The sequence below is a fragment of the Mycobacterium aquaticum genome (assembly GCF_002086485.1).
In the GTDB taxonomy this organism is placed as follows: domain Bacteria; phylum Actinomycetota; class Actinomycetes; order Mycobacteriales; family Mycobacteriaceae; genus Mycobacterium; species Mycobacterium aquaticum.
Genome location: NZ_MVHF01000045.1, coordinates 1 through 55,553 on the forward strand (window position 1 = coordinate 1; position 55,553 = coordinate 55,553).

General features: G+C 67.7%; 57 protein-coding genes and 1 tRNA gene (1 of these 58 running past the window's edge). 28 read left to right on the forward strand and 30 right to left on the reverse strand.

The window, feature by feature from the left end:
- Positions 1 to 122: 122 nt before the first annotated feature.
- From BST13_RS30275 to pdxR, 10 genes are all read right to left on the reverse strand, one after another.
- Complete coding sequence (locus BST13_RS30275; RefSeq protein WP_083168783.1) at positions 123 to 3,341, reverse strand: arabinosyltransferase domain-containing protein; 3,219 nt, start codon at positions 3,339 to 3,341, stop codon at positions 123 to 125.
- Positions 3,338 to 6,628: an arabinosyltransferase domain-containing protein gene (locus BST13_RS30280; RefSeq protein WP_211296219.1), complete on the reverse strand. Its 3,291-nt coding sequence runs from the start codon at positions 6,626 to 6,628 to the stop codon at positions 3,338 to 3,340. The genes BST13_RS30275 and BST13_RS30280 overlap by 4 nt, the downstream gene beginning before the upstream one ends.
- Before the next feature lie 72 nt (positions 6,629 to 6,700).
- Positions 6,701 to 9,955 carry an arabinosyltransferase domain-containing protein gene (locus BST13_RS30285; RefSeq protein WP_083168784.1) on the reverse strand — a complete coding sequence of 1,085 codons (3,255 nt, stop codon included), beginning with the start codon at positions 9,953 to 9,955 and terminating at the stop codon, positions 6,701 to 6,703.
- Positions 9,945 to 11,795: a galactan 5-O-arabinofuranosyltransferase gene (locus BST13_RS30290; protein WP_083168879.1), complete on the reverse strand. Its 1,851-nt coding sequence runs from the start codon at positions 11,793 to 11,795 to the stop codon at positions 9,945 to 9,947. The genes BST13_RS30285 and BST13_RS30290 overlap by 11 nt, the downstream gene beginning before the upstream one ends.
- A gap of 146 nt (positions 11,796 to 11,941) precedes the next feature.
- Entirely contained in the window at positions 11,942 to 12,706 is a 765-nt protein-coding gene (gene dprE2 / locus BST13_RS30295) for a decaprenylphospho-beta-D-erythro-pentofuranosid-2-ulose 2-reductase (protein WP_083168786.1), read from the reverse strand.
- A 123-nt stretch (positions 12,707 to 12,829) separates the two neighbouring features.
- Positions 12,830 to 15,031, reverse strand: coding sequence for a catalase/peroxidase HPI (gene katG / locus BST13_RS30300; protein ID WP_083168787.1), 2,202 nt, complete (start codon positions 15,029 to 15,031; stop codon positions 12,830 to 12,832).
- Positions 15,032 to 15,066: 35 nt separating this feature from the next.
- Positions 15,067 to 15,471, reverse strand: coding sequence for a Fur family transcriptional regulator (locus BST13_RS30305; RefSeq protein ID WP_083168881.1), 405 nt, complete (start codon positions 15,469 to 15,471; stop codon positions 15,067 to 15,069).
- 97 nt (positions 15,472 to 15,568) lie between these two features.
- Complete coding sequence (gene dprE1, locus BST13_RS30310; RefSeq protein ID WP_083168789.1) at positions 15,569 to 16,951, reverse strand: decaprenylphosphoryl-beta-D-ribose oxidase; 1,383 nt, start codon at positions 16,949 to 16,951, stop codon at positions 15,569 to 15,571.
- Between the two features lie 143 nt (positions 16,952 to 17,094).
- Positions 17,095 to 17,508, reverse strand: coding sequence for a GtrA family protein (locus BST13_RS30315; protein ID WP_029370862.1), 414 nt, complete (start codon positions 17,506 to 17,508; stop codon positions 17,095 to 17,097).
- Positions 17,509 to 17,530: 22 nt separating this feature from the next.
- Positions 17,531 to 18,943 (reverse strand): MocR-like pyridoxine biosynthesis transcription factor PdxR, encoded by a 1,413-nt coding sequence (gene pdxR, locus BST13_RS30320; RefSeq protein WP_083168790.1) that lies wholly within the window; start codon positions 18,941 to 18,943, stop codon positions 17,531 to 17,533.
- 49 nt (positions 18,944 to 18,992) lie between these two features.
- On the opposite strand from pdxR, the gene BST13_RS30325 reads away from it, so the two are divergent.
- Together BST13_RS30325 and BST13_RS30330 are read left to right on the forward strand one after the other, a co-directional pair.
- Positions 18,993 to 19,463, forward strand: coding sequence for a carboxymuconolactone decarboxylase family protein (locus BST13_RS30325; protein ID WP_029370864.1), 471 nt, complete (start codon positions 18,993 to 18,995; stop codon positions 19,461 to 19,463).
- A 63-nt stretch (positions 19,464 to 19,526) separates the two neighbouring features.
- Positions 19,527 to 19,808: a hypothetical protein gene (locus BST13_RS30330; RefSeq protein WP_083168792.1), complete on the forward strand. Its 282-nt coding sequence runs from the start codon at positions 19,527 to 19,529 to the stop codon at positions 19,806 to 19,808.
- A 24-nt stretch (positions 19,809 to 19,832) separates the two neighbouring features.
- Here BST13_RS30330 and BST13_RS30335 read toward each other — a convergent pair whose 3' ends face one another.
- Positions 19,833 to 20,267, reverse strand: a complete 435-nt coding sequence (locus tag BST13_RS30335; protein ID WP_083168793.1) for a hypothetical protein — start codon at positions 20,265 to 20,267, stop codon at positions 19,833 to 19,835.
- Positions 20,268 to 20,450: 183 nt separating this feature from the next.
- Entirely contained in the window at positions 20,451 to 20,798 is a 348-nt protein-coding gene (locus BST13_RS30340; protein WP_142282870.1) for a hypothetical protein, read from the reverse strand.
- A 140-nt stretch (positions 20,799 to 20,938) separates the two neighbouring features.
- Here BST13_RS30340 and BST13_RS30345 point away from each other — a divergent pair, with 140 nt between their 5' ends.
- Positions 20,939 to 21,352 carry a pyridoxamine 5'-phosphate oxidase family protein gene (locus tag BST13_RS30345; RefSeq protein ID WP_083168796.1) on the forward strand — a complete coding sequence of 138 codons (414 nt, stop codon included), beginning with the start codon at positions 20,939 to 20,941 and terminating at the stop codon, positions 21,350 to 21,352.
- Between the two features lie 7 nt (positions 21,353 to 21,359).
- Here the strand turns inward: BST13_RS30345 and wzm are convergent, their stop codons facing one another.
- The 5 genes from wzm to BST13_RS30370 are packed head-to-tail and all read right to left on the reverse strand — an operon-like array spanning position 21,360 to position 26,374.
- A complete protein-coding gene (wzm, locus tag BST13_RS30350; protein WP_083168798.1) occupies positions 21,360 to 22,190 on the reverse strand; it encodes a galactan export ABC transporter permease subunit Wzm/RfbD in 831 nt (276 codons plus the stop codon).
- Positions 22,187 to 23,089: a galactofuranosyltransferase GlfT1 gene (glfT1, locus tag BST13_RS30355; protein ID WP_170064359.1), complete on the reverse strand. Its 903-nt coding sequence runs from the start codon at positions 23,087 to 23,089 to the stop codon at positions 22,187 to 22,189. The genes wzm and glfT1 overlap by 4 nt, the downstream gene beginning before the upstream one ends.
- A gap of 1 nt (position 23,090) precedes the next feature.
- Positions 23,091 to 23,891 (reverse strand): galactan export ABC transporter ATP-binding subunit Wzt/RfbE, encoded by an 801-nt coding sequence (gene wzt / locus BST13_RS30360; RefSeq protein WP_083168801.1) that lies wholly within the window; start codon positions 23,889 to 23,891, stop codon positions 23,091 to 23,093.
- Between the two features lie 9 nt (positions 23,892 to 23,900).
- The gene (locus BST13_RS30365) at positions 23,901 to 24,419 is read right to left on the reverse strand and encodes a bacterial proteasome activator family protein (RefSeq protein ID WP_083168802.1); all 519 of its coding nucleotides are present in this window, start codon (positions 24,417 to 24,419) and stop codon (positions 23,901 to 23,903) included.
- Positions 24,416 to 26,374: a DUF6541 family protein gene (locus tag BST13_RS30370; RefSeq protein WP_083168804.1), complete on the reverse strand. Its 1,959-nt coding sequence runs from the start codon at positions 26,372 to 26,374 to the stop codon at positions 24,416 to 24,418. The genes BST13_RS30365 and BST13_RS30370 overlap by 4 nt, the downstream gene beginning before the upstream one ends.
- A gap of 124 nt (positions 26,375 to 26,498) precedes the next feature.
- Here BST13_RS30370 and BST13_RS30375 point away from each other — a divergent pair, with 124 nt between their 5' ends.
- Positions 26,499 to 27,695: a cysteine desulfurase-like protein gene (locus BST13_RS30375; protein WP_083168805.1), complete on the forward strand. Its 1,197-nt coding sequence runs from the start codon at positions 26,499 to 26,501 to the stop codon at positions 27,693 to 27,695.
- Between the two features lie 42 nt (positions 27,696 to 27,737).
- Here the strand turns inward: BST13_RS30375 and BST13_RS30380 are convergent, their stop codons facing one another.
- On the reverse strand, positions 27,738 to 28,706 hold the full coding sequence (locus tag BST13_RS30380; protein WP_083168807.1) for an NAD(P)H-quinone oxidoreductase: 969 nt from the start codon (positions 28,704 to 28,706) through the stop codon (positions 27,738 to 27,740).
- 67 nt (positions 28,707 to 28,773) lie between these two features.
- Here BST13_RS30380 and BST13_RS30385 point away from each other — a divergent pair, with 67 nt between their 5' ends.
- The 5 genes from BST13_RS30385 to BST13_RS30405 all read left to right on the forward strand — a co-directional run bounded on the left by BST13_RS30385 (position 28,774) and on the right by BST13_RS30405 (position 31,152).
- Entirely contained in the window at positions 28,774 to 29,286 is a 513-nt protein-coding gene (locus BST13_RS30385; protein WP_029370875.1) for a MarR family winged helix-turn-helix transcriptional regulator, read from the forward strand.
- 19 nt (positions 29,287 to 29,305) lie between these two features.
- Positions 29,306 to 29,392 (forward strand) — tRNA-Ser (locus BST13_RS30390).
- Positions 29,393 to 29,547: 155 nt separating this feature from the next.
- Positions 29,548 to 30,735: a site-specific integrase gene (locus BST13_RS30395; protein ID WP_083168808.1), complete on the forward strand. Its 1,188-nt coding sequence runs from the start codon at positions 29,548 to 29,550 to the stop codon at positions 30,733 to 30,735.
- 52 nt (positions 30,736 to 30,787) lie between these two features.
- A complete protein-coding gene (locus tag BST13_RS30400) occupies positions 30,788 to 30,970 on the forward strand; it encodes a hypothetical protein (RefSeq protein ID WP_083168810.1) in 183 nt (60 codons plus the stop codon).
- Positions 30,967 to 31,152 carry a hypothetical protein gene (locus BST13_RS30405; protein ID WP_142282871.1) on the forward strand — a complete coding sequence of 62 codons (186 nt, stop codon included), beginning with the start codon at positions 30,967 to 30,969 and terminating at the stop codon, positions 31,150 to 31,152. Before BST13_RS30400 ends, BST13_RS30405 begins: the two co-directional genes overlap by 4 nt.
- Positions 31,153 to 31,220: 68 nt before the next feature.
- Here BST13_RS30405 and BST13_RS30410 read toward each other — a convergent pair whose 3' ends face one another.
- From BST13_RS30410 to BST13_RS30450, 9 genes are all read right to left on the reverse strand, one after another.
- Entirely contained in the window at positions 31,221 to 31,712 is a 492-nt protein-coding gene (locus tag BST13_RS30410; RefSeq protein WP_083168813.1) for a hypothetical protein, read from the reverse strand.
- Entirely contained in the window at positions 31,709 to 32,422 is a 714-nt protein-coding gene (locus tag BST13_RS30415) for a hypothetical protein (RefSeq protein WP_083168814.1), read from the reverse strand. Before BST13_RS30415 ends, BST13_RS30410 begins: the two co-directional genes overlap by 4 nt.
- A 66-nt stretch (positions 32,423 to 32,488) precedes the next feature.
- Positions 32,489 to 33,511, reverse strand: a complete 1,023-nt coding sequence (locus BST13_RS30420) for a DUF2637 domain-containing protein (RefSeq protein ID WP_083168816.1) — start codon at positions 33,509 to 33,511, stop codon at positions 32,489 to 32,491.
- Between the two features lie 34 nt (positions 33,512 to 33,545).
- On the reverse strand, positions 33,546 to 33,929 hold the full coding sequence (locus BST13_RS30425; protein WP_083168817.1) for a hypothetical protein: 384 nt from the start codon (positions 33,927 to 33,929) through the stop codon (positions 33,546 to 33,548).
- 447 nt (positions 33,930 to 34,376) lie between these two features.
- The gene (locus tag BST13_RS30430; RefSeq protein ID WP_083168819.1) at positions 34,377 to 34,748 is read right to left on the reverse strand and encodes a hypothetical protein; all 372 of its coding nucleotides are present in this window, start codon (positions 34,746 to 34,748) and stop codon (positions 34,377 to 34,379) included.
- On the reverse strand, positions 34,735 to 35,127 hold the full coding sequence (locus BST13_RS30435) for a hypothetical protein (protein ID WP_083168820.1): 393 nt from the start codon (positions 35,125 to 35,127) through the stop codon (positions 34,735 to 34,737). The genes BST13_RS30430 and BST13_RS30435 overlap by 14 nt, the downstream gene beginning before the upstream one ends.
- 184 nt (positions 35,128 to 35,311) lie before the next feature.
- A complete protein-coding gene (locus tag BST13_RS30440) occupies positions 35,312 to 35,704 on the reverse strand; it encodes a hypothetical protein (protein WP_083168822.1) in 393 nt (130 codons plus the stop codon).
- A gap of 22 nt (positions 35,705 to 35,726) precedes the next feature.
- Complete coding sequence (locus BST13_RS30445) at positions 35,727 to 37,682, reverse strand: FtsK/SpoIIIE domain-containing protein (protein ID WP_142282872.1); 1,956 nt, start codon at positions 37,680 to 37,682, stop codon at positions 35,727 to 35,729.
- Positions 37,683 to 37,687: 5 nt separating this feature from the next.
- A complete protein-coding gene (locus BST13_RS30450; protein ID WP_083168825.1) occupies positions 37,688 to 38,731 on the reverse strand; it encodes a hypothetical protein in 1,044 nt (347 codons plus the stop codon).
- A gap of 438 nt (positions 38,732 to 39,169) precedes the next feature.
- Here BST13_RS30450 and BST13_RS30455 point away from each other — a divergent pair, with 438 nt between their 5' ends.
- The 6 genes from BST13_RS30455 to BST13_RS30470 all read left to right on the forward strand — a co-directional run bounded on the left by BST13_RS30455 (position 39,170) and on the right by BST13_RS30470 (position 42,195).
- Positions 39,170 to 39,625, forward strand: coding sequence for a hypothetical protein (locus BST13_RS30455; protein ID WP_083168826.1), 456 nt, complete (start codon positions 39,170 to 39,172; stop codon positions 39,623 to 39,625).
- A gap of 168 nt (positions 39,626 to 39,793) precedes the next feature.
- Complete coding sequence (locus BST13_RS40230) at positions 39,794 to 39,919, forward strand: hypothetical protein (RefSeq protein ID WP_281254774.1); 126 nt, start codon at positions 39,794 to 39,796, stop codon at positions 39,917 to 39,919.
- A gap of 101 nt (positions 39,920 to 40,020) precedes the next feature.
- Positions 40,021 to 40,227 carry a hypothetical protein gene (locus tag BST13_RS39910; RefSeq protein ID WP_245839864.1) on the forward strand — a complete coding sequence of 69 codons (207 nt, stop codon included), beginning with the start codon at positions 40,021 to 40,023 and terminating at the stop codon, positions 40,225 to 40,227.
- A 15-nt stretch (positions 40,228 to 40,242) separates the two neighbouring features.
- On the forward strand, positions 40,243 to 40,485 hold the full coding sequence (locus tag BST13_RS39915) for a GNAT family N-acetyltransferase (RefSeq protein ID WP_245839865.1): 243 nt from the start codon (positions 40,243 to 40,245) through the stop codon (positions 40,483 to 40,485).
- An 85-nt stretch (positions 40,486 to 40,570) separates the two neighbouring features.
- A complete protein-coding gene (locus BST13_RS30465; RefSeq protein WP_083168828.1) occupies positions 40,571 to 41,062 on the forward strand; it encodes a DUF4365 domain-containing protein in 492 nt (163 codons plus the stop codon).
- The gene (locus BST13_RS30470; protein WP_142282873.1) at positions 41,059 to 42,195 is read left to right on the forward strand and encodes a hypothetical protein; all 1,137 of its coding nucleotides are present in this window, start codon (positions 41,059 to 41,061) and stop codon (positions 42,193 to 42,195) included. The genes BST13_RS30465 and BST13_RS30470 overlap by 4 nt, the downstream gene beginning before the upstream one ends.
- A gap of 18 nt (positions 42,196 to 42,213) precedes the next feature.
- Here BST13_RS30470 and BST13_RS30475 read toward each other — a convergent pair whose 3' ends face one another.
- A complete protein-coding gene (locus BST13_RS30475; protein ID WP_083168831.1) occupies positions 42,214 to 43,008 on the reverse strand; it encodes a TIGR02391 family protein in 795 nt (264 codons plus the stop codon).
- Between the two features lie 77 nt (positions 43,009 to 43,085).
- Positions 43,086 to 43,265, reverse strand: a complete 180-nt coding sequence (locus tag BST13_RS30480; protein WP_083168832.1) for a hypothetical protein — start codon at positions 43,263 to 43,265, stop codon at positions 43,086 to 43,088.
- Positions 43,266 to 43,583: 318 nt separating this feature from the next.
- On the opposite strand from BST13_RS30480, the gene BST13_RS30485 reads away from it, so the two are divergent.
- The 13 genes from BST13_RS30485 to BST13_RS30565 all read left to right on the forward strand — a co-directional run bounded on the left by BST13_RS30485 (position 43,584) and on the right by BST13_RS30565 (position 54,514).
- The gene (locus BST13_RS30485) at positions 43,584 to 43,808 is read left to right on the forward strand and encodes a helix-turn-helix domain-containing protein (protein ID WP_211296220.1); all 225 of its coding nucleotides are present in this window, start codon (positions 43,584 to 43,586) and stop codon (positions 43,806 to 43,808) included.
- Complete coding sequence (locus BST13_RS30490; RefSeq protein ID WP_083168834.1) at positions 43,805 to 44,227, forward strand: hypothetical protein; 423 nt, start codon at positions 43,805 to 43,807, stop codon at positions 44,225 to 44,227. The genes BST13_RS30485 and BST13_RS30490 overlap by 4 nt, the downstream gene beginning before the upstream one ends.
- 79 nt (positions 44,228 to 44,306) lie before the next feature.
- Positions 44,307 to 44,558 (forward strand): hypothetical protein, encoded by a 252-nt coding sequence (locus tag BST13_RS39120; protein ID WP_083168835.1) that lies wholly within the window; start codon positions 44,307 to 44,309, stop codon positions 44,556 to 44,558.
- A complete protein-coding gene (locus tag BST13_RS30500; protein WP_083168837.1) occupies positions 44,555 to 47,680 on the forward strand; it encodes a bifunctional DNA primase/polymerase in 3,126 nt (1,041 codons plus the stop codon). Before BST13_RS39120 ends, BST13_RS30500 begins: the two co-directional genes overlap by 4 nt.
- Positions 47,681 to 48,123: 443 nt before the next feature.
- The gene (locus tag BST13_RS30505) at positions 48,124 to 48,429 is read left to right on the forward strand and encodes a hypothetical protein (protein WP_083168838.1); all 306 of its coding nucleotides are present in this window, start codon (positions 48,124 to 48,126) and stop codon (positions 48,427 to 48,429) included.
- A 152-nt stretch (positions 48,430 to 48,581) separates the two neighbouring features.
- On the forward strand, positions 48,582 to 48,830 hold the full coding sequence (locus BST13_RS30510) for a hypothetical protein (RefSeq protein WP_083168840.1): 249 nt from the start codon (positions 48,582 to 48,584) through the stop codon (positions 48,828 to 48,830).
- 142 nt (positions 48,831 to 48,972) lie between these two features.
- Positions 48,973 to 49,863, forward strand: coding sequence for an Abi family protein (locus BST13_RS30515; protein WP_083168842.1), 891 nt, complete (start codon positions 48,973 to 48,975; stop codon positions 49,861 to 49,863).
- A gap of 142 nt (positions 49,864 to 50,005) precedes the next feature.
- Positions 50,006 to 50,596, forward strand: coding sequence for a recombinase family protein (locus tag BST13_RS30520; RefSeq protein WP_083168843.1), 591 nt, complete (start codon positions 50,006 to 50,008; stop codon positions 50,594 to 50,596).
- Positions 50,593 to 51,021 (forward strand): helix-turn-helix domain-containing protein, encoded by a 429-nt coding sequence (locus tag BST13_RS30525; RefSeq protein WP_083168845.1) that lies wholly within the window; start codon positions 50,593 to 50,595, stop codon positions 51,019 to 51,021. Before BST13_RS30520 ends, BST13_RS30525 begins: the two co-directional genes overlap by 4 nt.
- A gap of 73 nt (positions 51,022 to 51,094) precedes the next feature.
- Positions 51,095 to 51,298, forward strand: a complete 204-nt coding sequence (locus tag BST13_RS30530; RefSeq protein ID WP_083168846.1) for a hypothetical protein — start codon at positions 51,095 to 51,097, stop codon at positions 51,296 to 51,298.
- Positions 51,299 to 51,576: 278 nt separating this feature from the next.
- Complete coding sequence (locus BST13_RS30540; protein ID WP_142282875.1) at positions 51,577 to 52,521, forward strand: chymotrypsin family serine protease; 945 nt, start codon at positions 51,577 to 51,579, stop codon at positions 52,519 to 52,521.
- A gap of 49 nt (positions 52,522 to 52,570) precedes the next feature.
- Complete coding sequence (locus BST13_RS39125; protein ID WP_158087217.1) at positions 52,571 to 54,058, forward strand: hypothetical protein; 1,488 nt, start codon at positions 52,571 to 52,573, stop codon at positions 54,056 to 54,058.
- A gap of 15 nt (positions 54,059 to 54,073) precedes the next feature.
- Positions 54,074 to 54,514, forward strand: a complete 441-nt coding sequence (locus BST13_RS30565; RefSeq protein ID WP_083168857.1) for a hypothetical protein — start codon at positions 54,074 to 54,076, stop codon at positions 54,512 to 54,514.
- Between the two features lie 62 nt (positions 54,515 to 54,576).
- Here the strand turns inward: BST13_RS30565 and BST13_RS30570 are convergent, their stop codons facing one another.
- Positions 54,577 to 55,553, reverse strand: the 3' portion of a protein-coding gene (locus BST13_RS30570) for a hypothetical protein (RefSeq protein ID WP_083168858.1). Its footprint extends 34 nt past the window's final position; the window shows 977 of its 1,011 coding nt (coding positions 35-1,011); its start codon lies off the right edge, out of view; it ends in the stop codon at positions 54,577 to 54,579.

Below are 55,553 nucleotides of genomic sequence, written 5' to 3' on the forward strand. Positions count from 1 at the left end.
CCGACCTCGGGCCCGGCCACCCGCCACCACTGACGAGATCCGTTGCACTGACCCCCACACGATTCCGCAACAGCCCGAATTGGCGAAACTGCGTGCACTAACTGGCCGCTCGGCGTTAGGCGCTAGGGCTTGATCCGGATCCTGCCCGGCTTGTAGAGCCCGCTGTGGGTGGCGGTGCCGAGCTCGATCTGCGCCGGTGTCGCATCGACGATGGTGTCGAACTTGCGCAGTGAGCCCCAATCACGGCCCCAGTCCTTGTTCAGGTACGCCGCCATCACACGTTGCCTTAGAAGAATGTCCGTGATGCCCAGCAGGCCGCCGTTGAGGCCGTCCTCCCAGGTGTCGGTGTCCTTCATCTTGGCGTTGTAGTCCGGCGTGATGCGGAACTTCGGGATCTCGGTGACGCCGTTGGCGTGCAGCATCGGGTGCTGGCACGGGAAGGCCAGTCCCACCGCCCAATCCATCAACACGGGCTGCTCAGAGCCGATGTACTCCTGCACGGTCTTGACCTCGGGCACCCGTGGCGGGGTGACGGCGATCCAGTCGCCGGGGGTCAGCGACTTGTCCTCGGCGATGATGCGCACGAATGTCGCGTCGGCCGGGATCTGGCTGCGGTCGAACCGCAGGTTGCGCCATGACGGGATGGGCCCGAGGTCGTACGGCACCAGCCGGCCCGCGGCCACCGGGGCACCTCCCGGTCCCGGACGGCCGTACTCCAGCTCGACGGTCTGGCCCTCGGTGCGGCCGTTGAAAACGCTGTTGCCCGTGATGGTTCCAGCGGCGGTGACGACCACGAGCGGGTGCCCGGCGTCGGCTGCGGGCAGCTGGTACCAGGCCGACGCGAGCTTGCTCTCCTGCTGGGCAGGCCCTTCCACGTAGCTGCCTGCCACCGGCACCCGAGCCGGATCCAGGCCGTAGGGCAGCGGCACGGTCGACCCGTTGATGCCCGGGGTCTTCAGCTTGGCCGCAGCATCCCAGTCCGCGTCGATACCCGGCATCGGCACCGTCAGCCGGATGGCCTCGGCGACAATGTGATCCGGCACGCCGTTGGGTGTGAAACCGGTCGGTGCCGTCCCGCCGAGTGGGCCCAGTGGGCCGTAGTCACCGGGCAGCGGCGTCAAGAAGCCGTTGTTGGTGTCGGGTTCGACCAGCACGTCGTCGGCCAACCCACAGCCACCGGCCAGCGCCTGCAGGTTCGACGACGCGTTGGAGTACGTCCCGGCTTGGCGCACAACGCCGTAGAGCATCGAGCCGACAAACACCACACACATGAACCCGGCCGCCACCGGCACGGGTGCCGTGGTCAGCAGCCGCGTCATCCTGCTCTCGGTGCCGGGTCGGAAATGCAGCCAGAACGCCCACAGCGCGGTGATGACGAACAGCGTGAAGAAGATGGCGCTCACGGTGATGCCACCGATGGCCGGCTTGTCGTTGTTGAACGGCACGCCGTAGCTGGAGACGTACCACCAGCCGTTGGTGGTGGCGAAACACAGTGCCATCACGAACAATACGGCCGAGGTGAACGCCATGCGGTTGCGCGCCGAACGCAGCACCACCGGCGAGGCCAGCACGGTGACCACCGCGGCCATCGCGGCGCCCACGGCGGCGAACAGGCCGAAGTGATGCACCCACTTGGTCGGGGTGAACATCAGGCAGAACATGGTCGCGAAGATGATGCCCATCAAGCGCCACACGGGTCCGCGGGCGACGCCGGGAACGCGCTTGCGCCGCAACATGATGAACATCGAGGTGAACAGGCTCAGCGCGGTGATGATGAAACCGAACCGGCGCGACAGGGAGCCGTCCACGGTCGGCAGGATCAGGTAGTAGTACCGCAAATTCTCGGTGTACCAGGCCTGGCTCGGACCGATGGCCGTGCGAATCCTGGTGGCTTCCAACACCGTTGCCAGCGTCTGGTCGGCGAACACCACAGTGAGGATCACGGTGCCCGCGGCCAGCAGCGGCAGCACCAGCGGCCACACGCCGACCCGCCGACGGCGATGCACCAGGATGCGCAGCAGGGGGCGGCCACCGGCCAGCAGCGCCGCCACGGCGATCAGGCCGGTCGGCTGGATACCGAGCGTGAACGCCGCCGCGATGATCGCCAGCGCCGCGGGAGTGAGTCGTTCGGAGATGATGGCCCGTTCGATCAGCACGTAGGTGATCAGCGCGCCGGTGGCGATCTGGCCCTCGGGACGCAGACCGTTGTTGAACGGCATCCAGGCGGCCATCAGCACCAGGCCGGCCGACCACAGCGCGGGCTTGCTCGCGATGACGGCGGGCCCGAGCCGGGGTAACACCTCGCGGGAGAGCAGCAGCCAGCACACCAGGGCGCAGATCAGGTCGGGCAGCCGCATCCAGATGCTGGCGTCACTGACGTGGGTCATCAGCGCCAGCAGGTTGTAGAACCAGCCGAACGGGTCTTCCGGGCTGCCGAACCAGCGGAAGTAGTTCGACATGTATCCGGCGTGATCGGCCACGCGGGCCATCTGCAGGATGTAGCCGTCGTCGGACGAGTTGGCGCCGATCACGTGCCACACCAGGAATCCGCCGACCACCACCACGTCGACCGCAGTGAACGTGCGCCACCGCGAGGGGAGCACGCTGTGCATCCGGCGGCCGTCGAGCCGGTCGAGACGCCACAGCGCGAGCACCGCGATGACGGTGGCCGCGATGCCCAGCAGCATCGCCGTCAGCTTGAGTGCGGTCGGTTTCGTGGTGAACCGGGTGTCGATCGTCGCGGACAGCGAAAGACCTTGCGGCGCAGGTCCGCTCAGCTCGGTGAAGACGCCGACGATCGACGGCCGCAGGTTCGGGTCGGCGAAGCCGGTGCGCAGCTCCTTGCCGTCGGTGCCGGTGAGCCCCACGAACGTGGCGAACGTGCCGGCCTCCGACGACGTGATCTCGATGCGCGAGCAACCCGGGGGCCCGATCGCTTTCTCCCGCGGCACACTCGCGATCACCACGTTGCGGTCGGTGACGTCGACGCGCTTGCTGGTGACGTTGACGAACAGCGCGTTGAGCGGAGCCTGCCTGCCCTCCTTGGGCGCGGTGCCGAACACCAGGCCACCCTCGGGCGGTAGCGAGCGGATCAGGTCACACGGGATCGTCGCCGTCATGTTGACCGGGGTCTCGGTGATCAGCGGCGCGGTGACGCTGTTGAGCTGACCGTGCTGGGGCCAGTTCAGCGTCGCCGTCGTCTGCACCACCGGCAGCAGCGGCGTCAGCGCCGAGCAGATGAACCCGATCAGCCCGGCGATCATCGCCACCCAGCGGGCCGTCTTCACGTCTTTCGCCGCGGTCGGCGCACTCTCGGCGGGCTTGAGTTCGGTCGCGGTCATGGCAGGGCCCGAATCGGTCCGGGCCGGCTGAAGCCGAACACTCGCTTGGTCCCTTGGTCGATGTGGGCGACCGGCGCCAGCTCAGGCGGTACCACCGGGTCGTATTTCTCGATCGAGCCCCAGTCCCGGTACCAGTCGTTGCGCAGGTACGTCGGAATGGTCGACGTGCGCAGCAGCGCCTGGATGAACAGGAAGGGGCCACCCTTCTGGGCGGACTGCCACATATTCGACGACACCACCACTTGCTTGACGTTGGGCAGGATGCGGTACTGCGGCAGCTCGGCGACACCGAGGTGCTCGGAGAACGGGCGCTGGCACGGGAAGTTCGCGGCGGTCGCGATGTCCATCATGATCGGCGTCTGAGAACCGAGGAACTGTTGCGCGGTCTGCAGGGTCGGCACCCGCGGCGGGGTGAAGCCGAACCACTGGTCGTCGCTGAGGTTCGGGTCGTCGGCGACGATGCGCGCGACGTTGGCTTCCGGCGGCGCCCACGCCAGCGGGAAACGCAGGTTGCGCCAGGCGAACTGGGCGAACACGTCGATCGGTTGCACCGAGTCCAGCGCTTGGTAGCTGCCGTCGGGACGGTGCACGCCCCACTGCAGCTTGAGCGACTGCCCGTAGTGGAACTCGTGCTCTTCGTCGTAGTACCAGATGGCACCGGCGGCCGCGACCGTGACGAGCGGCCGGTCGGGGCTGCGTGGCGGCAGCTGGTACCAGGCCGAGGTGGCCTTGGCGGCGACGGTGTTCTCCTTGTAGCTGCCCATCACCGGAGTGCGGGCGGGGTCGAGGCCGAACGGCAAGAACACGCGGGATCCGTTGACGCCGACCGGACCGTAGCCGCCACCGGTGCCCGCGGCATAGGCGATGCCGACGTTGGGCTTGTTGGGTGAGCCGTCGGAGTTCACGGTGCCGGGGTTGGCGACGACGGGTTTCGGCGGTTCGAGCGTGTCGCTGATCCCGTTCGGATTGAACCCGACCGGGTTCTCACCGCCGAGCGGTCCGTACTCGCCGTAGGTCTGGCCGGGCACCGGTTGCAGCATGCCTGCGTTGGTGTCGGCCTCCACCAGCACGTCGTCGGCCATCGCGCAGCTGGTGTTCGAGAGCCCCGAGGCCAGCGTCCGCACGTTGGCTGCCGCTGTGGTGTAGACGGGGTAGCGCTGGACAAAGCCCTTGGCCATCGAGCCGACCTCGAGCACGACCATGATGATGGCGACCACGAGCAGCGGTGTGGAGGCCAGCACGCGGTTGCGCCGGGTGTTCGCCACTTCGGTGTGCCCGGCGTAGTCGATGCGGAAGTGCAGCCAGCCGGCCAGCACACCCGTGATGATGGCCAGCACCAGGAACATCGACGTCACCGGATGCCCGGCGATCACAGGTTGGCGGTCGAACCACGGCACACCGTAGTTGCCGATGTAGAACCAGCCGTTGATGCCCGATGTGGCCCAGGCCAGCACGAACAGCAACGCCGTCACGTACAGCGCGAGGTTGCGTCGGCTGTGCAGTCCGACCAGGGCGAACGCGAACGCCGTCACCCCTCCGAGCGCACCGGCCAGCCCGGCGAACTCGCCGAACTGCACGGCCCACTTGGTGGGGGTGAAATGCAGCAGTAGCAGGCCGATTGCGGTGACGCCGAGCAGCCGCCACACCGGGCCGCTGGCCAATCCGGGCACCCGGCCCTTGCGCAGCAGCACGGCCATCATGCCGAACAGGCACAGGAGCATGGTCAGCACCGCGAACCGCCGCGTCAGCGAACTATCGACGGAATCTTCCACGGTGAGGAAGTAGTAGCGCAGGAACTCCTGGTACCAGGAGATGGTCGGCCCGACGGTGTATTTGATGCGGGCCGCTTCGGCGACGGTGGCCAGGGTCTGATCGCGGAAGACGATGACGAACACCAGGGCCGCCGAGCCGGCCAGGCCCGCCACTGCGGGCAGCGCGATGCGCCGGGCGCGGATGATGCCGACGACGGCGCGGGCGCCGACCAACAGCGGGGCCAGCGCGATGAGGCCCTGCGGGGCGAGCGTCACGCTGAACATCGCCACGATGATGGCAAGGCACGCAGGCCAGATCCGGTGGCTCGCGATCGTGTTTTCTATGAGCGCCCACACCGCGAGCACGCCGAACGCGATCAGCGGTTCGGGCCGCAGGCCGTTGTTGAACGGCAGCCACGCGGCCACGAACACCGCGCCTGCCGTCCACACCGCGATGCGGTTGGTGGCCATGCGACGGCCGAGCCTCGGCAGCACCCAGCGGCTCAGCAGCAGCCACGTCGCGATGCCTGCCAAGGTGGCGGGCAACCGCATCCACACGCCCGCGGTGCTGATCGCCGCCAAATGCGCGAGCACGGACTGGTACCAGTCGAACGGCGCTTCACTGGTGCCGAAGTAACGGAAGTAGTTGGCGTTGTACCCGGCATCGGCGGACACCCGCGCGATGGTGAGGTTGTAGCCGTCGTCGGAGGAGATGGCTCCGATGACGTGCCACAGCAGCAGTGTCCCGACGACGCCCGCGTCGGCGATCCACGTCGCGACCGGCACCCGCAGGAACCGGCGCCACGCATTCGGGACCCGTCTGCCACCGCGGCGGTCCAGCACGGCCAGCGCCACGATCGAGGCCACGACGCAGGCCACGCCGAGCACCATCACCAGCATCTTGAGCGCGGTCGGTTTGGTGATGAACCGGGTGTCCACGTCCACGCGGGCGGACAGACCCGCCTGCGGTCCCACCTTCAGCTCGGTGAACACCCCGGCCACCTGCGGCTTCTTCTCGACGGCCGCGGTCCCGGTGGCGCCAGGGATGCCTGCGAAGTCCGCGCCGACGCCACCGAGGTTGGCCCACACGTGCAGCGCACTGCAGGCGCCGGAGGCCACCGCGGCCCGCGGGGCCACCGCGGTGACGGTGTCGCGGAAGGCGACGAAGACGGTGTCGGCGGTGGCCCGGACGAACAGGCCGTTGCGGGTGGCGTCGATACCGCCGGGCGGGATGGTCGAGAACACCAGCCCACCGGCCGGGGGCAGGGTGCTCACAGCGGTGCACGGGATCGACACGTCGAGGGAGTGCGGGGCCCCGGACACCAGCGGCGCCGTGATGTCGGTGATGTTGCCGTCGGCGCCGGTGCCCTGCGGCCACAGGATGGTCGCGGTGGTTTGGCTGACCGGCAGCAGGGGTACCAGACCGCACAGCACCACACCGACGACGCCGGCGATGATCGCGATCAGGCGTGCGATGCGGGACCGATCAGTGGCTTCACTCGCTGTCTCTGGTTCATGTCGCTCATCGCCCGGCACGAGGCTCGATGGTATGCGACCCACATGTGAGCACCTGTCCGCCCTGCCGCATGGTCACCGACTCGTGACCGCTCAGCTGTGCCGCAGCGGAGCCGGGCTCCACCACCCGCTGCGGGTGGCGGCGCCCAGGTCGAGCCGGGCAGGCACGGCGTCGGTGTACCACGGCGTCAGCCGCTGCAACGAACCCCAGTCCCGGAACCAGTCGCCCTTGAGATAGGTCGGCACCGTCGCGGCCCGGAACATCAACTCGGTGATGCCCAGCGGCCCGCCACCCAGGTAGTCCATCACCGGGGAGTTGGCCTCCGCGCCGAACCGGTCTGGCAGGATGCGCCACTTCGGCACCTCGATCACGCCGTACTGGTGGCCGAACGGCCGCTGGCACGGGAAGGCCAGGCCCACCAGCCAGTCCAGCATCACCGGATCGGTCGAACCCACCACGTCCTGCAGGGTGCGCAAGGTGGGGATCCGCGGCGGGGTCACCGCGATCCAGTGCTGCGGGGCCAGGTCGTCGTCGGTGGCGACCAGCCGGATCTGGGTGGCCTCGCGCGGAATGGCCGCCATCGGCGCGCGCAGGTTGCGCCACGCCGGGGCGGCGCCGACGTCGGCGAAGCCGAGGCTGCCGCCGGGCCGGTCGGCCGCGGCCTGCTCGTCGGTGGCCCACTGCACCACGACCTCGCCCGCGTTGAACCGCCCGGCGGCCGAGACGACCAGCAGCGGCCCGGCGGTGTCGCGGTTCGGCAACCGGTACCAGGCCGAGCGCAGCGACGAGGGGATCTGAGTGCCCGCGCGCCAGCTGCCCAGCACCGGGGTGGTCGCGGGGTCCAGTCCGAAGGGCAGCCGCGCGCGCGACCCGTTGACGCCTGCCGCGGCGGTGGTGCCGCCCTCGGTGCCGCCTTCGGTGGCGGTCGTGGTGCCCGATTCGGTGTCGGCGAAGTTGGTGGAGCCGGGCTGTTCCATCACCGGGTCCGCCGAGACGTCCGACGGTATGCCGTTGGGGGTGAAGCCCTGTGAGGTGACCGCGCCGAGCGCCTGGCCGGACGGCTGGTCGATGGGTGTCAGCCCACCAGCGTTGGTGTTCTCCTCGACCATCACGTCGCTGGCCAGCCCGCAGGTCTTGCCGGTCAGCGCCTCCAGATTGGAGCGGCCCACCGACCAGGCCGGGTACTGGTCGGTCATCGCCAGCGTCAGCGACAACACCTCGAACATCACCAGCACCCATGTCGCGATCGCGAGCGGGGCCTGCGCCAGCCGTTGCCATCGGCCCGGTGGCCCGTCGGGGGACTCGTCGCGTCCGGTGAAGTGGAACCACGCGGCGAGCAACAAGGCCAGCACCGAGAAGCCCAGCAGGATCGTAGTGAAGCCGAAGTGCCACTGCGGGAACGAGTTCGACCACGGCACACCGAAGTTGGAGACGTACCACCAGCCGTTGACGGTCGCGAACGACAGTGCCGTCACGAACAGCACCGCAGCGCCGAACATGGCCCGGTTGCGGCGGGACTTCATCGCCGCGGCCGTCACCGCCACGGCGGCCAGCGCGCCCAGCGAGCCGGCCAGCCCGGCGAACACGCCGAAGTGGTGCGTCCACTTGGTGGGGGTGAACATCATCGCGAAGAACGAGATGATCGTGATGCCGATGATGCGCCGGCTCGGGCCCGCCGCGGTGCCGGGCACGCGGCCCTTGCGCAGCGACATGGCGACCGAAACCGCAAGCGCCAGAAGCAGAGTCAGCACGCCGAAGCGTCGGGCCACCGAGCCGTCCGGACTGGTGGTGAACAGCCGCTCGTAACGGATGTGTTCGTCGAACCAGGCCAGGCTCGGGCCCACGGTCGACTTGAAGGAGCTGGCCTGGATCTCACCGACCAGTGTCTGGTCCCGGAAGATCAGGATGATGGTGACGGTGCACGCGGCCAGGATCGGTGCCAGCAGCGCCAGATGCCCGAAGCGCGAAGTATGCCGGGCCACAATGGTTTTCAGCGGTCCGACGGCCACCAGCAGGGCGCCGACAGCGGCGATGCCGGTGGGCCCGGAGAACAGGGTCAACGCGCCGATGATGATGGCGATGGCCACCGGCAGCATCCGGTTGGTGGCCACGCCGCGTTCCACCGAACACCAGGTCAGCAGGATGCCGAGGGCGATGATCGGCTCGGGGCGCAGCCCGTTGTTCAGGGGCAGCCAGAACGCCAGGAACAACCCGGCTGCGGTCCAGGCCGCTGCCCGACTCTGTTTGACGGCATGCCCGAGTCGCGGGATGACCTCGCGGCTGATCACCCACCAACAGGCCAGTGCCATCAGCAGCGTCGGCAACCGCAGCCACGCACTGGCGGTGCTGACGTGCGCCCACAGCGCCAGCAGGTCGTAGTACCAACCGAACGGTGCCTCGGGGGTGCCGAACCAGCGGTAGTAGTTGGCCATGTAGCCGGCGTGTTCGGACACCCGGGCCATGGTCAGGATGTAGCCGTCGTCGGAGGTGTTGGAGCCGACGAAATGCCACCACACCAGCACGGCGCTGACCAGGCCGTCCAGCAGCGACACCGACCACCAGCGCGGGGGTAGGAAGCGTCGCTGTCGGACGCCGTCGGCGGCGTCGAGCACGTGCAGGGCACCCAGCGCCACGACGGTCATGACGACGCCGATGATCATCGCCAGCATCTTGAGCAGCGTGGGTGAGCTGCTGTACCGCGTGTCGATGGTGGCCGAGAACGTCAAACCCTGTGGCGCGGGGCCGGACAGGTCGGTGAAGACGCCGATGATCTGCGGGCGGAAGTCGTAGCCGCCGCGCTCACCGCGCAGCGGCGCGTTGGGATCCCGGGACGGATCGCTCGACGGTCCCTGGGTGAGCCCGACGAACTCGCCGGTCACCTTGTCGGCGTGCGCGGTGAAGGTCAGATACTTGCAGGCCGGGCTGAGCACCCGGTCCAGTGGGGCGCTGACCACCGGGGTGTTGCGGACGATGACCAGCAGGTCGTTGTTGACGCGTTCGATGAGCAGTCCGCGGTCGACGGCCTTGGGTGCCTGCTTGGGCACCGTCGACAGCAGCACGGTGCGGTCACGGTTGTCCGGGCCGGCCAGCCCCGCGGCGGCCTGGCACGGCACGTTGATGGTCAGATCGGTTGCGACGTACCCGATCAGGGGGGCGTTGACGCTCTGCCAGGTGCCGTTCTGCGGCCAGTTGAGCTGCGCGGTGGTCTGGGTGACCGGCAGCAGCGGGGTGGCGATGGCCATGATCGCGCCGAGCAGACCGGCAACGATGGCGATCAGCCGCGCTGTCCGGTGGTTGGCGCCCGTAGCGATCACGGGGTTTGATGCTATCGGCGCGTCAACGGCCATCGGGAGTCGCTTTCTGGTCAGGCTTGCGGATGGCCAGCACGAACGGCCCGACATCCGACAGGTCGAACCGCGGATCATGGAACAGCGCCGAGTTCAGTTCGACGTGATAACGGCGCACGTTGGGTTGGTTCGGGTAGACATCCGAGGCCAACCGCAGGGTGTAGGTATCGCCCGCGCCGCGGCGCATCAGGAACACCGTTGGCGCTTTCCACGGCAGTTCGTCGAGCGCCTTGATGAACTGGTCGGCGGTGCTCAGCGTGCCCCAGCCCTCGATGGTGCCCGCGCGTTCCTTGAACTGGGCCAGCGGGTTGGCGTAGTGCGACGTCAGCCCCTGGAATCCGTAGTACGGGTAGTACGACAGGAAGCTGTAGTCGGCGGTGAGCACCACGGTCTGGTTGCGGGGGACACCCGTGACCTCGAGGATCTTGGCGTCGACCGCGCGGTAGTACTGCTCGGCGCCGGGCGGTCTGCGGTCGGCCCGCACGCCCGTGCCGTCGGTGTCGGTGTAGGCCACGTTGATATCCGGGCGCAGCACGTCGGGGATGTCCTGGCTGAAGGTCAGCCCGCCGATCGTGCCGATCGTCGCGGCCACCGCGATGATGCGCCGCCTCGTTTCCGGCTGGTAGCGGCGCGCGATCGCGAGCGTCGCTTCGATGAACCCGAACGCGCCCGCGGTGGTCAACAGCACGGTCAGCATGGACTGCAGCCGGAACGACAACAGGGTGGTGCCGACGAGCGTGGTCAGCATCGACAGCAGTGACCAGGCGTAGATCGCGACAACGCCGAAGGCCAGTGCGCCCGCGCGTGTCGATGTGCGCGCTCGCACCACCAGCCACAGCGTGCCGACCATGCACAGCGCGCCGAGCAGCGTGAAGCTCAGCATCGGGAAGGTCAGCTGGGCCCCGGCATCGGGCAGGTAGTGCTGGGCGGTGCCTTTGTCGGCGGGGTGGCCCTTGGCCGCGGCGATCAGATACGGGCCCCACGTGAGCAGCGCGATGACGCCGGAGATCCCTGCGATGACTGCCAGCCGCAGCAGGGGGTCCCAATGCCTGCGGGTGGCCGCCAGCAGCAGGCCCATGATGGTCAGCGTGAAGGCGCAGTAGATGAAGAGCAGGGTGTAGAACAGGGCGGCGACACCGAGGAATATGCCGGTGCCGACGATCGCGGCCCACCCGCCGTTGCGGGTTTTGCCTCGTAGTCCCGACCACGCCAACACCAACACCGGCGGCAGCAGCACGGTGATGATCGCGGCGTACGGCTCGGTGGTGGAGTAGGCCAGCATCGCCGCCGTACTGGCCGTCGTCACGATCAGCGCGTACTCGAACCGGACCATGGCCGCCCACAGCACGAGGGCCAGCGCCGCGGCGATGGTGATGGAGCTGATGGCCCACGGCTTGAACATCTCCCAGGCCGGGGTCCCGGTGCCTGCGGCGATGCGGCCACCGATCCAGAACCAGCCGGCCGGGTAATAGGGCGGCAGCCCGAAGTACGTCATGTCGTGCAGGCCGGGGCTGTCGGCGAGCCGCGTCAGGTACTCGGTGCGGAACTGCTGGTCGACCGAAACCCCGAACAGGTACAGCTTGGTGGCGCCGAGCGGCATCGCGAGCGTGACCACCGAGAACGCCGACAGGAAGACCAGTGCGGCCAGCCGGGCCAGGGTGCGCCGACCCCGACGCCAGATCAGGCCGGACGCGAAAAGCCCTGCCAGACAAGCGAACTGGCCCACCGTGGTGAGCGCGTGCAGCTGGTTGGAGGTGTTGTAGGCCGGCCACTGGACCCGGGCGATCGCGGTGATCGAGACCCCGGCGACCACCGAGGCGATCAGCACGGCGATGACCATCTGGCCGATCACCCCGGCCGGAGTTTCAAGTCCTCCTCGCGTGCGGGGTGTTTCAAGTCCTCCTCGCGTGCGGGGTGTTTCAAGTCCTCCTCGCGTGCGGGGTGCTTCAAGTCCTCCTCGCGTGCGGGGTGGAGATCCGGCCGGCATCAGATGGGAAGCCTACGGAAGATGGGCCGCGGGATGTGCCGCAACACCATCATCACGTAGCGGAACGCCCCTGGCGCCCAGACCAGCTCCTTGCCCTTGGCCGAGGCGGTGACCGCCAGCTCGGCGACGTATTCCTTGTCGACGGTCAGCGGGGCTTCCTTGACGTGCGCGCTCATCCGGGTGCGCACCTGGCCGGGCCGGATCACCAGCACGCGGACACCGAACTCCCGCAGCGCCTCACCGAGGCCGAGATAGAAGCCGTCCAGACCGGCCTTGGTGGAGCCGTAGACGAAGTTGGAGCGACGCACCCGCTCGCCCGCTGCGGAGCTCATCGCGATGATGCGGCCGTAGCCCTGGGCCCGCATCTTCTCGCCGACCAGAACACCGACGGAAACGGCTGCGGTGTAGTTGATCTCGGCGATCTGCACGGCCTTGCGCTGGTTCTGCCACAACTCCTCGGCGTCGCCCAGCAGCCCGAACGCCACGATCGCGACGTCCACGTCACCCCCGGCGAAAGCCTTGTCGATGACCGCGGGGTGGCCGGCGGTGTCGACGGCGTCGAAGTCGATCACCTCCACGTCCTTGGCGCCCGCGGCGCGCATCTGAGCCACCGCGGCGTCGCGGCCCGGGTCGTCGGGCAGCGCGGCCAGCACGATGCGGGCGGGAGAGTCGCGCAGATAGCGCTCACAGATCGCCAGCCCGATCTCAGAAGTGCCGCCGAGCAGCAGAATTGTCTGGGGGTTACCTACGGCGTCGAACACCATCTAGCGCAGCTCCAAGCCTCGGGGGACATCGTGACGAGGGTACCGTGCGGCCTTTTTTGCAGACCCGAACGCCGAACGCCCAGGCCGGCGCAGTGCCGGCCTGGGCGTCCAGGTGGGTACGGATCAGACCTCGAGGTCGAACCGATCGTTGTTCATCACCTTGGTCCACGCCGCGATGAAGTCCTTGACGAACTTCTCGCGCGCGTCGTCCTCGGCGTACACCTCGGCCAGGGCCCGCAGCTGCGAGTTCGAGCCGAAGAGCAGGTCGACCCGGCTGGCGGTCCACTTGGGGGAACCGGTGGCGCGGTCGGTGCCGACGTAGGTGCCGTCATCGGCCGGGGCCGGTGCCCACTTGGTGCCCATGTCGGTGAGATTGACGAAGTAGTCGTTGGTCAGCTGACCCTTGCGGTCCGTCAACACTCCGAGGTCCGAGCCACCGTGGTTGGCGCCGAGCACCCGCAGACCGCCGATCAGCACGGTCATCTCGGGAGCCGTCAGACCGAGCAGGTTGGCCCGGTCGATCAGCCGGTACTCGGCAGGCAGGCTGTCGCCCTTGCCCACGTAGTTGCGGAAACCGTCGCCCTTGGGCTCCAGGTAGGCGAACGACTCGACGTCGGTCTGCTCCTGAGTGGCGTCGCCACGACCCGAGGTGAACGGCACCGCGACGTCGAACCCGGCGTCCTTGATCGCCTTCTCGAGGCCGACGACACCGCCGAGGACCACCAGGTCGGCGAAGGACACACCGGTGTCGGACGCGACCTGGATCTCCTCGAGCTTGCGGATCACCTGAGCCAGCTCATCGGGCTCGTTGACCTCCCAGCCGAGCTGCGGCTGCAGCCGGATGCGGCCGCCGTTGGCACCGCCACGCATGTCACTGGAGCGGTACGACGCCGCCGCCTTCCACGCGGTGTCGACCAGCTGCTGCACGGTCAGACCCGAGTCCGCGATGGCCGCCTTGAGCGTGGCGACATCGGCGTCGGACAGCGTCTTTCCGGCAGGCACGACGTCCTGCCACAGCCAGGTCTGCTTCGGCACCAGCGGTCCGAGGTAACGGACAACCGGTCCCATGTCGCGGTGCAGCAGCTTGAACCAGGCCTTGGCGTATTCCTCGGCCAGCTCTTCGGGGTGATCCAGCCAGCGGCGGGTGATCTCGCCGTAGATGGGGTCGAACCGCATCGACAGGTCGGTGGTCAGCATCGACGGGTGGGTCTTGCCGTTGCCCTGGGCCATCGGCACCGAGTTGGCCCAGCCGTTGTCCTTGGGCTTCCACTGGTTGGCGCCCGCGGGGCTCTTGGTCAGCTCCCACTCGTTGCTGTAGAGGATCTCCAGGAACGAGTTGTCCCACTTGGTGGGGGTGTGGGTCCAGGTCACCTCGAGGCCGCTGCTGACGGTGTCGTTGCCGACGCCCGGGTTGGCCCAGCCGAGACCCATCTGCTCCAGCGGGGCAGCCTCGGGCTCCACGCCGTTCTCGATGTCGGTGGCGCCGTGGGTCTTGCCGAAGGTGTGGCCACCGACGATCAGTGCCGCGGTCTCGACGTCGTTCATCGCCATGCGGCCGAAGGTCTCGCGGATGTCGATGGCAGCTGCCAGGTAGTCCGGGTTACCTTCGGGCCCTTCGGGATTGACGTAGATCAGGCCCATGTGGCTGGCCGCCAGCGGGTTCTCCAGCTTGGTGCGGTCACTGCCGGAGTAACGCTCCTGCGAGCCCAGCCACTCGTGCTCGGCGCCCCAGTAGATGTCCTCTTCGGGCTCCCAGAAGTCCGGGCGGCCGAATGCGAAGCCCGCGGTCTTGAAGCCCATGTGCTCCATCGCGCGGTTGCCCGCGTAGACGATGAGGTCGGACCACGAGATCTTCTTGCCGTACTTCTTCTTCAGCGGCCACAGCAGACGGCGGGCCTTGTCCAGGCTGACGTTGTCCGGCCAGCTGTTCAGCGGGGCGAAGCGCTGCATGCCGCGCCCGCCGCCACCACGGCCGTCCTCGACGCGGTAGGTGCCTGCCGCGTGCCACGACATACGGATGAAAAGCGGTCCGTAGTGGCCGAAGTCGGCGGGCCACCAGTCCTGCGAGTTGGTCAGCAGCTCATCGAAGTCGCGCTCGAACGCCTCGAAATCGAGGGTCTTGACTTCCTCGCGGTAGTTGTAGCCCTCGTCGGTCGGGTCGATCGCGGGCGGATTCTTCTGCAGGATCTTGAGATTGACGGCGTTGGGCCACCAGTCGCGGTTGCTGCCGCCCTCGACGGGAGGCTTGATCCGCATGGGGCAACCGCTTTCGGCGGGTTCGGTTTGAGCTTCACCAATGGGGGGATGGGTTTCGGCTTCAGCCATGACAAATCCTTTCCGGGCTGGTGCGATTGAAACGGTTATCCAATTGGAGCAATGGAACATTCGGGGCAGGTGCCCCAGTAGATGACCTCGGCTTCATCGATCTCGAAGCCATGGTCTTCTGACGCGGTCAGACAGGGGGCTGTACCGACCGCACAGTCGACGTCGGCGATGGCGCCACACCCACGGCACACGACGTGGTGGTGGTTGTCGCCGATCCGGGACTCGTAGCGAGCCACGGATCCGGAGGGTTGGATCCGCCGCACCAGACGCGCCGCGGTCAACGCGTGCAGCGAGTCGTAGACGGCTTGGTGGGACACCTCGGGCAGTTCGTCACGCACCGCACGAATGATGGAATCCGTGTCGGCGTGAGGATGCGCGTGGACCGCTGTGAGCACCGCTACCCGGGGGCGCGTGACTCGCATGTCGGCGGCCCGCAGCATCTGCTGGAAGTCCGCAGTCGTCGCCACGCACTGCAGTCTTGTCCCTTATCTGGAATTAGTCAAGAAAAACTTCGGGGACTGTCGTGGGGCGTTCTGACTACAGAAGTTCCAGCCGGCGCGCCATGTCCGAAGCGAACACGCCGTCGGGATCGACCTTGCGGCGCACCGCGATCCACTCGTCGATGCGCGGGTACATGGCGTGGAAGGTCTCGGCCGTGGTGCGCGAATCCTTGGCGGTGTAGAGCCGCCCGCCGAACTCCAGCACGCGGCGATCCAGGTCGGTGAGGAACTCGCCGACGCCCGGCTTGACCGGGAAGTCGACACAGACGTTCCAGCCCGGGATCGGGAAGCTCAGCGGCGCCTGATTGCCCTTGCCGAACAGCTTGAAGACGTTGAGGAACGAGTAGTGCCCGGAGCGCTGGATGTCGTAGATGATGCCCTTGAACTCTTCGACGGCCTCGGTCGGCACCACGAACTGGTACTGCGCGAACCCGGCAGGGCCGTAGGCGCGGTTCCACTCACCGAACATGTCCAGTGGGTGGTAGAACTGCGTCAGGTTCTGCACCTTGTTGCGGTACGTCCCGGACTTGCGGTACCAGAGTTCGCCGATGGGGCCGAAGGTGTACTTGTTGGCCAGCCCGTTGGGGAACACGTCGGGCAACGTAAGTAGTTGCGGCGCATCGAATTTCAGCGGGTTCTTCTGCAGCTTGGTGGGCAGCTGGTCGAGCTTGGCCAGCGATCCGCGGGAGATCGCGGCGCGGCCCAGCTTCGGCGGGGCACTGATCGCGTCGAACCAGGCCGACGAGTACGTGTAGTTGTCCTCACTGCCGTCGCTGTGGAAGGCGATGGTCTCGTCGAGGGTGTGTGTCACGTCGCCGTCGGCGATGAAATACGCAGTCTCCGTCGGCGTCATCTCGATGGTGGCGCGCAGGATGATGCCCGTCAGCCCGTTGCCGCCCACGGTCGCCCAGAACAGTTCGGCCTCCGGCCCGTCCGGCGTGAGCTTGCGCACCTCGCCGCCCGCGGTCAGCAGGTCCATCGAGCGCACGTGGTTGCCGAAGCTGCCCGCGCTGTGGTGGTTCTTGCCGTGGATGTCACAGCCGATGGCCCCGCCGATGGTGACCTGACGCGTGCCTGGCAGCACCGGAACCCACAGCCCGAACGGCAGGGCGGCCTTCATCAGCTGGTCGAGGTTCACGCCGGCGTCCACGTCGACGATCCGGGTCTCGGCGTCGATCGAGTGGATGCGGTTCAGCGCGGGCATGTCGATGACCAGGCCGCCGCCGTTCTGCGCGTTGTCGCCGTAGGAGCGGCCGAGCCCGCGCGCGATCACGCCGCGTCCGCCCTGCTCAGCGGCCCGCGTGACAGCCTTGACGATGACCTCGGGATCAGGTGTGGAGAGCACCTGCGCGACGGTCGGTGCGGTGCGGCCCCAGCCCATCAGGCGCTTGTCCGTGGTCGGGAAATCGGTGGTCGACATCGCTAAGGAGGGTACCGCGCCCAGGCGTCCACTCCGGCGCAGTCGAGTTTCGAACCACGCGCCGAGTTCGACACAGATGCCGCTGCGCAGGCGCGAACGCGACGTTTTCGTCGAATTCGCGCGGCTGGGCACTCAGTGGGCACTCAGTGCAAGCGGAAGATGACCGCCCGCTGCACGACGAAGTTGATGACGGTCGCCGTGCCCTGGGCGATGACGAAGGCCACCACCACCGCGACCGGCGTGTAGTTCAGCAGATGCAGGAAGAGGTGGTTGAGGCCGACCTGGACGACGAAGGTGACCAGGTAGAGCACCCACACCGCGATCAACCGGGCCGTGCTCGGCGGTGCCTGGAACGTCCAGCGGCGGTTGAGCAGGTAGGCGGTGGTGGTGCCTGCGACGAAGCTGATCGCCTTGGCGATGTCGGGCGGCAGCCCGATGGCCTTGTAGAGCAGCACGTAGAGGCCGAAGTCGACAACCGCGGAGATTCCGCCGGTGACGATGAACCGGAACACCTGGGTTCGCAGGCTCAGGCGCGGGTTCGCGGGTGCGGTGTCCACCCCGGCAGCTTAGCGAGCGCTCCTAGCGCAACACCTCGGCGAGCACCGCCCGCAGCGCCTCGACGGCCGGGCCGAATGCATGCTCGGCGGGCGCGCCGAAGCCGACGATGATGCCGTCCGGATCGGGGATCTGCGGGCCTGCCTCCGGATGACGCATGATCGAGAGCCCCTGCAGCTGGATGCCTGCCTCCCCGCACCGGCGCAGCACCTCGGGTTCCGCGCCGTCAGGAAGGGTGAGGGTGACGTTGACGCCCGCGGCCAGGCCACGGATACCGACGTCGAAACCGTCCAGCGCGGCGACCAGGGCGTCGCGCCGGCGCCGGTACCGGTTGCGCATGCGTCGGATGTGCCGGTCGTAGCCGCCGGTGGCGATGAAGTCGGCCAGGGTCAGGGCGCTGATGACATCGACGTGGTACTGCTGCCCGCCTGCCGCGTCGATCACCGGGTCGATCAAGGCCTCGGGCAACACCATCCAACCCAGGCGCAGGGTCTGCGCCATGCTCTTGCTCGTCGAGCCCAGATAGGCGACCCGTTCAGGGTCCAGCGCCTGCAACGCGCCGACCGGTTGGCGGTCGTACCGGAACTCGCCGTCGTAGTCGTCGTCGAGCACGTAGCCGTCGGTGCGCTGCGCCCATGTCACGGCGGCGCTGCGCCGTTTGGGATGCAGGGCCATGCCAAACGGATTGTGGTGGGCCGGGGTCAGCAATACCGCTGGGGTGTCGAGCGCGTCCAGGTCGTCGATGACGGCGCCGTCGTCGTCCAGCCCGATCGGCACGGTCGGCACTCCCGTCGCGGTGATCGCGTCGCGAAAGATGAAGAGGCCGTGGGCTTCCACCGCGATGGGGCGCCCGGATCGGAAGGCCCGCGCGAGCAGCTCGACGCCGTCGCGGACCCCGGCGCAGATCACGATGGATTCCGGCGTGGTCCGCACGCCCCGGACCCGCCCCAGATATTCGGTGAGCGCCTCCCGTAACGCGAGCGGACCGCGTGGATCACCCATCCGCAACGCGGCCACCGGCGCGTCGGTGAGTGCGCGCCGAGCCGATGCCAGCCATGCGCTGCGCGGAAACTCCGAAAGGTCGGGCGAGCCGGGCATCAGGTTGTGCCGTGGCGTGACGGGGATGCGGCGCGGCCGCGGGGCCCGCCCGGGTGTGCTGGCCCGGGCCACCCAGGTGCCCGCGCCCTGACGCGAGGCCAGCCAACCTTCGGCGACAAGCTCGGCGTAGGCCTCGGCGACGGTGTTGCGCGCCAGCCCGAGGTCGCCGGCCAGGGCGCGGGATGGGGGCAGTGGCGCGCCGGTGGCGAGCCGGCCCGAGCGGATGCCGTCGCGCAGAGCGTTGATCAGCTGCTCACGGGCGGTGCGACTACCCGGTTCGATGACGGCCCGCAGGTCCAGGTGAAGGTCTCGACTACCCGAATTGGCCCGCGAAATCACTATCAGATTGAACCATCTGGACGGGTCTTTCGCCGTTAGCGTTGGAGACATGACACAGACACTCGAACCCGCCCACACCACCGGACGCGTCAAGATCTACAAGGCCTCACCCGAGCTGTACGACGCGATGATGACGCTGTCGAATGCCTCGAAGAAGGACGTCGACCCGACCATCGCCGAGCTGATCAAGATCCGCGCCTCACAGCTCAACCGGTGCGCCTTCTGCCTTGACATGCACGTGCACGACGCGCGCAAGCAGGGCGAGACCGAGCAGCGCCTGGCGTTGGTCGCGGCCTGGGAAGAGGCAGGCGACCTGTTCACCGAGCAGGAGCAGGCAGCCCTCGCGCTGACCGAGGCCATCACCGATCTGAGCCACGGACCGGTCTCCGATGCGGTCTACGCCCGGGCCGCCGCAGCATTCACCGAACGTGAACTCGGACAGGTGATTTCGATGGCCGTCACCATCAACGCGTGGAACCGGATCAATGCCGCGGTGAAGATGCCGCCTCCGCGGCGCTGATCCATCGACGGCGGACTTGGTCGAAACCGGACGGCTGACGGCGCCGTCAGTCATCATCGCGATATGTCACTGGGAGCCAGGTCCGTTGCGGTGTTCGCCGTGGCCGGTACCGCCTTTGTCGGTGCCGGCGTCGGCGCGCCGGTCGCCGCCGCCCACGGAGCCGACGCTGTCATCGCCGATCTGCAGGCCGAGGGGTACAACGTCAACATCAACTGGGTGAACGGGGCCAATCAGCAGCTGTCGGATTGCACCGTGGTGAGGGTCAACAATCCTTCGTCCAGTCCGGAACCGCTGCCAGGCGACACCGTCTATGTCGACGTCACCTGTCCGAACGGACTGTACTAGCGCCCGTTCGGACTTCAACATCGCTTAGTTGAACGTCATGTCGCCGAGCTGAACCGGGAACGTTTCGAGCTTCTTGGGCCCGGACTTGTCACCCGTGGTCGACGGGCTGGCCGTCTGCATCGTCATGTCCTTGCCCGACGTGAAGGTGTCCTGGATGCCCACCGGGGCGACCGGCTCGTTCATTCCCTTGTGCCCGTGGCTTGCGTGGGGGCTGGCCGGGCGGCTCGGAAACACCAGGTGCGCCGTGGGATGAGCCTCGTCGCCGGTGATCTCCGGGCTGTCCGGCTCCCAGCTGTTGCGTGCGGAGTTCCGGCTGTTCGACGAGGCCGGTCCGGAGTTCGTGTGTGCTGCTGGTGCCGCGGCAGCCAAGCCGCTGCCGAGGCCGAGGGCCGCCAGGCCGAGGACGCCTGCCATGGCGCCAGAGGCGGTGAGTTTCTTGACGGTGCTGATGGTGCTCATGAATTCCCTTTCCTTTCAGGTGTTTTGCCGGCTTGCTGACCGGCTTGAAGGCAAAGTTATGGCCCTCACGAACACCCCGGCATCGGGTGAAAAATGCGTCTATGGCGTGACCGAATGGTGCAAATGGTGTAGGCGGGCTCTCCCGCACCTGCGTTTGCTGCAGGCACGGCTCATGGCGAACCGTCAGAGCAGGCTCGGTGGTGGGGCGTAATAGCCGGCCGAGTAGCTTTCCGCCATCTGGCGTAGCTGCTCGGCCATCTCACGATCCTGTCGCGCGAACTGGCGGTGGCGAGCGGCGTGCTCCCGGTTGTCCCTCCGACCGGCAGGACCGCAATGTCGAGCTGCTTCGTCGTACGTCGTCGCGCATCGCTCGTGACTGTCCGCGGATTTCTCCACGGTGTCGGCTGCGGAGCGCTGAGCCGCCTGCGCGGCTCGCGATGCCTGCGCGGCTCGTTTCCCGGCGCAAAACGCTTGTTCGATCGCCCGCGTCAGCGGGTCGTCGTCCTCCCAGCCACTTTCTGAGTACGCCATCGACGTGTCCTTCTCCTCAACCTGGATGCGTACCCGGGAATTCGCCCGGCAAACCGCAATGAACCGGAAGTCGGAAAAGGACATTGCCGATGTGCTGCGCGGCGCCTGCGGTCGGCGACGACAGTCGCTAGGGTTTGGGCATGGCGCCCGAGCATCCGGTGTCGGTCCTCGGTGTAGACGAAAGCTGGCGACTGCTGGCCAGTGTGGCGCTCGGTCGCCTCGTCACCACGATCGGCACCAGAATCGAGATCTTCCCGGTCAACTACGTCGTGCAGCGGCGCACCGTGCTGTTCCGCACCGCGGAGGGCACCAAGCTGATCACTTCCATCCTCAGCGATCGCGTGCTCTTCGAAGCCGACGACCACAACCTGATGAACGGCTGGAGCGTGATTGTGCGCGGCACCGCCGAGCTGTTGGAGACGCCCGAGGACATCGCCGCAGCCGAGCGAGCACAGCTGCTGCCCTGGACCGCCACCGTGAAACGTCGCTACGTGCGGATCACGCCGAGCGAGATCTCCGGGCGTTATTTCGAATTCGGCACTCAGCCGGACTGACCGGCGGCTACACCCAGTACGGCACGCGGGCTCGGTACTGGCGCATGGCAATTGCCGCGAAACCCCAGCCGACCGCTGTGAGCACCAGCACCACCACCCAGTGGCGCACTTCCTGGTCGGCGCCAAGCAGCGGGGCCCGCACGATGTCGAGATAGTGCAGCAGCGGGTTCAATTCGACGATCTTGGCCCATGATCCGGCGCCCTGCTGCCGCAGCGTCGACTCGTTCCAGATGATCGGTGTCATGAAGAACAGCAACTGCACCACCGATGCCAGCAGCGGTCCGATGTCGCGATAGCGCGTGGCCAGGATGCCGAAACACAGTGACACCCAGACACAGTTGAGCACTATCAGACCCAGTGCGGGGATGACTGCCAGATCAATCCACTTCCATGGCTTGGGATAGATGATCGCGATCACCACGAAGATGACGATGTTGTGGGCGAACAGGATCATCTGCCGCCACACCAGCCGGTAGACGTGCACCGACAGCGGGGTCGGAAGCTGTTTGATCAGACCCTCATTGGCGATGAACACCTCTGAGCCTTCGAGGATGGACGCGTTGATCAGGTTCCAGATGATCAGCCCCAGCGTGACGTAGGGCAGGTGCTCCTCAAGCGGCAGCTTGAACAGTTTCGAGTACAGCAGGCCCATCGCCACCGCGGTGGTGCCGGTGGCGATCGTGATCCAGAACGGGCCCAGCACGCTACGGCGGTAGCGCTGCTTGATGTCCTGCCAACCCAGGTGCAGCCACAGCTCCCGCTTGCCGAACCCTTCGGTCAGATCTCGCCAGGCCCGGGTCATCGTCCTTGACTGTGAGGCCGCGTCAGTGAAGGTCATTGTCCGGTCCTTCCGAATTTCTCGCGTCTGCCCAAGCGCCGCAGGCGGATCCATTCACGCAGGCCTGCGGGATCGCGGCGGGACACCAGAAAGTACCAGCCGAACCTCACCCATTCCTGTGGGAGCAGTTTGCGCAGCCCCGGCTGGGCGAGCAGATAGCCGCGGTTGCGGTAGGTGAAAAAACGCTTGGTCTCGTCGTCGGGATACTGGGTGTGCATCCGGCCGCCGAGGATCGGTTTGAACTCCTCGGTGCCGCAGGGGTGCAAATAGCTTGCCGTCAAACAGGTTCCGAACGGCAATCCGGAACGCACCAGCCTGCGGTGCAGTTCCACCTCGTCGCCGCGGACGAACAGCCGCAGATCCGGGACGCCGACGGCCTCCACGGTGGCGGCCCGGAACAGGGCACCGTTGAACAGCGACGCGATACCCGGCAGCAGATCCCCGGAGACGGACGAGTCTTCGCTCTGCAGCTCCGAGACTAGCCTGCGCCACACCAAGCCGCGGCGCAGCGGGAAGGCCAGCCGCCGGGGATCGTCGAGGTTGCACACCATCGGGGACACCTCGGCAAGGCAGTGCTGCTCGGCGCAGGCCAGCAGCGTGGCCAACACCGTGGCGTCGGCGGGGCGGCCGTCGTCGTCGGCCAGCCAGATCCAATCGGACCCCAGTGCCAGCGCATGCAGCATGCCGAGCGCGAAACCGCCTGCGCCACCGAGGTTCCGGCGGGAGCCGAGGTAGGTTGACGGCACCGGCTGCCCGCTCACCAGCTCGCGCACGGCGGGGTCGTCGTCGTTGTCGACGACGATCAGATGGTCCGGACGACGCTCCTGCGTCACCACCGCGTCCAGCGACTTGGCCAGCAGTTCGCGTCGCCGGTGGGTGACGATCACCGCCGTCACCATCTCAGGTGGTGCCACGCGCGGATTCCTCCAACACCTCACGCACCGTGCGCGCGGCATCCTCGCCCTCGTAGGCGCGGACCACCTCTTCGATACCACCGGTCATCTTGATGGTGCCGTGGTCGATCCACATCGCGGTCTTGCACAACCGGGCCAGGAACTCGTTGGAATGGCTTGCGAACACCAGGATTCCGGAACGCTCGACCAGGCTCTGCAGCCGCGACTGGGCCTTCTTCAAGAAGTCCGCGTCGACCGCGCCGATGCCCTCGTCGAGCAGCAGGATCTCCGGGTCGATGCTCGTGACCACACCCATCGCCAGCCTGACCCGCATACCCGTCGAGTACGTGCGCAACGGCATCGACAGGTATTCACCCAGCTCGGTGAACTCGGCGATCTCGTCGACCTTGGCCAGCATCTGCTTGCGGGTCTGCCCCAGGAACAGGCCGCGGATGATGATGTTCTCGTAGCCGGAGATCTCCGGGTCCATGCCGACGCCCAGGTCGAAGACCGGTGCCACGCGGCCACGGACCGTGGCCGAACCCCGGGTGGGCTCGTAGATGCCCGAAAGCAGGCGCAGCAGGGTCGATTTCCCGGCGCCGTTGTGGCCGACCAGGCCCACCCGGTCGCCCATCTCCAGCGACATGGTGATGTCCCGCAGCGCCTCGATGACGACGACGTTGGACTGGTTGCGACCGATGGCACCGCCGGCCTTACCGAGGAACGCCTTCTTCAGCGACCGCGTCTTCGCGTCGAAGATGGGGAACTCGACCCAGGCGTCGCGCGTGGAAATGTGTGGATCAGACAACAGCGCAACCTAGAGATACTGTCCGGTGCCCGGGTGTGCCGCCCCGCCGCGCGGTCCGCCCGGTCCGGCCATGCCCGGGGGCAGTGCACCCTGGCGCATCTGTTCGAGCTGCGCGCGGGCGGCCATCTGCTGGGCGAACAGTGCGGTCTGGATGCCGTGGAAGAGTCCCTCCAGCCAGCCGACCAGCTGGGCCTGCGCGATGCGCAGCTCGGCGTCCGACGGAATCGAGTCCTCGGTGAACGGCAGCGTCAGCCGCTCCAGTTCCTCACGCAGCTCAGGGGCCAGTCCATCCTCGAGCTCCCGGATGCTGGTCCGGTGGATGTCGCGCAGCCGGTTGCGGCTGGCGTCGTCCAGCGGAGCGGCGCGCACCTCCTCGAGCAGCTGCTTGATCATCGTGCCGATGCGCATCACCTTGGCCGGCTGCTCGACGAGGTCGGTCAGCGATTTGCCGTCGGCTTCGGCGTCCGCGTCCTGATCGACGTCGCCGGGCAGGATCTCGATGTTGTCGTCATCGGGGTTGATGCTCATGACCTTCCCGTCGTCTGTTGGTCTCCGCGCCAGCGGTAGATGCGGTCTTTGCCGTCGTCGTAGATCTTCTCCCACGACTTCGACTTGTCTAGCGACACTAGCCCGTCGGGCATGGTGAACCCGCGCACCACCGGTGTGCTGGTCAGTACGTACTTGATGTTGAGGGCCTTGACGGCCTCGGCAACCCGCGGATCGGTGTCAGCATCATCGGCGTATGCCCAGAAAATGAACCGGTTATACCCAGGGCCCTGCTGCACCGGGTAGTCGTAGTGGGTCCACAGCGGGTGCAGCCCGGCGATCGCGTACATCCAGGCGCTGCCGTCGGTATTGGCGTCGCCGATCACCGTGCTGTGCGCATCGGGCAGGCCGGCCAGATACGCGAATGCGCGTAGTTTGTGGTCGGCGACCATCACCGAGTCGTACTTGTCGCCGAACAGGAACCGGTGTCGCGGGAAGTAGTGCCAGGCCAGTCCGACCGTGGTGGCGACCAGCACGACGCCTGCGGTGGCCCGGATCACTGTCTGCCGCTGGGTGACGCGGGCCAGCAGCATCGTCAGGCCCACTACCAGGGTGCACAACCCGATGGCCGCCATCGGTGCGTACAGCATGGTGACCACCGCGGAGAGTCGACGCGGATCGCTGTAGAACAGGTCGCTGAACTTGCCGGTGACGGCCCCGATCGGGCCGCCGAACGGCGCGCCGGAATGCACGATCGCCACCATCATCAGGGCCCAGACCGCCAACGGCCACCAGATCTTCTTGATCAGCATGACCAGCCCGCCGATGGCGGCGAGCGCGATCAGCATGTTCTGGATCGGGAAGTCGTTGAGATGACGCGTGTGCTGCACCACTGCGGCGAACAGCGAGCGCTTGCGGCCCAGATGGTTGACGAATGCGTGCCCGGCGATGATATCGGCCTGGTCGGCCACGCTGAGGAACTGCGGCAGCATGATCAGCAAGGCAGGTATGCCCACCACGAGCAGCGTCCCGGCATCGGACACCCGTCCCCGCACCGGATTGCGTAGGCATTCCAACAGCCACCACGCTGCCACCAGCAGCGCGGTGACGACACCGCCGGTGATGTGCACCGAGAACACCCCGACGAGGGCCAGGATCGCCAGCGGTATGCGGTCTCGGTGCCGCAGCGCGGAGGTGACGAGTACGAACGCAGGCACAGCGAGTCCGTAGGCCACCAGGTTCGGTACGGCCGCCACCTCGAACTCGACGTAGGGCACCGCCGTGAAGGATGCCGACAGTGCGGCTGCCGTCGCGGCGACGATGGCCGTGCGCGTCGGGCAGGTGAGCGGACGCACCATCTTCCAGGCCAGCATCGCGGCGCTGAGCGGGAACAGCCACACCGATGCCGCCACCGTGCCGACCGTGTACGCGGTGGTCGCCGCGGCCCCGGTGATCTGGCTGTACACCGCGGCCAGCGCGTGAAACGCCGACGGGTAGTACAGGAGGGCGTGGGTCTCCACGTTGCGCAGCTCACCCATGTGGGTGGGGGAGGCCTGCCCGGTGTCGAGGATGAACCGCACGGTGTTGGCGTGCCACACGGAGTCCCACGTGCTGGGGGCGGACTGCCAGTGGACCAGCCCGGCCGCGGCCGCCCACATGATCAGCAGAGCGCCGAGCACAACGCCGGCCGCCGCGATCAGAACCGGCCCCCGTGACGGTGTCAGCTGTTCGGCGTCGCGGTCCCGATACCGCCCCAGCAGTCTGTGCAACCCCGCCGCAACCGCGGTCGTGAGGGCCACAGCAAACAGTGCCGACCAGCCGTTCCAGGGCACGCCAATGGCGCCGAACGGGACGATGAACAGCGCAACGATGCCGTAGGTCAAGGCCGGGCCTATCGCCACGGCCGCCGGCAGGGTGAGGCCACCCGCACGTGCGGTCAGCGCCCCGGGTATCACTAGCAACAACAGTGCGATTAGCACTCCGAACCCGAAGCCCACTGGACTAGTATGGCTGCCCAGGGCGACCTGGTCCGGCGCGGCCTATCCGGCGGAAACACGCGGTCGGGCGCTCACCCCGATCGTCTCAGCTTGTGTTGTTTGCGAACGCTCTAAGGTGGCTGGCATGGCATACGACGTCGCCCGGGTGCGTGGTCTGCATCCGTCGTTGGGCGATGGGTGGGTGCACTTCGATACCCAGAACGGCATGTTGGTTCCGGACGCGGTCGCGACGACCGTCTCGACCGCGTTCCGTGGCTCCATGCCCACAGCGGTCGGACCCCACCCTTCGGCTCGCCGCAGCGCGGCCGTTCTCATCGCGGCCCGCCAAGCGGTCGCAGATCTGGTCAACGGCGACCCCCGCGGTGTGGTGCTCGGCCCCGACCGGTCACACCTGCTGACCGCCCTTGCCGAGGCATCGTCGGCCCGGGTCGGCCTGGGTTACGAGGTGGTGGTGACACGCCTCGACGACGAGGCGAACATCGCGCCGTGGCTGCGGGCCGCGAATCGTTATGGCGCCAAGGTCAAGTGGGCCGAGGTCGACATCGAGACCGGCGAGCTGCCGTCCTGGCAGTGGGAGGGGCTCATCGACAAGCCCACCCGACTGGTGGCCATCGCATCGGCATCGTCGACCCTGGGCACCATCACCGACCTGGGGGAAGTGACCAAACTGACCCACGAGGTCGGCGGGCTCGTCGTGGTCGACCACACGGCCGCCGCGCCGTACCGGCTGTTCGATCTCGACGAGACCGACGCCGACGTGGTCGCGCTCAACGCCGTCGAATGGGGTGGTCCGCCGATCGGCGCCCTGGTCTTCCGCGACCCGTCCATCATCGATTCGTTCGGTTCGGTGTCGCTGAACCCGTACGCGACCGGGCCGGAGCGCCTCGAGATGGGCGTGCATCAGTACGGTCTGCTGGCCGGAGTGGTCGCGAGCATCGAGTACCTGTCCAACCTCGACGAGGCCGCGATGGGTACCCGGCGCGAAAGACTCGCCGTGTCAATGCAATCCGCATCGTCGTACTTGAGCCGGCTGTTCGACTACCTGCTGTCGTCGCTGCGTTCGCTGCCCTTGGTGATGGTGATCGGCAGGCCCGAGGCCCACATTCCCGTATTGAGTTTCGCGGTGCGCGACGTGCCCGCCGAGCGGGTGGTGCAGCGGCTGGCCGACAACGGCATCCTGGCTGTCTCCAACGTGAACTCACGCGTGCTCGACGTCATCGGCGTCAACGACATCGGTGGCGCGGTGACCGTGGGGCTCTCGCACTACTCGACCATCGCCGAAGTCGACCAGCTGGTGCGGGCCCTGGCCTCGCTGGGTTAGTTGGTGCTCCTCGCGTCCGCAGGCTGATTTGGTGCTCCTCGCCTACACCCGCAACAGCACTTTCCCAGCTACTTCGCCGGAAGCCAGCAGCTGATGGGCCCGCTGGGCCTGCTGGATCGGGAGTTCGGCGCCGATGATCGGGCGCACCCGCCCGTCGGCGACCATCGGCCACACGTTGTCCACGACCGCCGCCACGATCTCGGCCTTACCGCCCGGACCGTCGACCGGCCGTGGCCGCAGTGATGTTCCGATCACACCGGCCCGCTTGGAGATCAGCTTGCCGATGTTCAGCTCGCCCTTGACGCCTCCTTGCATGCCGATGATGGCCATCCGTCCGCCGACGGCCAGGGCGTCGACGTTGCGGTCCAGGTAGGCCGCTCCCATGATGTCGAGGATCACGTCGGCGCCGCCTTCGGCCTGCACGACTGCCACGAAATCCTCGTCGCGGTAGTTGATCGTGATGTCGGCTCCGAGGCTGCGGCACAGGGCCAGCTTCTCGGCTGATCCGGCGGTCACTGCGACCCTGGCGCCGAGCGCATGGGCGACCTGGATGGCGTGGGTTCCGATGCCGCTGGCGCCCCCGTGCAGCAGGACGAGATGTCCCGCGGCCAAACCTGCCGTATTTACCAGGTTCGACCACACCGTGCACGCCACCTCGGGGAGGGCGGCAGCCTCGTCGAGGGTGGTGCCGTCGGGCACAGGCATCACTTGTGCGGCGGGCACCGCGACGTATTCGGCGTACCCGCCGCCCGCCAACAGGGCACACACAGGCTGGTCAACGGCCCACTCGGAGACGCCTTCGCCGAGGGCTGCGATGACGCCGGAGACCTCCAGTCCGATGATGCTGCTGGCGCCCGGCGGGGGCGGGTACTTACCCGCGGCTTGCAGCAAGTCCGCGCGATTGACGCCGGCGACACGGACGCGGATCAAAACCTCACCTTTGCCGGGACTGATGTCAGCGACGTTTTCCCAGGTCAGCGAGCCGTCTGCGGCGGCGGAAATTGCATGCATTTCTTGAACGCTACAACCCTTGGATTTCGGGCACCCAGCAATACTGACGTCCCTTACGATTGCGCCCATGTCAGGCATGATTGCCGGGCGCACGGCGGGTGATATGCCGGGCCTGGATATTGCCGAGCAGAGATCGTGGCAGCACTATCTCGACTCGGCCTTGCGGTTGTACGCGACTCTGAACCGGTCGCTCGTCGACGAGCATCACCTCACGCTCAACGATGTCCGGCTTCTCGACATGCTCGATAAGTCCGCCACCGGCTCGGCACGGATGGGGGACCTGGCGGAGCGCCTCATGTCCCTGCCCAGCCGGGTCACGCGGCAGATCCGTCGATTGGAGGTGCAGAACCTCGTCACGCGGTGTGCCAGCCCCGACGACGGCCGCGGCGTGGTCGCGACCATCACCGACGACGGTCGGATGGCGGTCCGGGGTGCGATGGTCACCTACGGGCAGTGCGTCCGTGCGCACTTCCTGGGCAGGCTGTCCCGGCCCCAGATCGCCGCGATGGGCGAGAACTGCCGCCGGATCAGTGTCGCCCTGCAGTCCGGAGCGCCGCCCGCCAAGCTGGGCCGCGTGTAGACCGTTTACGCTTGTCGGCGGTGGCGTGGCAGAGCGGCCTAATGCACTCGCCTTGAAAGCGAGAGTGGGTTAATCCCCACCGGGGGTTCAAATCCCTCCGCCACCGCAGGTCAGAGGTGGTTTCGGCGTCAAGCCAGGCGCCGACCACCCTCGAAACCTGCCACAGTTTGCCACTATCGCTCGGGGAATGATCCTGAGCTGTGGCGGCGTGTCGTCCCCATCGACTGGGCCTTAACCGGTTCTCGCGATGGGATTTCACACATGGCACGGCTCCCCCGTTACATCACGCGCATCGAGGGCAAGCGCGGTCCCACCTACGAGGCGCGCATCAACGCGACTCTGCCCGGCGGCAAGCGGTTGCAGAACCGCAAGCGGTTCACAACGGTCGACGAGGCGAAGGACTGGCACGCGGCCACCACTGCTGAGCTGGCCGCTGGAACCTTCACTGCACCCAGCGACATCACGGTGCGCGAAGCGGTGGAGCAGTGGCTCGCCGCCAAGAGCGCGCGTGTGAAGCCCACGACGGCTGACGCCTACACCGCCGCGTTGGCCCCGGTGGTCGACCGCTACGGGAACGCGAAGGCGCAGGCGATCACGAAGCTCGATGTCGAGACGTTAATCACTGAGCTGCGAACAGGTTCCACGGATCGCGGCGCCTGGAAACGTACGAGTATCAATCCCATGCTTGCGCGGTGGCGCACCGTGTGGGCCGACCTTCACGCGCAAGGGATCCTGGCGCGCAACGTCGTGGCGCTCGTCGAACCTCTGCGGAAGCCGAGCGGCGAACTGGACATGAAGATCGACGACTCGCTCAGCGAAGCCGAGGTGGAACAGCTCGTCGCCGCGCACGCCGAAGGCGCCGACGAGTACGCCCGCCGCAGAGAACTCTTTGTGCATCTGGCATTGCTCGGACTCAGGCGGGCGGAACTTGCCGGGATGCGCTGGAGCGCCGCCGATCTCGGCGCAGAGGTGCCCACGATCTCCGTGCGCGCGACTCGCGTCGCGACCGCGGCCGGCATCGTCAGCCAGGACGATGCCAAGACGATCAGCTCGCGCCGTACGTTGCCGATCCCGCCACATCTCATCCCGATCCTGCGCCGAATCCGGCATGAGCAGGTGCACGCGAAGGTCCGGTTGGGGAAGCGGTGGGAGGGCGGCGACGACTGGCACATCATGTGCCACGACTTCGGCAAGGCACTCTCGCCGCGCACGTTAAACGCTTGGTGGAACAAGGGTCTGAGCGATGCGGGACTGACGCACCGTCGCCTCCATGCAAGCAGGCACACAGCCGCGAGCCTCCTCGCGCTGCGGGGCTGCCCCGTGCCGATGATCGCTGCCTGGCTCGGCCACGCTGACGGCGGCGTGCTGGCGATGCGGGTCTACGTTCACACCCCCGGCGCGGTCTTGACCGGACCAGCCGCGCTGCTGAGTCAGGGGGCGGCGAAGTGACCGGCCGCGCCGCACCCGCTGTCGCTCAAGGGGTTACGGCACCCTCCACGTCATGAGCAACTACGACGACCTCGCATCCACCGAAGCCTTCCTCGCCGGCCGCGACACCGCCCGCGCCTACCGTCGCGAAGGCGTCGTCTGCACCCGCGACAGCGGGCCCAGCGTATGCCCGCGCGGCATGCACGCCAACGACACCGCAGCCTGGGTGCGCGGCTGGCGGTCGGCGTGGACGTGAGCAACAACGAGTTCACTGCCGGCTACCTCGCAGGAGCTGAGCGCCGCACCTCCACCGACGAGGACCGCGACGCCGATGGTGACTGGAGCCCGGGCGATGGCTACCTGCGCTGCCCCATCGCGCATGCCGAGCCGACGCCCGACTGCGACTGGTGCGCGGGCTTCGCAGCCGCCTGGGAGTAACGTCCGAACACGGAACAGCCCCAGCACCTCGACGAAGTGCTGGGGCTGTTCTCGTTGGGGTGCGGCGGTTACCGCGGAACCTCCGACGCCGGGATGGGGCCAACACTCACCCAGCCGTCGGGCATCGTGCACTGCAGCGTTTCCGCCCACTTGGACTGCGGGATGTCGATCAGACGATCCGCGGGCAGCAGCCCGCCGCGGTACGGTCCGTCGCCCGAGAACCCGACAACTTGGCCGGTGCTCTGCAGCACCCACGTCATGCAGGTGCGGCCCTGACCGTTGTGCGCGAGGAAGATATAGGGCTGGCGCTTCTGGATCGCCCAGCTCAGGTAGTGCCGCGTGTCGGGCGGTGCAGCGGCGAGCAGGGCAGCCGGATCGGGCACCGCCTCGGCGGGCTTCGACGGAGCGGCGAAGACCTGCGCACGTCCCTTCTCCTCACCGTGCGCGACGCCCTGCTGGTGCAGCGAGTACCCACCGACGCCGAGCACAGCCAGCAGGGCGGCTGCGACGAAACGGCGGTGACGCTTCGTGCGGGTGGGAGTCTCGTCGTTCGCGGTCATCGCGCACCTCCCTCGGCGCGGCAGCCGTACGCCCTCATCGTCTCGCTCAGCTGGGCACCGCCGATCGGCACCACGCCGGTCTCGTTGAGGAACCAGAGCTTCCCGGTGGGCATCAGCACCGCGCTGTGGCACGCGGTGACGCCTGCGCTTGGCACGGCGAACATGAACGGGTGCCCCTGCTTCATCGCCCGCTGCGCCGCGTCCAGATCCACCTCGTTGCTGATCCATGCGAGGTCCGGGACGCCCTCGGGGCGGGACACCGCCGGTGCCGATGGCGCGGAGGTGCGCACCTGCTCTCCGCCGTGGCGGGCTTCCCAGCTGGACCAGCCGAACCCGCGATCTCCGCAACCGTAGAGCTCGCGCCGCGGGCTCAGCGCCATACCCGCGACCGGCGCGGTGTCGGGGCGGTTCAGGATCCAGATGTCGCCGCTCGGCGTCCGCATGTAGGTGAAGCACGCCGCACTCCCACCGCCTGCTTCACGCTCGGGAAAGACGAACGGTGCGCCGGACGCGGCCGCATCGCGGGCGCCGACGGTGTCCACCCACGTGGGCAGGTCTTCGAGGCCGATCTGCTGTGGAGCGAGGGCGGGAGCGGCGACGGTCGGGCTGCTCGGGGCCGCAGACTGCGGTGCCGGGGCGGGCGAGCAACCCGCCAGGGCGACGGTGGCCACCGCGTTCGCGGCGGCGACGGTGATCGGGATCTTCTTCATGGTTGGGGTGTCCTTTCTGGTGGGGTGGGCACTCCGCGTAGTCGGTTGGAGGGCGGGGTCTGTGGGTTAGGCCGTGACGCTGGCTCGGTCGGGGTCGTCGGCGTCGGCGACCGCCTCGCGCGCGGCGAGGAGCTTCGCGACAGTGCGCTTGTTGGCGACCTTCGCGTTCGCGATCACGTTCTGCGACTGGCCGGCGTCCCGGCGGGCGAACACCTCCGCGACGCGCTCGACCGGTAGCTCGACACCGCCGGCCTGCACCACCGCCTCAGCCTGCGCGGTGTGCACCGGCTGCACCGGCGGTGCACCGTCGTTGGACTGCACCGCCACTTCGGCCTGCGGGGTGTGCACCGGCTGCACCGGAGTAGTGGGCTTTCTCCGGCGCACGCTCACCGGTGCATCAGTGCGGTGCACCGCCACGAGGCGGGGACGCTCCGGGGACTGCACCGGATCGGTCTCGGGCTCCGGGTGCACTGCCTGCTCCGCGGTCTGCACCGGCTCATCGTCGCTGGTCACAGCCGGTGCAGCCCAGTGCACCGGCGGCTCCGGTGCACTCTGGTCGCGCTGATGCACCGGCTGCTCCACGTCGCCGGCGGGCTCCTCGGTGGAGTGCACCGCGGTGTCGGGCTCCCGGTGCACCGTGGCCTGCTCCGGCCGGTGCACCGGCTTGTGGTGCAGCTGTAGGGCCGCGTCATACACCGCAGCCTCGGCGCGGTGCGTGGCCACGGCGAGTGCGGAGGCCACCGCGATCACGGCGTCGATCACCAGTGGCAGCAGAGCCGCGATGAGCGGCGGGCAGTGCAACAGCTGAACCGCGAGGTCGCGCAGCGTCACGAACGACGCGACGAAGGCCATCGCGGCGATCGCCACAGCTCCGGCGACGCCGGACCAATACATGGCACCTCGGCCCTTACCGGCGTGCGCGGTGAGGCCATGAGTGATCAGCACCAGGCCGAGCGGAGGCACCGCAGCCAGGGCGGCGGCGGCCCAGCGGTGGTCCGCGTCGACCAGCAGGACGTGGCCAGTGTTGCCGGCGACGCTGATCGCCACGAAGGTCACCAGCACGGTGCGCCAGTAGGTGGTGTCGCTCATCTGTCTGTTCCTCCTCGGAACGGGTGGTGCGGGGTCAGGCGTTGCGGGCGGCCTTGGCCGCCGCGATGCGCCGCTCGATGGTCAGCCGGTTGATGCTCAGCGCGTTCGCGAGTCCGGCCACCGAGGCGCCGGCCTCGTGCAGCCGCAGGATGAGGAGGTCCTCCGCAGCACGGATCGCATCTGCACCGCGGCGCATGGTCGCGTAGGCGTCGAGTGCGGCCTGTGGGTCGGCGGGCACCTCGGCGAGGGCCACCACGGAGTTGGCGGCCGCAGCGGCCACCTCCCGGGCGGCGGCGGGCAGAGCGGCGACGGCCTCGGCTGCGCGTACGGGGTCAGCGGGGGTGAAGCGGGCCATGGTGCGGTTCCTCTCGGTTTCGGTCAGCGGGAGCCGGCGCGGCGTGTTGTCGATACGCTGCATATGCGCCTACAGCCACTATGCACCCGAAACACCTTGAGCGCCAACAAGATGCGTTCTCTAAAGCAGAGACAATGCAGGTCAGGATGGGTGCGCCTCAGAAAATTGATAGGCAGACGGCGTGTTCCTATCACCTTGAGCGGCAACGCAATACGCTGTGTATCGCGATACGCAGCGTATTGCCAACGGGTTTGGGTACGGCTGGATTCCGTGGCGCCCCCTGTAGCGTCTCTTGTAGCGAAACCGATCCACCGGCCAGGGGGTGGCCCTGTGATCGGCGAAAGTGGCCGGATGATCGGCAGGCACTGGCCCGCTGATCGAATCAGGGTGGCCGGATGATCGATAGCCGAAGAATTCCGTGGTAGAAGCGAAAAACGGGCTCCCGCGCCGGATTTGGCGTGAGAGCCCGTCCTCGTCAGCTGGCGTCGGTGGGAGTGTCTGTAGACCACCTCAGTCAGCTACGCGGTACCCGTGCGGGGCGGCCGCATCCCTCTCCACGACGTGCCCGCGCAGCGCGGCGAGAGTCTTGGGCACGCGGCGGGTGAGAGTCGCCGTGCCGATCCCCGTCACGCTACGCACCTCCGCCGCGGTCTTACCGGCCAGCATGGTCGCGCCGGCGAGCTCGACCACGAGCGCATCGATCTCGGCTGCGAGCGCATGCGCTCGCGTCACCGCCTCCCGAGCGGCCGCCGGATCAGTCCCGGCGGCGTCCTGCAGTTCCTGCGCGATGTCGCGGCCCTTGTCGCTGATCTGGCGCAGGAGCCGGACCGAGATGGTGCTCGCGGCGAGGCGGCCCTGCGGGGTGGTGTCACGCGACCGCATCGCGCACCTCCCCGATCGGCTTCCGGATCGGCGGATCGCCCTTCGGCACCAGCGGCGCGAACTCGGTGAGCGTGCGCATCTCCTGCTGAAGACGCGTGCGGCTGATGCCCAGGCCCCGGCACACCGCGCCACCGGGCTCTCCCGCCGCGATCAGCACCTGCGCCAGCTGGCGTTCGGTGGATCGGATGTCCTTCCGCCGCTGCTTCTCGCGCCAGGTGGCGATCGCGGCGAGGGTGCGGTCGGGGTCGGCGGTGCCGTGATCGATAACGGCGTGCAGGTCCTTCAGGGCCTCCGCGTAGAGACCGGACAGATGTGGAAGGGCTCGTGGCAGCTGCGCGGCGGCGGCCAGCTTCTGTGCGTCGGTGGGTTCGGTGAACATCAGACTCCTGCCTTCGCCTCGGTTCGCGGCATGTACGCACCGTGACGAGCCACGTGTCCCGACCGTGACGAGACATGTACCGCCCGTGACCAAACGCGTGTCCCGACCGTGACGAGAGGCATGTCCGCATCGTGACGAGCGGTTCCCGCCGACATGAATCGACTGGTCAGAGCGCTGCACCCGGTCATGCGTTGATCCAGGTGCCGTCGTCGAGCTTGGTCATGGGCTTTCCACGGCCCTGAGCGCGGGTACCGGCCAGATTGTCGGAGAGGGTGGTGGGCCGAACACCGATCGCCCGCGCGGTGGTCGTCACGGCCGCCCCGCCCAGCACCGCGACGCCGAGCACCTTGTACTCGAGCCGGCGGATGCGGTCCGCCTCGCCGCGCAGGGTGGCGATCGCGTCCACCAACTCAGCGGGGGTCGGCGGGTCCGACCGCTGGGTGAGCTCGTACAGCGGCAGCTGCGCCTCGCCAAGCGCTTCGCTCAGCTCGGCGACGAGGGCCGGGGCCAGCTCGGCTGCGGCCTGGAGGTTGGCGGGGGTTGGGCTGGCCTTGAGGTGCATGTCGTACTTAGCCATGTGGAGTCTCCTTCTGTTGGGTTCAGTTGACGGGTGCGTGTGCGGCACGCAGTGGCTTCGATCCCGGCGCGTACGACTTACCGATCGGGTCGTACATCGCAGAGGCTGGATCAGGACGGCCGTCGGGTCCGTCGAGGTGCAGCACCGGCAGGTCATCGGAGCTGGGTTCGCTGGTCGGGGTCCAGTCCTGCCAGCTGCCGTCTCCGCCGGGATCGGATCCTGTGGGGAAGCGCCACGCGAATCTGCGCAGACGCGGTGTGCTGGCGAGCGCGGCGGTGAACGTGTCCGCATCGGCTCCGGCGTTGAAGAAGCCTTGGAACAGCTGGATCTCTCCCGTCTCGGTGTCGGCCATGATCCCGCGGCCCTTCATGGACTTGGTGAGCTGAGCGCCGAGCACCTTCACCTGCTCCCGTGGCTCGCCGGCGGCGAACAGCGCCTGACGGTTGATCTCGCTGGGCGGCCCGAGCACCACCAGCGTCTGCGTGTTGCTCTTCCAGCGGCCGGCGAACGCCGACGCGTAGGCGTACTGCCCAGCGGTGAGGATGAAGCACTTCTGCTCCCGGGCTTGCGACGCGATCCAGGACAGGTTCGCGATCGTCTGCTCGGCTGCCTTGCGCGCCTCCTTGTCGCTGCCCGACATCTGGTCGTCCAGCCATGCTGGCGCTTCGTCGAAGACGAGCAGCAGCGGCGTGGGCAGGTATTCGATCCCGTCCTGCTGCAGCCGCGCCGCGAGCGCCTTCCGCCGCTCGAACTCGTCGCGCACGTATCTCACCGCGCGATGCAGAGTCGCCTCACTGCCGGAGGAGTAGTGAACGACTCCGGGCAAGTTCTGCATCGCGATCCGCCGAAGGTCCTTGCCGTTCTTCGCATCGACCAGCAGCACCTCCGCGCCCTGCAGCACGGCGGCCTGCACCAGTTGAGACAGCAGCACCGTCTTTCCCATGCCGGTACCGCCGAAGATGCCCATGTGCGGTGCGACGGACTGCTGGACGAGAATCGGGCTACCGTCGGCGCGGACACCGAGCGGGATCACGAAGTCACCCGCTGCGGCGTGCCGCTCAGCGGGGGTGCGGGGACGGACGAACAGGCCGGGGCGCATCGGATTCTGCTTCGGGAACTCGTTCACGATCTTCTTCGTGTTCAGGTGCAGGACCGGGTGGACGCCCTTCGCGGTGACGGTGAGCTCGGGCGCGTTGAGTACCTGCCGAAGTCCCGGCTCGGCGCGGCGCACCTGATCGAGAACCATCCCCGGCGGAAGGCTCAGCTGGCAGGTGCCGCCGCGATCGTCCTCACCCCAAGCGCTGATCGTCGGGGTCTGTGGGTTGCCGGTGTCGGGGTTCTTCTGCACAACACCGGCGAGCGCGAAGAGCCTCTTCTGCTCGGCTCGGCTGGAGTTGAATTCAGCCGCGCGCGCCCCGTGCGACCGCCACGGACCGACGCCGTCGATACCGACGCGGTAGAGCAGAACGGTCTCGTCGTGGCCGCGCCCCACGGAGAATTCGCCGAGGTTTCCGCGGCGGTGCAGCATCTCGGCGAGCTGGCTGCCGACGCGGAGACGGTTGTCCTCGTCGACGCCGGTGTGGAACGTCAGCACCGCCTTCACGTCACCGTCGCGGGTGCGCACATCGACGGCGGCCACCTTGCCCAGCGGGGGCGTCAGCATCCGTCGCACACCGTCCGCGACCCAGGCCGCACCGGTGAGTCGCGGCTCGGCGGTGTCGGCCTTCACCTGCGCCGGTATCGGCTGTGCAGCCTCGATCTCGGGGAGCATCGCGATGTACCGATCGACGGCTGCCTGCAGCGCACGCTCCTGTGCTTCGGCGTTGGCAGCGGCCACCTGAGCCTCCGCTGCGTCGTCGGCGGGGTCGGCATCGGTGACGACGTGAAGCCGCGGCGGCACCTGCTCCCCGGTCTCGCGCGGAGGTTCGGCCTGAGCCCTTGCGCGCGCTGCCGCAGCTGCGGCCAGCGGATTCGTCACGGTGATCAGCTCCAAGGATCGTCGGGGTCGACCTGTGCGGCGGCCGGCTGTGTGGGGGCGGGCAGGGGCTGCGCGGGAGCGGGAGCCTGCTGCTGGGGCGACCGCTGCTCCATCGACAGGCGCGTCACGAACCAGTCCTTGGCGGGGTTGCGCTCGAACGGGGAGGCGGTCGCCACCCGGGCGGTGCGCTCAAGATGCCGGAGCACACGGTTGAGTTGCTGCTCACCGATGGTGTAGTCGCGGGTGTTGACGCTGATCTCCACATCCCCGTCCCTAACGGGGTCGACCCTCACCACCGCGGCCGCGGGCGTGAACTCACCCGTCTCAGGATCGGTCTCGCCCACCCCAGCAAGCTGACACGCCTGGAACCACGCACTGCGGATCGGGGCGTCATCACCGCTACGGGTCACTGCCTGCGCGAAAGCCGTGCCGGGCTCCCGCGGGACGACCGCACCGAACGCCGCGTAGCGGCGCAAGTCGGCGTTTTTCATCGGCGGGCGCTCGGGCATCACGGCAGGTGGAGGCGGCGGAGGCGCGAGCCCGATCTCGTGCGGGTCATAGACGCTGCGGTCAGGAACCATCGCGGCGGCATCGGCGTGTGCCTTGGCCACCTGCTCGGCGTGCCACTCCTCTGCGATGCGGCGGCCGCGGGCGAGGGCGGCGGATTCGCGGGCGGTCTGTTTCTTCTCCTCTTCGGCCTTCGCCCTCCGGACCTTGGCGATCACGACCCAGGCGATCAGGCCGGCGATCACTAGTACAACGAGACCGGCATGCTCCGAGAGCCAGCCGCCGATGCCGCCACCGCCGGATCGGCCCTGGGTCCGCTCGTACATAGGCGAGCCAGGCTCCGCGAACGCAGGGGTCCGCTGCAGTGCGATCCTGCCGCCGTGGTCACTGCGCCGCCACTGTTCGCAGAGCCCCGGGTTGTAGTTCGCCGAATCCGCATAGCAGAGCATGGGGTCGGCGTTGGCGGGAGCAGCGGTGAGGGTCGTGAGTGCGAGGGCCGCCATTCCGGCGGCGACGCTCGACAGTTTGCTGATTCGCTTCATGTCGACGTTGTACCACTCCTAATGCACCGTTCACAAGGTGCGACGCGACGTTGCCTATCGAATCAACTTCCTCACGGTTTAGGTAATTCTCTGAAATAGAGAATTGAAATGGCGTTGACGCTGTCTATACAGGTAGACGGCGCACTACAAACGTACTGGCGCCCATTCTCTGAAATGGAGAATAGGTCAGCTGTCGAGATAGAGGATGGGCGGCGACTCCTTGTGGACGGTTCATCAGGTGGGTACGCTCGGAGTAGCCACTTAGTGGATCTAAAAACATTGCTACATCATCCGTAGTGAGGTTTCGAGATAGGAGTCATGGATGACAGACGAGACGGAACCGTCGGTGCCTTGGACCGCGACGGTGCCTGCCTGTGCAGTACCCGATGTCCACCGGGTGGTGGCGGATGGCGCACCACAACTCGAAGGTGACCGGTGATGACCAGCCTCACGACCGCCGCCTACGAGGTGGCCCATGCGCTCCGCCCCGGATCAACGGCCGCACAGGTATACGCGGCCGCTTACGCAGATGCCCGCTGGCAGTGGATCAGCGCCGGTTCCCCTGACGACGAACTGCCCGCGTATCTGGCGGATCTCATCGCACCTGATCCTCTGGCGCGTACCGCGTCGGCCGAGCTGGGAACCGGCGGCACCGCCGACATCATCTGGGCGGTGAACGCGCGGTGGGCGGGATTGCAGGAGGCCGCCGAACGGGACGAGCCGTTGGAGCAGTGGGCGCGGAGGGTGACAGCGTCCGGTCAGGTCGCCGGAACGCCGGAGCAGGTGATCGACGCGTTGGATCTCTACGCCGACGGCGTCTCGGATATGGGCATCGCAGCGGAGACAGGGCTGAGCGTGGTGGCGGTCGCGTGGGTGACGGGAGAGTCGCGATGACCGGCGAGTACACGGGGCCGGCCCAGCACCCGCACCGCAGCTGGTGGCAGCGCATCAGGGACTGGTGGCTGGTACGGAAGCTGAACCGCTGATCCGACGAGCGGGGCTGTGCCGCGTACACGGTGACGCGGGGCGGCCGGTCCGCCGGACCAGAACAAGGAGAGAGCAATGTCTGATCCCAACGAGAACCAGCCCACTGTGTCCGTGCCCGATGGCAGCGGCCCGGTCACGGAGGAAGAGCGCCGCATGTGGGCCGACGCGGCCACCGCCAACGGCGGGACCGAGGACAGCTAGCTGAACCGCACCGTGCCCCTGCCCGACGTTGGGTGGGGGCACGGTGCGGTGTGAGACGCGTATTCGGGTCGGAGGCAACCGAGTCGTGATACAGGTTTGGGATGCCCCTGCAACTCATCGATCTCCGACCCGGGAACGCCGCCGGCCGCTGGTGGACGCCGCCGTTCGACCAGGCCGTGGAATACGAGCACCCGCACTGGTGGAACCGTCAGCTGGGCGATGACCCGTGGCTCGTGCAGGTCTTGGCGGGCGGGGCCGAGGTAGCACGCGTCGAACTCGACGACCCCGGTGGCATCAACCCGGAGTAAACGAATGTCCCGGGCTTGGACGACGACCGGCTGGAGATTCAGTTCATCGAGGTGGCCACCGCGGCTCGTGGGCGCGGCGTTGGAACGCAGGTGGTGCGGGAGCTGACTGCCCGGCATCCGGATCGGCGGCTGTTCGCATACAGCGAGGGAGCGGACAAGTTCTGGGCGAGGCTCGGCTGGGAGCCGTTCGTACACCCGGCGGGTGGGTACCGCACCCTGTTCATCCAGCCGGCTGGCGCTCTTCGGAACCCGCTGTAGCTCATCACGCCCAGCAAGATCACAGATTCGGCACAAAGGGCGGTGAGGGTGTCCGCACGTGTTGGCGTCGACCTAGCCTGACGCCGTGGCGGGGGCACAGTCGATCAAGGGGGCCGACCAGATCGGTCGTCTCGGCGTGATGTACTTCCGGTCCCTGCTGGCCCAAGCCGGTGTTGCCCACGGGGAGTTCTCCGGCGGCGAGGACCACCTGGCCGTCGATGTGACGGTAGAGCTGGTGACGGGAGGTGTTCGGGTACAGATAAAGACCGGCACCAAGGCGCTGAACAAGGACGGCAGCTTGACCGTGCCGGTGAAGAACGCGTGGAAGGCGAAGTGGTCGGAAGCGCTCGTGCCCGTGTTCCTCGTCTACGTCCACCTGGAGAAGAAGCCGCCGCTGGACTGGATCGCGCATGAGGACGCACACACCGTGGTGCACGCCCGGGCACTGTGGGCGAAGGTCAACGCGGTGAAGGGGCAGAGTGTCAGACTCCCGGCGCAGAATCGGCTTACCGCCGCAACCTTCGACACCTGGAGCGAAGAGTTCAAGCGAGCATGGGGAAAGGCGGCGAGCGCGTGACATCGGGACTGCACGACCGAGTTGCCCGCTACCTCGCCGCGACGGGCTGGTTGGCCCCGGAAGAAGTCGGTGAGCTCGGCGGGCTGTGGCGGCATCCGTCCTCACATAATCTGCTGCCGGTCCCGAACCAGCTGGTCGAGGACGGCATCGACTGGCAGGTCATCACCGAGCGTGTGGCGATGCACGAAGGCGCGAAGGTGGCCGACGTTGCCGCTCGTCTGCGAGGCAGGGCAGTGGACATCGCCAACCTACGCGCGGCCAAGGACATCGTCATCGACGACACGATCCCCTACCTGGCCGGTGTCGCCCTCGTGGAGTCGAGTTGGACGATGCTGCGGTCGTCCGCCACCACAGCGCTGGGCCAGCGGGCGCTGATCCGCAAGTACAGCGAGGCCGGCGACGATTTGATCAAGGCCGCGCGGATGGCTCACACCCGCAAGGGGTCGTTCATCATCCCGATCCTGCTGCCGATCACGGAGGCGGCGCCAGACAAGGAGTCCAACAAGGAAGAGTCGTTCCCAAGCATGAGCATCACGGCGGTGCCCGAACCGCCGGAGCGGCGGGTGATGCGCACGTTCGCGGAAGCATTGGCCACGCTCGACAAGACCGTGGTTCAGCCGGAGCGGGAACCGCGCGCTGATGTCGACGTCGAACTCGTCCGCGCGGGTGTCAGCCACCAGTTCGTCTCTGCCTTGCACCGGGTGCTGGAGCAGGACTCGGTCGATGAGTTCAGCGCCGCCTTCGAATGGTCACCGCTGGGAGGACCAGCGCCGAAAGGCCTGAGCGGCACGTCGATTCCCACCACTGCGAGCAAGCGCATCGAGGCGGTGGCCAAGCGGCTCAAGTCTCGCAAGGCGCCACGGGTCGAGGAGCAGTTCGTCGGTCCGATCCGCGGTGTGGAGCGCGATCATGACGCCGACACCGGCAGAGTGTCGGTCGAGGTCGCCCACAGGGGCCGCACCACCCGAGTGTCGGTGAACGTGTCACCCGCGGTGCTCGACGAAGCGTGGCAGTGGGCTCGGGAGCGCAAGACCGTCGTGGTGAACAGCCGGGTTCAGAGCCAGCGGGACGGACTGCACGCCGTTTCGCTGGACGCGATCACACCGCTCATGCTCGACGTCAAGCCGAGCTGACCTCTACCGGTACCGCCATCAGCGCGCTGAGTCGAGGCGGCGGTGGATCATCGACAGGGTTCCCAGCACGTCGAGCGCGTCCTGCTCGGACACCTCCCACACCAGCCGAGGCTCGTGCGCGGCGGGATTCCGGAACGCCGCGAACACGCCCTCGGCCAAGAGAGCGACCCCCTCTTGTTCGTTGCACTCGGTCACGGTGGCGCAGTCCGTGATCAGCACGCGCGGCGGTTTGCCCCGGAGCGTCGCCTGCACCAGTGCGCGGCCATCTTTGTCGAGTCCCGACTTCTCCCGCAGCCGGGCACCGAGGCCCTTGACCGCCTCGAAGACGGCCTCGTAGCAGTCCGTGCGCAGCAGCTCCTCCCGGCAGTGGCGAATGACTTCCGGGTGCGCTCCGCGTTCGGTCAGACGGCTGCGTAGACGCTCGCTGCGGGCAGACGCTTCGGAGGCGGTGGCCGCCTTCTTGGCAGCTCCGATGCGCCCGTCCTCGCGCACCCGGTAGCCCGACAGTGACAGCACCTGGGTCAGCTCGTCGCGGGCCACCGCGGCCTTTGCTTGCCGATCCCAGATCATGTCCGGCTTCATCGCGGCGGTGATGACAGCGAGGACTGGCCGGCCGTCCCGCTGTGAGTACTGCTTCTCCTGCATGCTGGCGGCGAGGCGCTTCCACTTCGTCTGACCCTCGCCGAGTGGGTCCGGCATTCCCACCGACGCGAGGATGCGCGTCAGCTCGGGTCCGCTGTACAGCTCTCCGATGATTCGGGCGATGTTCTCGATCGATCCGTGGCCGAACGGTGCGACGGTGCTGGCTGCCATCGCAGCAGGCTAGCGATCGACGCCGACAGAGCGGTGGCTGCCGGCCCAACCCGGTTTCCCGGCTGGCCTCCCGCGCATCACACCCCGCGAGGTCGCCTACGAGGCTGCACCCACCGGAGCAGCTCCGCGGTGGCCTCCTCCGGCGTGACCGCACCCGTCCCGCGCAGCAGCCGCCACCATGCCCGCTCCCGGGCGAGGTAGGCCTCCGCCCACGCCGGCAGCTCCGGCACGTCGAGGTCTTCGGAGTACTCGTTCACACCGGGTTAGACGCACGCCACGGGGGAACGGTTCCACCGGGTATCAGGGCGGCGGCCGCCCATTCTCTGTATCCGAGAATCGCCTGTCCTACAGCGGATATGCCGCCAAGTTGCCTACCTGCGGATATGCGAGCAACTTCGGCGTGTCGTGCCGATTCACTTGACTCAGCTAACGATCTGTTATCGCCTCAGCTCTAGGAGAAATATGCATCTAGCTGCACGTTTGTTCTCGACCGCGACCCATATGGCGTGTACGGTAGGGGGCGCAGCAAACACCAACAGCCGCCAACTGCCACTGGCTACGAAGGGACCACACCGATGACCGAGACCATGACCACCGCGGAGATCGAGGTCGACAGCGACCTGGTGCTCACCGCCGAAGAGACCGCCGATTACCTGCGCGTCAGCTTGAACACGGCGCTCAAGCTGCTGCGCGAGGACGTCATCCCTGCTGCCAAAGTCGGCCGGCAGTGGCGAGTGAGCCGACGCGCGCTCGACGAGTTTCTGGGCACGCCGCGGCGGCAGGCGGTGAGTTCCTGTTGAGCACCGAACCCACCTGGCTCAGCCAGGAGGCCAGCCGCCGAGCCATCGAGGCGCTGACTGACACCTTCATCGTCTTCGAGGACCACACCGAGCCCTACCTGAAGTCCCTGACCGCGGAGCAGCTGCATGCCCTCCGACCCACGGCCCGCGCCGACGCCGAGCGGTGGCGCAACGCCCGCAACACCATCTGCCGTAGGGCCGCAATCCTCATGGCCCGCGCCGAGCTCATCGGCCACACCCCCTCCGAGGCACAGGAGGAAGCGTGGTCGAAGTTCGTCAGCGCGCAGGACCCTGGGGACGGGATGTGGATGTACTTCGACCACCTGACTGACACCGACGGGCGCATGGTCACCGCCGGGATCCTGTCCCAGGAAGTCGTCAACCAGGTGGCGTCGACGATCCACAGTCGCGTCGCCTGACCCGCCCCAGAAAACACGAAAGCCCCGGTAGCAGCCGGGGCGTCCGCTCGAACCGAAGTCCGAAAGTAGTAGCTACATCATGGCATATCCGCAGAATTCTGCAAACACCTCGCACGCCACGCCCGACGACTGGACGCTGTTCACGTACGCGGCCGCGCCCGACGGAGCCGGTGTGCTCGTCGAGTGCGAGTCCGGCGGCGAATGGGCTGCGTGCGACCCCACCGACCCCCTGTCCGTCGCGGGTGCGGTGCGGGCGTGCGGGGCGGTGCCCCGTTACTGGCAGGGCACGATGCGCGCCGCGTACCCGGTGCGGAAGGCGGTGGCCGCATGAGCGCCGCGGAGTCGACCACCAGCCACGGCTTCTCGCAGGAGGAGCTCGACCGCGTCACCGCCCAGCAGGGCTTGGTGCGCGAGCACCTCGACGCCCGACGACCCCTGATCGCGAACTGGATCGAGCGCTTCGAGAACGATGGCGACGACACCATCATCCAGCTGGTGTCGAGCTGGAAAGCCCCGGTCACTCGGGCCTGGCAGCAGCTCACCGCCGATGCCGTGGACCTGGACGAGCTCGCGCAGCGGGTCGCCAGCACCGCGAACTGGGGCTTGCACCTCGGCGCAAGCCGCCGGGTGGCATGGGATGCCGACAACGCTGACGGCACCGCAGCGTTCAACGCCGCGGGTGTGCACGTGCACATTGTCTCCCCGGGCTCGCTGCACCCCCAGCACGACCACGCGGGTGGCTGCACCGCGCTGCATCGGCTGCCGCACTGGGTGCCTGATGTGCGCCTCACCGGACCCACCACCGCGGTGACGCTGGCGAACGGCGGCAAGGTCGACGTGCTCGCCGGACACCACCAGGTCGTGCTACCGCTCAGCGTGGTCACGTACCGCGACCTGGACGGCTACACGGGCAGTTACATGACCGGCAGTGGAGCTGGGTACTGCGCTGCCGAGCGGGATGGGTGGCTGCTCGAGGACCAGGGCGAGAGCCTGGAACTGCCGCTGTGGGCACTGTCCGCTGAGATCCTGGCCTACGCGCCCGAGGGCACAGTCGTCGGGGAGCCACCCGCCGGGTTGGAGGCGCTCGCCGGGACGGTGTCGATCTGGCGACAGGCGGAGAAGAAGACGTACACCTCTGGTGAGGGCAGCGACGAGCTGACCGAGGCGATCGGCGAACTAGACCTGCTGACCATGCTTGAAGAGGCCGGGGTCGCCGGTGAGCGCCGCGGCTTCTTCACATGTGGGCCGTGCGAAAATTGGCTGCGTGCCGGGTCCGATGCCGAGAAGAGCATCACCGTGCACGACTGCGGTGAGCACGGAAGGTGGGTCCAGGTGTGGACTACCGGCATCCCGACGTTGCCGCAGGGTGGACACAGCCGTCTCGATGCCTTCATTGGCCTCACCGGGCGCGACATCGCGGAGCACCGTGGTGCTGAGATGGCTCGCTTGGGCCTGGTGAAGCCCCGTGACTTCGGCGGCGTGACCGCCGAGGGCCTCGAGGACGAGGCCGATGAGCTGGAGGCCCGCGCCGCGGCTGGCGAAACCACCGTGCCGGGACCGCCAGCGCCGGCGGGTGCCGACATCGTCTACGTGGAGGTGGGCGTCGACGGTCTGCTCCAGCGCGCGCAGCGCTGCCGCGAGGCCGCCGCGGTGATGACCGCCAATCAGCCCGCTGCGACGCCGATGTCCGATGCGACCTTCATCAGTGAGGTGATGATCGGCATGGAGACCGCTGAGGAGGACGAGGGGGCAGCGGACCGCGCCGTCAACGACAACACCGACGACGAGGACAAGCCCGACAACGGCAACGGTGCTCCGGACAAAGGCGACGCCTCGGATGGAGCCGACGACGAGCCTGAGGTCGAGCCGGCCAGGGTCGTGCGCGAGTACGCCGGGACTCCGCCGCGTGAGAAGGAGATCCTGCAGTACCCCATGCCCGACATCCCCGCGCATGTTCAGCCGGTGGCGGGTGCGACCACGTCATGGCGAGAGGTATTGCCGCCGCTGGCCAACTTCCGCACGCACGATTTCGTCGCGCACGAGTGGATCTTCTCGGCCACCCCCGGCCTCAGCCATGTCGCCGCGGCTGCTGACGCTCGCGGTGTCACCCGCTGGGGTCTGCTCGGTGGGCTGTTACCCAGGGTGGCCGGCGCGATCCCTTCTGCCGTGCGCCTGGTCCCACCCGCCGCCGAGGGGTACGAGGACGACGGGTCCGACGACACATCCGAGGACGGCGAGGGCGAGGGCACCTCGATCAACGTGTACAGCGTCCTGGTCGGAGGCCCCAGCTCTGGCAAGACGAACACGATGACGGCGGCGGCTGGGCTGATCCCCAGTGCAGTGGCAGGTGTGCGCACCCTCCCGCCGGGGACCGGTGAGGGCCTGCTCAAGGAGTTCCCCCGCCCGTACGCGGCTGACGACGATGGTGGGAGCCCCGCCGACGCCGGCGCCCCGACTATCGGCTCGGTCGGCGGTGACGGCTCCTCGATCCTGCTCGAGTCCGACGAGATCGACATCTTCGTCGGAGAGATGATGCGGCAGGGTTCGAGGACCTCGGGCTGGTACCGGTCGATGTGGATGGGCGGCGAGGTCGGCAACACGGTGTCCGACAAGGACCGGCGATCCTTCATCGCGGCCCACTCCTATCGGTTCGGGATCCTGCTCGGAGCTCAGCCGGATGCGGTGGTTCCGCTGTTCGCGGAGAACGGCCGCGGCACCCCTCAGCGGTTCGTGTGGTTGCCCGCCCAGCAGAGCGTGCGACGCGGGACCTACCCGCGGCGGCTCAAGACCGCAGAGGTGCACTGGTTCGGCGCAGGGCCGTCGATGATCCCCGGATCGGTGCCGCGGCCTCCGGTATGGATCTCCCCACCGGCGGCCGCGACGGAGCAGCTGGAGCGGGACCGGTGGCGTGCGGCCTCCAGTGATCCCACAGCAGTGGCAAAGGAGGCAGATCGCGCCGAGGCGATCGCCAGCCGACACGCGGTGCTCAACCAGCTCAAGATCAGCGTGCTGCTGGCGGCGCTGGACGGGCTGGCGCAACCGCAGGACACGCACTGGTTCGCGGCCGGTGCCGTCATGGAGGTGCGCCGCGAGATGATCTCGCGCCTGGTGGCTGAGACCGACGAGGCCAAGGCCGAGGGTAAGCGCGTGGAAGGTGCTTACAACGGCATCGCCCGGGCATCCTCCGATGCCGCCCGTGAAGCCGAGCGGGATCATCACGTAGCCCGCTGCGCAGCAAAGATCATGAAGGCACTGGTGGCCGACGCCGCGGAAGGCAAGAGAGCTCGGACCTACCAGGCGGCGATCCGCGTCCTGTCCGGCAAGAAGCTGGCGAGCGGCCGCAGCGACCGGGAACTCTACGGCCGCGCGGCTCTGGCCGCGGTGCAGGCGTCCCCCTCAGTGATCGACGACGGCACCTACGTGAGATTCGACGGGACCAAGAAAGCCGCGTAACCCATCTGCCAGAGCACCCGCTGGGAGTGTCCAGCGGGTGCTCTGCTGTCTGTGCCTTCTGCGGGTCGACTCATGTTCCGCATGGTGGAAGATTCCGAATCCGAGCGGGAGAATCGCTCCCGGTGCGGGAGCGATAAAAGCCCTGCTCAGGTGGGCGGGAGCGACGGGAGCGATTTCTCCCGCTTCAGCCCCGCAGGCCCTCTCAGCTGGCTCTATCGCGTATATTTTGATTAGTTAACCTAACTATTTAGGTTGCGCATGTAGAGACACGGCGGTGGGGTGAGGGTCCGGAGCGGGAGAAATCGCTCCCGTCGCTCCCGCTGGGTTGACCTGCATGTTTATCGCTCCCGCACCGGGAGCGATTCTCCCGCCCTGTGGGGTGCTCCACGCAGCCGGCAAGGACCCACCTTCCTCCCGCGTTCTCTGTTTTAGAGAATGCAGCCATGCCGCCGCGCGCCAGCGAAGTCTGGATCCCGTTCTGTTTCGACGAACTCACCCCCGCCGAGTCGATCCCACTTTCTGATCCTGACGGCTTCATCCCATACCTGACCGAGAAGTGGCCGCCCTCCGGCCGCCCGCACCGAGTCGAGCTCCAACGAGACAGCCGCCCGAATCCGAAGGGCGTAGACGGTTACGTCGTCTTCCGCGTCCCACCGCCGCCGGTCGAGGACACGGGCAGGCGGTGGGTGAAGGTGGACTGGTCGCTGTTGCGGCCGAAGCCGCCGACGAAGAAACGGAAGAGGGAGTAGGTCGCCACACCGCCGGGCCTTCCAGCTGGACCTTCTTACTGCTGTCGGTGAAATGGTCCTGAGCGGAACCGTCGTGCCTCGCCCGGACCATCTTCGTGACAGCACGAAGATGGTCGGCCGCTTCTGTCACCCGCCGCGCGTACCTTCGCCGCGTGGGCATCACCCGGCACGCGACCCGTATCCGCCTCAGCACCCGCACCGCCGGCCCCGACGACCGCATCGCCCCGGCCGGCACACTGCTGTGGGTGGTCGCTTACACCGTGACTGAACGCGGCCGGCAGAGCAGCTTCACCGTTCCGCACGTGTCCGAACGGGGCGCGCGCCGGATGGTGGCGAACCTGTTGGCGGATCGCCTGCCGGGCACCCCAGAGAGTGACGTGTACAGCGAGGAGTTGGGCTGACCGACCCGCCGTTCGCCAGCAGGTGTGATGTGGCGGACGTGGCACTTGTCATCCAGTGGTGCTAACTTGTACTCAACAGACCCCGCCAGGGCTAGAGCGCGAGCTTCCCCAAACCGGCGGGGCTTTTTGTTACCTTCTGCCGGTGCCGAAGCCCGCGAAGAACATCCTTGAGCAGATCGAGCTGCTGAAGGTCCGGGGGTTTACAGGCGCCGACGCCACGGCAGGTTCCGCCGAACACCGCGACCTCATGCGCTGGCTGATGAACAACAGCTACTACCGGCTGTCCGGCTACTGGCGCTACCACCAGAAGAATCCGCACGCGGGAGAGAACTGGTTCGTGGACGGCTCGGTGGCAGAGGTCCGCGCTGCTTACGACTTCGACACTGGACTGCGGTCGTACCTGAGCGAGGGGCTCGCGGTGATCGAGGTGACCTTCCGGTCGCGGCTCGCCTACTTCGTCGCCACGGAACTCGGCCCTGATGCTTATCTCGACGCGGCCACCTACATCGACCAGGTGCACAAGGCCTCGGGTGACCGGCTCCGTGATCAACTGCTCGACGACATCGGCAGGGATCTGGATCGCTCGAAGGAGCGCTTCATCGCCCACCACGTCAACGCCGGCGAGACAGTGCCGGTGTGGGCCGCCGTCGAGGCGCTGTCGTTCGGCACCGTCTCGAAGATGTACGCGCTGCTCGCCGACACTGCGGTCCGGACGAAGGTGTCGAAGTCCTTCGAGGTGTCGAGCTACCGACTTATGGAGTCGATCATCCGATCCCTCGTCACGCTGCGGAACACCTGCGCTCACCACGGGAGGGTGTGGAACCGGATACCCGACATCGCGTGCCCGGTCCTGAAACCGTTGAAGGTCGAGTCGCACGGCATCTATCAGCAGACCCCATGGGGGTGGGTCGTGATGGTGCGCCACATGGTGGACCGGATCCACGGCGATGCCCGGTACTCGGACGACCTCAACGCGTTCCTCGACGCGAACGCGAACCTGCTGGACGGGTTGAAGTACCCGCGGAACCACTGAGGGTGGGCGTCCGATAAGGGACCGACAACCGGACGCCCGCCGAGCAAAGCCTCATCGCGGCGTTTGCCCAGTTCGTCACAGTCTCAGATGACTGGTACGCAAATCGTCTCAGCTGTCGGGGCCTATCCGTACGGTCGACGCCATGACCGCCACCCTGATCGGCTACGCCCGCTGCTCCACCGACGAGCAGGACCTCACCGCGCAACGCGAGCGGCTGCGTGAGCTCGGCGTGCCCGAGGATCGCATCTACGTCGACCACGGGCTCACCGGAACGAACCGCGACCGCCCCGGCCTCGCCCAGGCCCTCGCCGCCGTGCGCGAGGGAGACACCCTCGTGGTGCCGAAGCTGGACCGGCTCGCCCGGTCGGTGCCCGACGCGCGGGCCATCGCTGACGAGCTGACCACCCGCGGCGTGCGGCTGTCCCTCGGCGGGCAGGTGTACGACCCGACCGACCCCATGGGGAAGATGTTCTTCTCCATCCTCGCCGTCTTCGCGGAGTTCGAGGTGGACCTGCTGCGGCTGCGCACCCGGGAGGGCATGGCGGTGGCCCGCGCCAAGGGCAAGTTGAAGGGCCGGCAGCCGAAGCTCACGCCGAAGCAACGCGCCGAGCTGGTGAAGATGCACCGCAGCGGTGAGCACAGCATCAGCGACCTCGCTGAGCTGTTCGCGGTATCGCGACCGACGGTGTACCGGGTGCTCGCCAACGCAGAGGCGAAGGAGAACGCGGCATGACCACCGCCCACGAACGTGCCGCCGAAGCGCTGCGCGCCCGGTTCGCCCGGGAAGAGGAGCAGCTGCACGCCGAGGGCTACCTCACCATCGACGCCGCTGCGGCCCTGCTCTCCGTGCACCGCGACACCGTAAGCTCGATGATTCGTGACGGCCGTCTCCACGCCACACGCATCGATGACCGCACGGTGACGCGGCCGGACTGGGTGGCCGCTGCGCCACGCAGCCGTAAGGACGCCGCGGAGTGGCGCCGCGAGCATGATTGGCTGTCCGTGGCCGAAGCTGCTGCTGAACTGGGGCTCACCCCGCAAGCGTTGCAGGTGCGGATCAAAAGAGGCACGCAGGTAGCGGTACGGGCCGGCGCCGCCACCCCAATACCCGGGGCGTGGCTGATCCGGCCCGAAGACGTGGGACGCCGGGCGGCGTAGCGTCTGGCTCTGCTCCCACTGCTCGCACGCTGAATAATGTGCTGCGCGATCGCACACGTAAGGAGGCATCACGGTGAGCTATTTCGAGCACCGAGACGCGGCTGAGGCCAGGGCCCACTCGTACGTCTACGAAGTACTTGAGCTGAATCCGCTCGAGCCGCTTCCTGACGACCACCGATCTCGCAACGAATATGACGCTCTCCTGAAGGCATTCCGTGCCGGCGTGTTCTGGGCTCTCGATGAGCTGCCGAACGAAGCGGGCGACCGCGGCGTCTAGCAAGCGGTAGCCCCTCCCGGAAGCGGTCCGGTCATCTCGACCTACCGGTGTGACCCGGTGTTGTAAGCGCCTGTCCCTTAAGGTCATTCTCTGTTTTAGAGAACGGATACAGCCCATTCATGCATCGAATCATCAACTGGCACAGCAACTTCCACCGTCTCTCGAACACATGGCGCCGCCCACTTTTCGCGTAACTCGTTGCGGCCCAGGAGCGTATCTGCCGAGCCGTGAAAAGTCGGTGTACCGCTCGACCGACTCAGCGTGCGAAAATCGAACGCATGAGCACGAGACGATATGCGCTGATCAGCGCCACCGCAGCTGCTGCGGTGGTGCTGTCGGCGTGCTCGGGTACCGCACCCGCCGAGCCGAAGCCGTGGCCGAACCAGGCGGCGAGCTCCAGCGCGCCAGCACCGACGAGCGCGGCGGCGGCTCCCGCGAATGGGACGATGGAGAAGCCGGTGTGGGTCACCGCCCCGTGGACCGGCAAGGTGAACGAGAACAAGGCCGGCGACCAGTTCGGCGGCACACCTGTTCCAGGCATCACGATCGCGCAGGCAAATGGCGAAAGCTCCCCAAGCCGCTGCACTCTCGGCGCAGCGGTGCGCACCGCTGAGGGCGCCCCGGCCTTCATCACGGCTGGCCACTGCGACGAGCGCCCCGGAAACCAGCTGTGGCTGTACCCGTCCGCAGACATCTCCGGCGTGGACACCGTCCACCTGCCGAAGCCGTACACCGATGTGACCGACACCGACGGCAAGCCCGACCCAGACACGGGCGTCGTCAACGACTCTGCGTTGGTCCCACTCTCGGGCCTCAACCCCGCCGCGACGGTGATCGCCAGCAGGTACCGGATCGCGGGCATGCTCACCGCGACCGCGGCGAAGGAGCTGGCGCCGAAGACCCCAATCTGTTTCGACGGTGCGGTGTCGGGCGTTCGCTGTGGGGTGGTCACCGGCGATACCGGTGGCGTGCTCGGATTCAGTCGCGAGCCGGGCGCCCCCGCGCCGTTCATCAGCCCTGGCGACAGCGGTGCGCCGGTGTTCGTCCTAGACAGCCAGGGCCGCGCCGCGCTGGTGGGGCTTCTCTCGGAGCGTGTCGGTGAGGGGATCGGCTGGGCCAGCTATCTCGACTCCGCGCTCTCAAAGATGAACGCCGCGGTGTTCCTCGACTCGAAAGTTGCCCCGTTCAAGGGCGTGGACTTCTCTAGGCGCACAGTCGGCTGATTCCGCGCCACGCCAGCTCTACCAGCACAAACACCGGTAGGCTGGCCCCATGACGTACACGGACCCGGACTTCTCTGCTATCTACGCCCGCGCATCGGGGGCGGGGAATTCCGCGCGCGTCAACGACACCGCGGGGCAGGTTTCCGCCGCAACCGGCAAACTCACCAGCGCCACCTCCGGCAAGGGGCCGGAGAAGTTCACGGGCGACGCCGCCGAGATCGGGAAGACCCTCTCGGCGCTGGCAACCGACGCCGCGATCGCCACTGATGTGTGGGGCGATCTGAAGAAAGCCGCCGACGCCTGGAAGGCGGCCGCGCCGACTGCCGAGGTGATGAACGCCGCGGAGAAAGAGGTCGCCGACGCTCATTTAGCGGCGACCGCTGCGAACGATAAGGCCAACGCCGCCCCTGATGACAAGGACCTCGCCGACAAGGCCGAGAAGGCGGGTGAGGCGTCGATCGCCGCCAAGCTGCGCCTCATCGACCTGGAGGCCAGGCGCAAGGCCGCCAACAAGGCGCTGCTCGAGGCGATCGGGCGCGCGATCGTGAAGGCGAAGCGGATCACCGGAGCCGAGAAGGTGGTCGGCGCGGGTGGGGGCTACGGCAACGGCGTAACCCTCCCAGGCCAAACCGGCAACGGCGCCGGCAACGGCGCCCCCGCAGGGGGTACACCTGGCGGAACACCGGGAGGCAAGCCTGCCGGCACTCCTGGAGGTAAGCCTGCTGGTACACCCGCTCCAACGCCTGGAGGTAAGCCCACCGAGACTCCTGGCGGCAAGGGCAAGGACACCACCGAGGCCGATCTGGCTACTGTGCTCGCCGCTGCTCAGCAGCAGAATCAGCAGGGCCAGGGGCAAGGGCAGCCGCAAGCGCAGCCCGCAGCCGCAACCCAACCTCAGCAGCAGCAGAACCAGGGCGACAAGGACAAGGGCGACCCGAGCAAGAAGACTGCCGATGCGATCGACGTCGACGACCTGATCCGCGAGGGTATCCTCCCGGCCAGCGCTGCGACTGCCACCCTCTCTGGCGCCGGCGGTGGGAACCCGGTCACAGCGACGCCCGCTGCCAGCACGAACGGCAACAGCACCACCTTCCGCGGACCTGGAACCCCGCTCCCCGGTGTGGGTCTGGGCGGTGCACCGGCCGTGAACACGCAGGCTCCGGTTGTCAGCGGCACTAGCCAGGCCGGACTGCAGACGACCAGCGACGTCACTGGCCGCTCTACGCCTCCGGCGCAGGCATTCTCACCAAACCCGGCCGGCGCGGAGACGAAAACTAGCGGCGCACACGGAAACACCGCCCAGCAGCAGGCCGCTCAACAGCAGGCAGGGCAGCGGGGTGCCGGCATGCCGATGATGCCTATGGTGCCGATGGGCGGCGCTGCTCCCGCTGGCGGAGGTGGTAGGAGCGGTGACGGCGAGGCAAAGCCGGGCGTGGTGCGATACCAGGACGGTGAGGTCGGACGCCATGGCGAGGACGAGGTCTCGCAGGCGGTCCGTGGCGGCACTATCGCGCAGAACCGGCCGGACCCGGCGTAACGAGAGGACTGAACCGTGACCGACAAGATCAGCGTGAAGGACAAGGCCACCGTCACCTCTGGCGCTAAGGACTTCCGCACGCAGAAAGAGGCCGTCACCAGCATTGGAACCGACCTGCAGGCCGAGTTCGACGCCTTGATCACAGCTCTCGGGATCACCGTCGATGGTGAGAGCGCTGAGGGTGGGGTGCCCACCGGCCTCGGAGCCTCTGCGAAGGCGCGGGCCGATTCCGCGGCCGCCTCGCTGGGCACGTTGGCGGACAGCTGGGAGACCTGGGTGAACCGGCTTGAGGTGATCGACGGCGAGGGCGCTACGGCGGTGGAGGGAGCTGGCGGGAGCACTCCCAAGCCGGCGGACCCGAAGCCCAGTACGCCGGCACCTACTCCGGCTCCGGCCAAGCCGGCCAACCCGTTGACGCCCGATCTGAGTGTGCCGCCGGCCTTCCGCATGAAGTAGCCCGCAAGCAGCACACGGCCCCGGTCTCCGCGAAGGTGCCGGGGCCGATTCGTGTCCGGGTGTCAGTTCCTCGGCAGGGGTGGGGCAAGCTGCGGCCACCGTTCATGCACCGCGTTGAGGAGAGCGTTCCGCGAGTCGTCCGAGAGCATGACACCTGCCGCATCGGCAGCCGCGTCCGCGTGGAGCCGCATCGCCTCCTGGGCACCTTCGGGAGAGCCGTCGGCGTCTTCCCACCGCGCCAGGCCCTCGGCGAGAGCTTCTCCGTACACACTGATCGACCGGTACCCCTGCTGCAGTCCTTCATCCTCAGTGTCTCGTGCGCGCCACAGAAGCCCGTGCGTCACCTCATGGCGGGCGATCGCGATCCGCTGCTCCACGGTGGCCGGGGCGTTTACGGCAGCGGTCAGCGCGGCCAACTCCTCAGCAGCCTCACTGATCTCGTTCCACTGACTGACCACCCACGAGCCCGGACCGCGCCGCTGTGTCTCGTCGAGTTCACCCCACGCGACGGCCAGCAGAGGGTCTGAGCAGGCCATCTCAACGATCTGATCCTCTGTCGAGCCCTCTACATCGGAGCGGTTGTGCCGGCGGAGCCTGGCCACTGCTGCGGCACCAGCTACGACGCCCAGAGCAACGCGGTGGCAATCAGCGGTGAGCACCACCTTTTCGGTGGCCACGCTGCGGTACGCGGCCTCCAGCGGCGTGTCGGTATCGAGCGGCGGTTCAAGAAGCCATCGCTGCACCCGCTCAGTCATGACCACGCCCAGCTGGCTGATCCACTCGACGATCTGCAGCGAGCGCGCGGTGCCCACAGTCTCCGCGGCGCAGGCAGCGAGAGCGTCGGTATGCAACACCTCCAGGTGCAGTTCACCGGGGCTGTCCACGTGGTGCTCGCCCACGCGCCACCGATACAGGTACTCCGCGGCGGTACCAGCGGCGACCACCCCAGCCGAGTCCTGGCCTTGCTCGCGTGCTAGTTCTCGGGCCGCGCGACGGTACAGGGCAGCGGCGCCCTTCGGCCACTGGATCGCGTCGAACT

Excerpts from the sequence above, each read along its gene's own strand:
- BST13_RS30290 (WP_083168879.1), bottom strand. The coding sequence starts at position 11,795 with ATGGTCATCGCCGTGCTGATCGCCTCGGTGGTCGCCGGGGTCTCGATC.
- BST13_RS30525 (WP_083168845.1), top strand. The coding sequence starts at position 50,593 with ATGACCACCGCCCACGAACGTGCCGCCGAAGCGCTGCGCGCCCGGTTC.
- BST13_RS39910 (WP_245839864.1), top strand. The coding sequence starts at position 40,021 with ATGCCCCTGCAACTCATCGATCTCCGACCCGGGAACGCCGCCGGCCGC.
- BST13_RS30505 (WP_083168838.1), top strand. The coding sequence starts at position 48,124 with ATGCCGCCGCGCGCCAGCGAAGTCTGGATCCCGTTCTGTTTCGACGAA.
- BST13_RS30375 (WP_083168805.1), top strand. The coding sequence starts at position 26,499 with ATGGCATACGACGTCGCCCGGGTGCGTGGTCTGCATCCGTCGTTGGGC.
- BST13_RS30365 (WP_083168802.1), bottom strand. The coding sequence starts at position 24,419 with ATGAGCATCAACCCCGATGACGACAACATCGAGATCCTGCCCGGCGAC.
- BST13_RS30400 (WP_083168810.1), top strand. The coding sequence starts at position 30,788 with ATGAGCAACTACGACGACCTCGCATCCACCGAAGCCTTCCTCGCCGGC.
- BST13_RS30345 (WP_083168796.1), top strand. The coding sequence starts at position 20,939 with ATGGCGCCCGAGCATCCGGTGTCGGTCCTCGGTGTAGACGAAAGCTGG.
- BST13_RS30455 (WP_083168826.1), top strand. The coding sequence starts at position 39,170 with ATGACCAGCCTCACGACCGCCGCCTACGAGGTGGCCCATGCGCTCCGC.
- BST13_RS30395 (WP_083168808.1), top strand. The coding sequence starts at position 29,548 with ATGGCACGGCTCCCCCGTTACATCACGCGCATCGAGGGCAAGCGCGGT.
- BST13_RS30520 (WP_083168843.1), top strand. The coding sequence starts at position 50,006 with ATGACCGCCACCCTGATCGGCTACGCCCGCTGCTCCACCGACGAGCAG.
- BST13_RS30485 (WP_211296220.1), top strand. The coding sequence starts at position 43,584 with ATGACCGAGACCATGACCACCGCGGAGATCGAGGTCGACAGCGACCTG.
- BST13_RS40230 (WP_281254774.1), top strand. The coding sequence starts at position 39,794 with ATGTCTGATCCCAACGAGAACCAGCCCACTGTGTCCGTGCCCGATGGC.
- BST13_RS30540 (WP_142282875.1), top strand. The coding sequence starts at position 51,577 with ATGAGCACGAGACGATATGCGCTGATCAGCGCCACCGCAGCTGCTGCG.
- BST13_RS30425 (WP_083168817.1), bottom strand. The coding sequence starts at position 33,929 with ATGCAGCGTATCGACAACACGCCGCGCCGGCTCCCGCTGACCGAAACC.
- BST13_RS30475 (WP_083168831.1), bottom strand. The coding sequence starts at position 43,008 with ATGGCAGCCAGCACCGTCGCACCGTTCGGCCACGGATCGATCGAGAAC.
- BST13_RS30410 (WP_083168813.1), bottom strand. The coding sequence starts at position 31,712 with ATGACCGCGAACGACGAGACTCCCACCCGCACGAAGCGTCACCGCCGT.
- glfT1 (WP_170064359.1), bottom strand. The coding sequence starts at position 23,089 with ATGGTGACGGCGGTGATCGTCACCCACCGGCGACGCGAACTGCTGGCC.
- BST13_RS30285 (WP_083168784.1), bottom strand. The coding sequence starts at position 9,955 with ATGGCCGTTGACGCGCCGATAGCATCAAACCCCGTGATCGCTACGGGC.
- BST13_RS30335 (WP_083168793.1), bottom strand. The coding sequence starts at position 20,267 with ATGAGCACCATCAGCACCGTCAAGAAACTCACCGCCTCTGGCGCCATG.
- BST13_RS30440 (WP_083168822.1), bottom strand. The coding sequence starts at position 35,704 with ATGGCTAAGTACGACATGCACCTCAAGGCCAGCCCAACCCCCGCCAAC.
- wzm (WP_083168798.1), bottom strand. The coding sequence starts at position 22,190 with ATGACCTTCACTGACGCGGCCTCACAGTCAAGGACGATGACCCGGGCC.
- BST13_RS30325 (WP_029370864.1), top strand. The coding sequence starts at position 18,993 with ATGACACAGACACTCGAACCCGCCCACACCACCGGACGCGTCAAGATC.
- BST13_RS30275 (WP_083168783.1), bottom strand. The coding sequence starts at position 3,341 with ATGACCGCGACCGAACTCAAGCCCGCCGAGAGTGCGCCGACCGCGGCG.
- BST13_RS30435 (WP_083168820.1), bottom strand. The coding sequence starts at position 35,127 with ATGTTCACCGAACCCACCGACGCACAGAAGCTGGCCGCCGCCGCGCAG.
- BST13_RS30305 (WP_083168881.1), bottom strand. The coding sequence starts at position 15,471 with ATGCTGCGGGCCGCCGACATGCGAGTCACGCGCCCCCGGGTAGCGGTG.
- BST13_RS30415 (WP_083168814.1), bottom strand. The coding sequence starts at position 32,422 with ATGAAGAAGATCCCGATCACCGTCGCCGCCGCGAACGCGGTGGCCACC.
- BST13_RS30450 (WP_083168825.1), bottom strand. The coding sequence starts at position 38,731 with ATGAAGCGAATCAGCAAACTGTCGAGCGTCGCCGCCGGAATGGCGGCC.
- BST13_RS39120 (WP_083168835.1), top strand. The coding sequence starts at position 44,307 with ATGGCATATCCGCAGAATTCTGCAAACACCTCGCACGCCACGCCCGAC.
- dprE2 (WP_083168786.1), bottom strand. The coding sequence starts at position 12,706 with ATGGTGTTCGACGCCGTAGGTAACCCCCAGACAATTCTGCTGCTCGGC.
- BST13_RS39125 (WP_158087217.1), top strand. The coding sequence starts at position 52,571 with ATGACGTACACGGACCCGGACTTCTCTGCTATCTACGCCCGCGCATCG.
- BST13_RS30385 (WP_029370875.1), top strand. The coding sequence starts at position 28,774 with ATGTCAGGCATGATTGCCGGGCGCACGGCGGGTGATATGCCGGGCCTG.
- BST13_RS30330 (WP_083168792.1), top strand. The coding sequence starts at position 19,527 with ATGTCACTGGGAGCCAGGTCCGTTGCGGTGTTCGCCGTGGCCGGTACC.
- BST13_RS30340 (WP_142282870.1), bottom strand. The coding sequence starts at position 20,798 with ATGGCGTACTCAGAAAGTGGCTGGGAGGACGACGACCCGCTGACGCGG.
- BST13_RS30500 (WP_083168837.1), top strand. The coding sequence starts at position 44,555 with ATGAGCGCCGCGGAGTCGACCACCAGCCACGGCTTCTCGCAGGAGGAG.
- BST13_RS30430 (WP_083168819.1), bottom strand. The coding sequence starts at position 34,748 with ATGCGGTCGCGTGACACCACCCCGCAGGGCCGCCTCGCCGCGAGCACC.
- dprE1 (WP_083168789.1), bottom strand. The coding sequence starts at position 16,951 with ATGTCGACCACCGATTTCCCGACCACGGACAAGCGCCTGATGGGCTGG.
- BST13_RS30420 (WP_083168816.1), bottom strand. The coding sequence starts at position 33,511 with ATGAGCGACACCACCTACTGGCGCACCGTGCTGGTGACCTTCGTGGCG.
- BST13_RS30380 (WP_083168807.1), bottom strand. The coding sequence starts at position 28,706 with ATGCATGCAATTTCCGCCGCCGCAGACGGCTCGCTGACCTGGGAAAAC.
- katG (WP_083168787.1), bottom strand. The coding sequence starts at position 15,031 with ATGGCTGAAGCCGAAACCCATCCCCCCATTGGTGAAGCTCAAACCGAA.